Annotated in this window: 58 protein-coding genes and 1 riboswitch (2 of these 59 cut by a window edge); of the genes, 34 read left to right on the top strand and 24 right to left on the bottom strand. The window is 64.2% G+C overall.

What is annotated here, in order from left to right:
- Window positions 1-411 carry the beginning of a threonine synthase gene (locus EYQ35_01660; protein ID HIF62847.1) on the bottom strand. It extends 825 nt beyond the left edge of the window, so the window shows 411 of its 1236 coding nt (coding positions 1-411); the start codon lies at window positions 409-411; its stop codon lies beyond the left edge, outside the window.
- A complete protein-coding gene (locus EYQ35_01665) occupies window positions 399-1190 on the bottom strand; it encodes a HesA/MoeB/ThiF family protein (GenBank protein HIF62848.1) in 792 nt (263 codons plus the stop codon). Before EYQ35_01665 ends, EYQ35_01660 begins: the two co-directional genes overlap by 13 nt.
- A 46-nt stretch (window positions 1191-1236) precedes the next feature.
- A riboswitch (SAM riboswitch) is annotated at window positions 1237-1356 on the bottom strand.
- Window positions 1357-1500: 144 nt separating this feature from the next.
- Here EYQ35_01665 and EYQ35_01670 point away from each other — a divergent pair.
- Window positions 1501-2235 (top strand): tyrosine-protein phosphatase, encoded by a 735-nt coding sequence (locus EYQ35_01670; GenBank protein HIF62849.1) that lies wholly within the window; start codon window positions 1501-1503, stop codon window positions 2233-2235.
- A gap of 3 nt (window positions 2236-2238) precedes the next feature.
- Here the strand turns inward: EYQ35_01670 and bamD are convergent, their stop codons facing one another.
- Window positions 2239-2940 carry an outer membrane protein assembly factor BamD gene (gene bamD / locus EYQ35_01675; GenBank protein ID HIF62850.1) on the bottom strand — a complete coding sequence of 234 codons (702 nt, stop codon included), beginning with the start codon at window positions 2938-2940 and terminating at the stop codon, window positions 2239-2241.
- Between the two features lie 39 nt (window positions 2941-2979).
- Here bamD and EYQ35_01680 point away from each other — a divergent pair, with 39 nt between their 5' ends.
- On the top strand, window positions 2980-3951 hold the full coding sequence (locus EYQ35_01680) for a hypothetical protein (protein HIF62851.1): 972 nt from the start codon (window positions 2980-2982) through the stop codon (window positions 3949-3951).
- A complete protein-coding gene (locus EYQ35_01685) occupies window positions 3948-5069 on the top strand; it encodes an ArsA family ATPase (GenBank protein ID HIF62852.1) in 1122 nt (373 codons plus the stop codon). The genes EYQ35_01680 and EYQ35_01685 overlap by 4 nt, the downstream gene beginning before the upstream one ends.
- 16 nt (window positions 5070-5085) lie before the next feature.
- Here EYQ35_01685 and EYQ35_01690 read toward each other — a convergent pair whose 3' ends face one another.
- The 8 genes from EYQ35_01690 to rplU form a co-directional block, all read right to left on the bottom strand.
- Complete coding sequence (locus EYQ35_01690; GenBank protein ID HIF62853.1) at window positions 5086-6363, bottom strand: DUF1049 domain-containing protein; 1278 nt, start codon at window positions 6361-6363, stop codon at window positions 5086-5088.
- A 36-nt stretch (window positions 6364-6399) separates the two neighbouring features.
- The gene (gene rsfS, locus EYQ35_01695) at window positions 6400-6837 is read right to left on the bottom strand and encodes a ribosome silencing factor (GenBank protein ID HIF62854.1); all 438 of its coding nucleotides are present in this window, start codon (window positions 6835-6837) and stop codon (window positions 6400-6402) included.
- Window positions 6834-7481 (bottom strand): nicotinate (nicotinamide) nucleotide adenylyltransferase, encoded by a 648-nt coding sequence (gene nadD / locus EYQ35_01700; protein HIF62855.1) that lies wholly within the window; start codon window positions 7479-7481, stop codon window positions 6834-6836. Before nadD ends, rsfS begins: the two co-directional genes overlap by 4 nt.
- A gap of 4 nt (window positions 7482-7485) precedes the next feature.
- Entirely contained in the window at window positions 7486-8751 is a 1266-nt protein-coding gene (locus EYQ35_01705) for a glutamate-5-semialdehyde dehydrogenase (GenBank protein ID HIF62856.1), read from the bottom strand.
- Between the two features lie 4 nt (window positions 8752-8755).
- Window positions 8756-9940, bottom strand: coding sequence for a glutamate 5-kinase (gene proB / locus EYQ35_01710; protein HIF62857.1), 1185 nt, complete (start codon window positions 9938-9940; stop codon window positions 8756-8758).
- A gap of 36 nt (window positions 9941-9976) precedes the next feature.
- The gene (gene obgE / locus EYQ35_01715) at window positions 9977-11014 is read right to left on the bottom strand and encodes a GTPase ObgE (protein HIF62858.1); all 1038 of its coding nucleotides are present in this window, start codon (window positions 11012-11014) and stop codon (window positions 9977-9979) included.
- Between the two features lie 9 nt (window positions 11015-11023).
- Window positions 11024-11278, bottom strand: coding sequence for a 50S ribosomal protein L27 (locus tag EYQ35_01720; protein ID HIF62859.1), 255 nt, complete (start codon window positions 11276-11278; stop codon window positions 11024-11026).
- 64 nt (window positions 11279-11342) lie between these two features.
- Complete coding sequence (gene rplU, locus EYQ35_01725; protein HIF62860.1) at window positions 11343-11657, bottom strand: 50S ribosomal protein L21; 315 nt, start codon at window positions 11655-11657, stop codon at window positions 11343-11345.
- Between the two features lie 83 nt (window positions 11658-11740).
- On the opposite strand from rplU, the gene EYQ35_01730 reads away from it, so the two are divergent.
- The 8 genes from EYQ35_01730 (at window position 11741) to lpxC (ending at window position 20067) form a co-directional block, all read left to right on the top strand.
- A complete protein-coding gene (locus tag EYQ35_01730; GenBank protein HIF62861.1) occupies window positions 11741-12547 on the top strand; it encodes a glycosyltransferase in 807 nt (268 codons plus the stop codon).
- Entirely contained in the window at window positions 12544-13614 is a 1071-nt protein-coding gene (locus EYQ35_01735; GenBank protein HIF62862.1) for a hypothetical protein, read from the top strand. Before EYQ35_01730 ends, EYQ35_01735 begins: the two co-directional genes overlap by 4 nt.
- 81 nt (window positions 13615-13695) lie before the next feature.
- Window positions 13696-14445 (top strand): YebC/PmpR family DNA-binding transcriptional regulator, encoded by a 750-nt coding sequence (locus EYQ35_01740; GenBank protein ID HIF62863.1) that lies wholly within the window; start codon window positions 13696-13698, stop codon window positions 14443-14445.
- A gap of 22 nt (window positions 14446-14467) precedes the next feature.
- Window positions 14468-15013, top strand: a complete 546-nt coding sequence (gene ruvC, locus EYQ35_01745; protein ID HIF62864.1) for a crossover junction endodeoxyribonuclease RuvC — start codon at window positions 14468-14470, stop codon at window positions 15011-15013.
- On the top strand, window positions 15010-15579 hold the full coding sequence (gene ruvA / locus EYQ35_01750) for a Holliday junction branch migration protein RuvA (protein ID HIF62865.1): 570 nt from the start codon (window positions 15010-15012) through the stop codon (window positions 15577-15579). Before ruvC ends, ruvA begins: the two co-directional genes overlap by 4 nt.
- Before the next feature lie 62 nt (window positions 15580-15641).
- On the top strand, window positions 15642-16619 hold the full coding sequence (gene ruvB / locus EYQ35_01755) for a Holliday junction branch migration DNA helicase RuvB (protein ID HIF62866.1): 978 nt from the start codon (window positions 15642-15644) through the stop codon (window positions 16617-16619).
- Complete coding sequence (locus tag EYQ35_01760; protein HIF62867.1) at window positions 16616-18814, top strand: HAMP domain-containing protein; 2199 nt, start codon at window positions 16616-16618, stop codon at window positions 18812-18814. The genes ruvB and EYQ35_01760 overlap by 4 nt, the downstream gene beginning before the upstream one ends.
- A complete protein-coding gene (lpxC, locus tag EYQ35_01765) occupies window positions 18811-20067 on the top strand; it encodes a UDP-3-O-[3-hydroxymyristoyl] N-acetylglucosamine deacetylase (GenBank protein HIF62868.1) in 1257 nt (418 codons plus the stop codon). The genes EYQ35_01760 and lpxC overlap by 4 nt, the downstream gene beginning before the upstream one ends.
- A gap of 28 nt (window positions 20068-20095) precedes the next feature.
- Here the strand turns inward: lpxC and EYQ35_01770 are convergent, their stop codons facing one another.
- The 12 genes from EYQ35_01770 to EYQ35_01825 all read right to left on the bottom strand — a co-directional run bounded on the left by EYQ35_01770 (window position 20096) and on the right by EYQ35_01825 (window position 31982).
- Window positions 20096-20914: a hypothetical protein gene (locus EYQ35_01770; GenBank protein ID HIF62869.1), complete on the bottom strand. Its 819-nt coding sequence runs from the start codon at window positions 20912-20914 to the stop codon at window positions 20096-20098.
- On the bottom strand, window positions 20911-21468 hold the full coding sequence (locus EYQ35_01775) for a hypothetical protein (GenBank protein ID HIF62870.1): 558 nt from the start codon (window positions 21466-21468) through the stop codon (window positions 20911-20913). The genes EYQ35_01770 and EYQ35_01775 overlap by 4 nt, the downstream gene beginning before the upstream one ends.
- Window positions 21465-22907 carry a hypothetical protein gene (locus tag EYQ35_01780; protein HIF62871.1) on the bottom strand — a complete coding sequence of 481 codons (1443 nt, stop codon included), beginning with the start codon at window positions 22905-22907 and terminating at the stop codon, window positions 21465-21467. Before EYQ35_01780 ends, EYQ35_01775 begins: the two co-directional genes overlap by 4 nt.
- Before the next feature lie 2 nt (window positions 22908-22909).
- Window positions 22910-23998 carry a general secretion pathway protein GspK gene (locus EYQ35_01785; GenBank protein ID HIF62872.1) on the bottom strand — a complete coding sequence of 363 codons (1089 nt, stop codon included), beginning with the start codon at window positions 23996-23998 and terminating at the stop codon, window positions 22910-22912.
- Window positions 23995-24702 carry a prepilin-type N-terminal cleavage/methylation domain-containing protein gene (locus tag EYQ35_01790; GenBank protein ID HIF62873.1) on the bottom strand — a complete coding sequence of 236 codons (708 nt, stop codon included), beginning with the start codon at window positions 24700-24702 and terminating at the stop codon, window positions 23995-23997. The genes EYQ35_01785 and EYQ35_01790 overlap by 4 nt, the downstream gene beginning before the upstream one ends.
- Before the next feature lie 3 nt (window positions 24703-24705).
- The gene (locus EYQ35_01795; protein ID HIF62874.1) at window positions 24706-25107 is read right to left on the bottom strand and encodes a type II secretion system protein; all 402 of its coding nucleotides are present in this window, start codon (window positions 25105-25107) and stop codon (window positions 24706-24708) included.
- A complete protein-coding gene (gspH, locus tag EYQ35_01800; GenBank protein HIF62875.1) occupies window positions 25104-25688 on the bottom strand; it encodes a type II secretion system protein GspH in 585 nt (194 codons plus the stop codon). The genes EYQ35_01795 and gspH overlap by 4 nt, the downstream gene beginning before the upstream one ends.
- Window positions 25654-26058: a type II secretion system protein GspG gene (gspG, locus tag EYQ35_01805; GenBank protein HIF62876.1), complete on the bottom strand. Its 405-nt coding sequence runs from the start codon at window positions 26056-26058 to the stop codon at window positions 25654-25656. Before gspG ends, gspH begins: the two co-directional genes overlap by 35 nt.
- 9 nt (window positions 26059-26067) lie before the next feature.
- Window positions 26068-27270: a type II secretion system protein GspF gene (locus tag EYQ35_01810; GenBank protein HIF62877.1), complete on the bottom strand. Its 1203-nt coding sequence runs from the start codon at window positions 27268-27270 to the stop codon at window positions 26068-26070.
- A 3-nt stretch (window positions 27271-27273) separates the two neighbouring features.
- Entirely contained in the window at window positions 27274-28842 is a 1569-nt protein-coding gene (gene gspE / locus EYQ35_01815; GenBank protein HIF62878.1) for a type II secretion system protein GspE, read from the bottom strand.
- Window positions 28843-28989: 147 nt separating this feature from the next.
- A complete protein-coding gene (gene gspD, locus EYQ35_01820) occupies window positions 28990-31119 on the bottom strand; it encodes a type II secretion system protein GspD (GenBank protein HIF62879.1) in 2130 nt (709 codons plus the stop codon).
- Window positions 31116-31982, bottom strand: coding sequence for a hypothetical protein (locus EYQ35_01825; GenBank protein ID HIF62880.1), 867 nt, complete (start codon window positions 31980-31982; stop codon window positions 31116-31118). Before EYQ35_01825 ends, gspD begins: the two co-directional genes overlap by 4 nt.
- A 215-nt stretch (window positions 31983-32197) precedes the next feature.
- Here EYQ35_01825 and lysS point away from each other — a divergent pair, with 215 nt between their 5' ends.
- From lysS to EYQ35_01925, 20 genes are all read left to right on the top strand, one after another.
- Window positions 32198-33724: a lysine--tRNA ligase gene (gene lysS, locus EYQ35_01830; GenBank protein HIF62881.1), complete on the top strand. Its 1527-nt coding sequence runs from the start codon at window positions 32198-32200 to the stop codon at window positions 33722-33724.
- On the top strand, window positions 33721-34962 hold the full coding sequence (locus tag EYQ35_01835) for an FtsX-like permease family protein (protein HIF62882.1): 1242 nt from the start codon (window positions 33721-33723) through the stop codon (window positions 34960-34962). The genes lysS and EYQ35_01835 overlap by 4 nt, the downstream gene beginning before the upstream one ends.
- Before the next feature lie 25 nt (window positions 34963-34987).
- Window positions 34988-35707, top strand: a complete 720-nt coding sequence (locus tag EYQ35_01840; GenBank protein HIF62883.1) for an ABC transporter ATP-binding protein — start codon at window positions 34988-34990, stop codon at window positions 35705-35707.
- Window positions 35704-38055, top strand: coding sequence for an outer membrane protein assembly factor BamA (bamA, locus tag EYQ35_01845; protein ID HIF62884.1), 2352 nt, complete (start codon window positions 35704-35706; stop codon window positions 38053-38055). Before EYQ35_01840 ends, bamA begins: the two co-directional genes overlap by 4 nt.
- A 40-nt stretch (window positions 38056-38095) precedes the next feature.
- Window positions 38096-38617, top strand: coding sequence for an OmpH family outer membrane protein (locus EYQ35_01850; GenBank protein HIF62885.1), 522 nt, complete (start codon window positions 38096-38098; stop codon window positions 38615-38617).
- A gap of 77 nt (window positions 38618-38694) precedes the next feature.
- A complete protein-coding gene (gene lpxA / locus EYQ35_01855; GenBank protein ID HIF62886.1) occupies window positions 38695-39429 on the top strand; it encodes an acyl-ACP--UDP-N-acetylglucosamine O-acyltransferase in 735 nt (244 codons plus the stop codon).
- 7 nt (window positions 39430-39436) lie between these two features.
- Window positions 39437-40267, top strand: coding sequence for an LpxI family protein (locus EYQ35_01860; protein ID HIF62887.1), 831 nt, complete (start codon window positions 39437-39439; stop codon window positions 40265-40267).
- A complete protein-coding gene (locus EYQ35_01865) occupies window positions 40260-41234 on the top strand; it encodes a Gfo/Idh/MocA family oxidoreductase (protein HIF62888.1) in 975 nt (324 codons plus the stop codon). The genes EYQ35_01860 and EYQ35_01865 overlap by 8 nt, the downstream gene beginning before the upstream one ends.
- Before the next feature lie 17 nt (window positions 41235-41251).
- Complete coding sequence (locus EYQ35_01870; GenBank protein ID HIF62889.1) at window positions 41252-42367, top strand: lipid-A-disaccharide synthase; 1116 nt, start codon at window positions 41252-41254, stop codon at window positions 42365-42367.
- Entirely contained in the window at window positions 42364-44121 is a 1758-nt protein-coding gene (locus EYQ35_01875; protein HIF62890.1) for an ATP-binding cassette domain-containing protein, read from the top strand. Before EYQ35_01870 ends, EYQ35_01875 begins: the two co-directional genes overlap by 4 nt.
- Window positions 44122-44142: 21 nt before the next feature.
- On the top strand, window positions 44143-44847 hold the full coding sequence (locus EYQ35_01880) for a DUF374 domain-containing protein (GenBank protein ID HIF62891.1): 705 nt from the start codon (window positions 44143-44145) through the stop codon (window positions 44845-44847).
- Window positions 44847-46154: a hypothetical protein gene (locus EYQ35_01885; GenBank protein HIF62892.1), complete on the top strand. Its 1308-nt coding sequence runs from the start codon at window positions 44847-44849 to the stop codon at window positions 46152-46154. Before EYQ35_01880 ends, EYQ35_01885 begins: the two co-directional genes overlap by 1 nt.
- Entirely contained in the window at window positions 46151-47245 is a 1095-nt protein-coding gene (lpxK, locus tag EYQ35_01890; protein ID HIF62893.1) for a tetraacyldisaccharide 4'-kinase, read from the top strand. The genes EYQ35_01885 and lpxK overlap by 4 nt, the downstream gene beginning before the upstream one ends.
- A complete protein-coding gene (locus EYQ35_01895; protein ID HIF62894.1) occupies window positions 47242-48210 on the top strand; it encodes an NAD-dependent epimerase/dehydratase family protein in 969 nt (322 codons plus the stop codon). Before lpxK ends, EYQ35_01895 begins: the two co-directional genes overlap by 4 nt.
- The gene (locus EYQ35_01900) at window positions 48207-48374 is read left to right on the top strand and encodes a Trm112 family protein (GenBank protein HIF62895.1); all 168 of its coding nucleotides are present in this window, start codon (window positions 48207-48209) and stop codon (window positions 48372-48374) included. The genes EYQ35_01895 and EYQ35_01900 overlap by 4 nt, the downstream gene beginning before the upstream one ends.
- Window positions 48375-48392: 18 nt before the next feature.
- The gene (locus EYQ35_01905) at window positions 48393-49115 is read left to right on the top strand and encodes a hypothetical protein (protein HIF62896.1); all 723 of its coding nucleotides are present in this window, start codon (window positions 48393-48395) and stop codon (window positions 49113-49115) included.
- A 9-nt stretch (window positions 49116-49124) separates the two neighbouring features.
- Entirely contained in the window at window positions 49125-49997 is an 873-nt protein-coding gene (locus EYQ35_01910; GenBank protein ID HIF62897.1) for a YicC family protein, read from the top strand.
- 6 nt (window positions 49998-50003) lie between these two features.
- Window positions 50004-50624: a guanylate kinase gene (locus EYQ35_01915; protein HIF62898.1), complete on the top strand. Its 621-nt coding sequence runs from the start codon at window positions 50004-50006 to the stop codon at window positions 50622-50624.
- Window positions 50621-52756: a bifunctional (p)ppGpp synthetase/guanosine-3',5'-bis(diphosphate) 3'-pyrophosphohydrolase gene (locus EYQ35_01920; protein ID HIF62899.1), complete on the top strand. Its 2136-nt coding sequence runs from the start codon at window positions 50621-50623 to the stop codon at window positions 52754-52756. The genes EYQ35_01915 and EYQ35_01920 overlap by 4 nt, the downstream gene beginning before the upstream one ends.
- A 26-nt stretch (window positions 52757-52782) precedes the next feature.
- On the top strand, window positions 52783-53169 hold the full coding sequence (locus EYQ35_01925; protein ID HIF62900.1) for a reactive intermediate/imine deaminase: 387 nt from the start codon (window positions 52783-52785) through the stop codon (window positions 53167-53169).
- Window positions 53170-53186: 17 nt separating this feature from the next.
- Here EYQ35_01925 and rpmB read toward each other — a convergent pair whose 3' ends face one another.
- A complete protein-coding gene (gene rpmB, locus EYQ35_01930; GenBank protein HIF62901.1) occupies window positions 53187-53378 on the bottom strand; it encodes a 50S ribosomal protein L28 in 192 nt (63 codons plus the stop codon).
- Between the two features lie 115 nt (window positions 53379-53493).
- Here rpmB and EYQ35_01935 point away from each other — a divergent pair, with 115 nt between their 5' ends.
- The 3 genes in view from EYQ35_01935 to miaA are tightly spaced (each overlapping or abutting the next) and all read left to right on the top strand, a layout consistent with a single transcriptional unit that may run on beyond the window.
- On the top strand, window positions 53494-54891 hold the full coding sequence (locus tag EYQ35_01935) for a glucose-6-phosphate isomerase (GenBank protein ID HIF62902.1): 1398 nt from the start codon (window positions 53494-53496) through the stop codon (window positions 54889-54891).
- Entirely contained in the window at window positions 54878-56719 is a 1842-nt protein-coding gene (gene mutL / locus EYQ35_01940; GenBank protein ID HIF62903.1) for a DNA mismatch repair endonuclease MutL, read from the top strand. Before EYQ35_01935 ends, mutL begins: the two co-directional genes overlap by 14 nt.
- Window positions 56709-56960: the 5' portion of a tRNA (adenosine(37)-N6)-dimethylallyltransferase MiaA gene (miaA, locus tag EYQ35_01945; GenBank protein ID HIF62904.1), read on the top strand. 723 nt of this gene lie beyond the right edge of the window; the window shows 252 of its 975 coding nt (coding positions 1-252); it begins with the start codon at window positions 56709-56711; the stop codon falls past the right edge of the window. The genes mutL and miaA overlap by 11 nt, the downstream gene beginning before the upstream one ends.

Raw genomic sequence — 56960 nt, forward strand, 5'->3', positions numbered from 1 at the left:
AAGGTTGCCCGTTGACGCGCAGGCCACGGTGTCAAAGCCCAGCTCCACGGCCTTGCTTATGGCCACCGAGACCACGCGATCCTTGTAGGAAAAGGTCGGGTGGTTGCAGGAGTCGTCCTTGACGTAGAGCTCTTCGACCCCCAGCTCACGGGCCAGATGATCGGCCTTTACAAGCGGCGTCCAGCCCGAATACAGGCCTATGGTGGGCTCGTTTTCCACGGGCAGCAACTCGCGGTAGCGCCACAGGTTATGAGGTCGCGACTCGATGAGCTCCCTGCTTATGACCGAGGCGATGGCGTCGTAGTCGTACTCCACCTCCAGCGGGCCGAAGCAGTACTCGCACACGTGCTCGGGGCCGATTTTGTATTTTTCGCCGCACTCGCGGCAGGTCAGTCCATTTACGAAAGCCATGATTCCTGTCTCCGTTGTCCTGTTTCCTGCACCTGCAGGGGGTCTAGCCTGGTAACTGCCGTGGCGCAGATGCAGCCCGGCCTTGGCCGAAATTCCACGCTGCGCCAGCGCGGCTGTTTGATCTGAAATATTCTCATGCACCCGCCGCGGGCACGTGCGGGATCGGCGAGTACGCGCGAGGCTTCGAGCGCCTGAAGTGAGCCTAGGACGCCGGCAACCGGGCCAAGCAGGCCCAGCTCGCCGCAGCCCTCGCCGGTGGTGCCGGCCATGTTGTCAGGCGAGGCGGCCCCGGGCGGAAAGACACACTCCAGGCAGGCCGAGCGCCCTGGGATGACCGTCATCAACTGCCCGCCCATGCGGGCTACGCCGGCGTGGCAGAAAGGCGTACCGCTGGCGAGCGCCGTGCGGTTGATGACAAACTTGCTGGCCGGGTCGTCGCAGGCGTCGATAACGAAATCGTGTTTCTCAAACAATGAAGCAGCGTTGTCCTCGTCAAGGCGAAGGGGCAGGGCGGCGATCTCCAGATCGGGCTGCCCGGCCAACAGTGCGAGTCGGGCCTGCTCGGCCTTGTTGCGGCCCAGGGTCGAACGGTCGAACAACAGCTGCCGTTGCAGGTTGGACAGCTCAACTCGGTCGGGGTCGATCAGGGTCAGGGCGAAGCCCGGCGTTGCAGCAAGCGCCGAGGCCGCCGGGCAGCCCAAGGCACCGGCGCCCACTATGAGCACCCGTCGTCTGTTCCTCTGTGGCTGTCGTTCGCGCAACAAAAAACCCCTTCCCATCGGCCTTTACTTGCGTGGCCAGGAAGAGGTTCTAGTAACCGTTCCCGCCCCATTTTCCGCATCTGCAACCAAGGCAGGCGTAGGAATTAGCACCTGCACTTCCCCGCGGGGAAGCCGGCTGCTGTGGTTTCAACGGGCCTAATCCCTCCACCACTCGCAATAAGGCAGCCCAAGAGTAGCGCTTGGCCCGGGGGCTGTCAAAAGAGTCGTTTCTGCGGCCGGCTACCCGCTATTCCGGTGTGCGCTCGGAGGACCCCTGCAAGCCAGGCCGGGCTTGATTCGCGGTGCTCCTGCGTGCAAGGGTGTCGTCATGCACAACCAGCCGCTTGCGCTCGACGGGTCGTTTAATTTCAGGGATATCGGTGGCTACAGCACGGCGTCGGGTCAGTCGGTTCGCCGCTCTATCGTTTATCGGGCCGACACCCTGCACCGACTGAGCGACAGCGACGCGCGCGTGCTCGAGGGTCTTAGCATCGCCAGGGTCGTAGACCTGCGCAGCGATCTGGAACTCCAGCGCGACGGGGTGGGAGTGTTCGTGGAGGGCAGGGGCATTCACGTGCACGCTCCGCTGGTGGCGGTTTCGCTCAGCCCCTTCGACAGCGACATAGACTGGGGCAAGGTCGACCTGCGCGAGCGTTACATCGAGATGCTTGAGGTCGGTACTGCTGCAGTGCGCGAAGTTTTCGAGTCGGTGGCAGGCGACCGGGTGCCACTGGTGTTTCACTGCACCGGCGGGAAGGATCGCACTGGCGTGGTAGCGGCACTGCTGCTGCGAACGCTGGGGGTCAGCGATGCGGTGATAGAGCAGGACTACAGCGCCTCGGAGCGTTACCTCGCGCAGGTCATAAGCAAGCACCGCGGCGCGCTGGAGGGCGAGGGATTGGCCGACGACGTGATAGCCTACCTTTGCTCGAGCCCTGCCTCGAGAATTCGCTATACATTGGAGCAACTCGACCGGCGCTGGGGTTCGACGCAGAACTACCTGCTGCAGGCCGGGGTCGATAGGGTTACGCAGGACGCGTTGCGCGATAAGCTGCTGGGCTGACGCTCAGCTACCGGCCAGTCGTTCGCGGGCTTCGCGCGCGGCCGAGGTCAGCGGATACTCGTCGAGGACGAAGTGGAAGCGGAGGTCCGCCGCAGCGGTGTCGCCCGTTCGGCGGTAGTAGTCGCCCACGTACAGTTCCTGGTCGGCCAGGTTCTCGTGGCATTCGGCCTTGCGAAAGCGAGCCAGGGTGGCCCACACCGAGTCGGGGTACCTGAGTATCACCCGGTCGAAGTGCAGTATGGAGTTGACCGATGAGCTCTTGTCCCTGTCGGCCGAGCTCGCCTGGTCGAGCCAGCACATGCCCGTGATGTACTGCGAAAAAGCTATGGCTTTACTGGCAGGATAGCGTCGCTCGAAGTCTTCGAAGGTGCTCACCGCCTGGTCGTACTTCCGGCCGAGGTAAAACGCATGGGCCACGCGCAGCCTGGCCAGCTCGGAGTGTTCAGAGAACGGGTGCTGGTCGAGCAATCGACTGTATTCTTCTACCGCGAGCATATAGTTACCCGACTCGAAGGCCCGCGCCGCGTTCACCGCGAGGTGGGTTTCCTTGGGCGGCGGGGGAGTCGAGCAGCTCGCTGCCGATAACAGCAGCAGGCTGGCAAGGAGGCAGGGGACCAGCTGACCTGCCAGGATCCGGGAACGCTTGAGCGAAAATGACTGTAGCCCGTGTTTCACAACCCGCAATGTAGCGGCTGGCGTCGGCAGGGTCTACAGTGGGCCGGCTCGCAGGGCTGGGCGAGGTATATGGCTGATACCAGGCTGCAGATAGTGGTTGGCAAGGGAGGCGTGGGCAAGTCCACTGTCGCGGCGGCACTGGCTTTGGAAAGAGCGGCGCGCGGTGGACGGGTGCTGGCGCTTGAGCTGGGCGGTAGCGGCGGGCTGGCGCGAGCGCTGGGCGTTGAGTCCTCGTCCGACCCGGTAAAGACAAGTCAGGCCTTGCCGCCGGGCGAAGTCTACGTGGCGTCAGTGGATGGCGAGGCGGCGCTCTCGGAATACCTGGCCCTGATGGTACCCGTGCGGCGAATGCTTCACGGCGTGACGACCAGCCGCTTTTACAAGGCCTTCGTCGGTGCCGCGCCGGGGCTGAAAGAACTGATGGCCGTAGGCAAGGTCTGGTACGAGTGCCAGAAGACCAACGACGACGGCAGCCCGACCTGGACTACCGTCATAGTTGAGGCCGGCGCCACCGGCCACAGCTTGCGCTACCTGCGTATGCCAGAGGTAGCTGCGCGGACTTTTGGCTCGGGCCTGGTGCACAGGGAGGCCGTCAGGGTGGGCGACATGCTGTGCGATCCCGACTACTGCCGCGTGCACGTGGTGGCCTTGCCCGAGGCGATGCCCTTGTCCGAGGCCCGCGAGGTGCTGGTCGCGCTCGATGAAGAACTGGGCATGGAGGTGGGCAGGCTCATCGTGAACTGTTGTCGACAGGCCGCGCCGCCCGCGGCCGAGCGCTTGTCCGGCGAGTTGGCGACTGCTGCATCAAGCGGGCCGGAGGGTGGTTTGGCTACCGTCCTGGCCGAGCTGGCAGCACGCGAGCTGTCCTGGCTTGGGATACAGGAACGAGGTCTTGAGCGTATAGAACGCGACAGCGGGCGCCGGGTGCTGAGGCTGCCCTTGCTGGTGGCAGAAGAGTTCGGACCGGCCGAGCTCAGCCGGCTCGCCGGGTTGCTGGCCGGAGAGCCGGGTATCAACGCAGGCGGGGTGGCTGAGTCGTGAGCGTGGGCGGGCTGCTTTCAGAGCACCGAGTGATTGTGTGCGTGGGTAGCGGCGGGGTGGGCAAAACCACCATCGCGGCGGCGCTGGCTTTGCGAGCTGCCGCCGAGGGCAAACGCGCCATGGTTCTCACCATCGATCCGGCCCGTAGGCTTGCCCAGGCACTGGGGCTGGACTCTCTGGCCAGCGGAGGACAGCGGGTGAGCGAAGAGGCGCTGGCCGCGGCCGACTGTCGCGTGAGCGGTACGCTCAGCGCCGGCATGCTCGAGCAGAAGGGCGCCTGGGACGATTTCATCCGCCGCAGCGCGGCCTCCGACAAAATCGCGGAGGCCATACTGGCTAACGAGTTTTACGGCCACCTGTCGGTTTCCTTCGCGGGTTCTGCCGAATACATGGCCGTTGAGGAACTCGCGCGCATAGTTGACTCCGAGCAGTACGATGTCGTCGTTCTCGACACGCCGCCCACGGCCCACGCGCTGGACTTTCTGCTCGCGCCCCGGCGCCTGCGCGAGTTTCTTGATCGTTCGTTACTGGGGTGGTTGGTCAAGCCGTCGGTCGCGGCAGGAAAAGTGGCGTGGAAGACCGCGCGGCGCAGCCTGGGCTACGTGCTCGACCGCCTGGAGGAGGCTACCGGGGCCCAGGCCCTGGCCTCGATAGCCGAGTTCTTTGTGGCCATGGATACGTTGTTTGACGGTGTCGCTGAGCGAGGGGCCAGGGTGAGCGCGTTGCTCGAAAGCGAGCAGACGGCCTTCGTGCTGGTGGCCGGACCCGACGACAGGGTGCTCGACGAGAGTGACTACCTGCAACGGCGTATGGCTGAGCTGGGTGTTCCCCTGAGGGCGGTGGTGATCAACCGCCTGGCCGTATGCCCGCTGCAACCCGAGGCCCCGGCCCGCACCGAGGCCGCAGCATTGCTCGATGGGATGGATTCGGACGAGCTGGCCCGCAGCTGGCTTCTACAACTGTGGGACGACGCCTGGCGTGTGAGCCAGGGACAGGAACAGCGGCTGGAGGCCTTCGAGGCCCAGCTGCCCAAGGAGGTGAGAGTAGCCAGGGTGCCCGAAATGGATCACGACCTGCACGAGCTGTCCGACCTGGCCGTCGTTGCGGCCGAACTGTAAGCAGGGACGCGTTCCCTCAGGCAGCCGTGTCGAGGCTGCTCCAACGGCCGCAGCAGGTGCAACGCGGTGTCCATTCACTGCTGCCCGCCGAGCAGGCCGAGCATGCGAATATCGGTCCGGGGCCGTCCACAATGACTGCATTCCCATTGCTGCCGGCGCCGTTGGATACCCCGTTGCCCGACGCCGAGTTACCGGCCTCGATCTGCAGCCACAGAGTTTTTGCTGCGTCGTTGTCGGCTGCGGTTTTTTCGAGCAGCTCGCGGGCCGTATCTGCTTGCGAGTGGCCCGCGTAGTAGCGCGCCGCCAGCAGCGCCAGCCCCTGCTTGTCGGGGTAACGGGCCAGTAGCTTGTCGTAGAGTTTAGGCATGCGTTGAGTCTGGTCGCCGTCGGCCAGCAATTCCAGTTCGCGCAGCAGTATGGCCGCTGGTTTTCTCAGCACGGCTTTTTCCAGCAGCCGGGTGGCCTGGCGTTGATGGTCCGAGGTCGCCAGTGTGCGCGCGCGTTCGAGCAGGGCGGCCGAAAAGTCGGGATCGCTGTCGGTGATGCTCCTGAGCAGGGCCTCGCGCAGCTCGCCTTGGCTCTGCATTGCTTTTTCATAACGCGCGCCCAGCAGGCGGTTGCGCTCACCGTCGTCGTCGGGCCGTATGCGCGCCAATCGTTGTTGCACCTGTTCCGCGGCGTCCCAGTCGGACACTGCGAAGAGTTGGTCGCGCAGCATCTCCAGCACTCGCGGACTGTCGGGGTAGCTCGCACGCGCGCGACCGAGCGCCGCCACGGCCGCCGGGTGATCGCCCAGCAGCGAGCAGGCACGGGCGTATGCAAAGAGCAGCAGGGGGTCATTGCCGAGTTCCTTCAAGCCGTCTTCCAGGATTTTGCGGGCCTGGTCGGGGCGGCCCTCTTCGAACCAGGTGTCGGCCATGTCGACCACCTGTCCGGGGTCGGGTTCGTGTTTTTTAGCCGCCTTGGTAAACAACGCCCGGGCGCGTGCGTAGTCGCCCGACAGTGCCAGCGAACGGGCCTCGCTGCGGGCCGACAGGCTCCAGGCGGCAGCTCTCACCTCGCGGTTGACCCGCCATGCCCGAAGCGCATTGCGGCCCTCGTGTATCAGCGCGAGCACGAAGATGGCCAGCGCGCCAGCGCAAAGCGACAGCAGCACCAGGACCCCCACGGGCAGCTCCACGGCCCACTCGGCTCCCAGTGAGAACCGGGCCTTGTCGGGGTTCAGGTGTAGCAGGGCGGCGATGGCGCCAGCCATGAGCAGCAGGACTACGAATAATAGTGTGCGTCTAAACATCGATGTTTATGCCTTCGTTGATCGCTGCCCCGTTGATCACTGCTGACTGCTGGCCGGTCCCGGGGTCCAGTCGCGGCTGGGAGCGTGGTGCCACAGCCGCTCAAGGTCGTAGACGGCTCGGGTGTCTTCGAGGAACACGTGCAGCACCACGTCGCCGTAGTCTACTAACGCCCAGTGCGCGAACTCCAGTCCCTCGCGCGATATGGGCTCGCGGCCCACGAGCGTGGCTTCTTTTTCTGCGTGATCGCAGATAGCCCGGACCTGTATGGTCGAGCGTGCCGTGCATATGACGAAGTGGTCGGCTATTGAGCTGTCGGTGGCCATGTCGATCACCATGATATCAGTGGCGTTGCGCTCTTCGGCTGCGGCCGCAACTGCCGTCACCAGTTCAACGTCCGAAACAGCAGCAGCCGAAGAGCGGCTGCTGGGGCGAGGGGTTTCGTTTGAGGGGGAGAGCTGAATTTGTTTTTTCATGTTCTGTATAGACCGTGTTCCTTGATATAGGCCGCCACCGCTGGGCCCACGAGGTCTTCGACGGCCAACTGCCCGCGCACGCGCTCGCGCACGCGCGACGACGATACGTCGATGCCGTCTAACAGGTGGGTCATGACAAGATGGCCGCTGCTGTGCCGGTAACAACCGATTTCCGAATCATAACAAGCGTCGCTGCTGTCGGCAAAGGGCAGCGGCGGTGGCTGTGCAAGTGGGGGCTGGCCGGGACGCGACAGCACCACCACGTTGGCCAGCCCGAGTATCCGCTGCGGCTCGTGCCAGGTGTCGACCTCCAGCCAGGCGTCTATGCCCACGAGCAGGTACAGCTCACTGTCGGGCTCACGCTCGGCCAGTGAAGACAGGGTATCGACGGTGTAAGAAGGCCCCTGCCGTTGGTATTCGATGTCGCAGGCCTCAAGACCCTCGTGATCGGCCGTGGCCAGGCTGACCATCGCCAGCCTGTGGCGGGCATCGGCCGGCTGGTCTGCGGGTTTGTGCGGGGGGCGCGGCGCGGGCACCAGCAACACCCTGTCCAGGCCCAGCGCGCGGGCCGTGTGACCGGCCGCCCTGAGGTGGCCGAGGTGCACCGGGTCGAAGGTGCCACCCAGTATACCCAGTCGCGGCAAGGGCTCAGTCCCTTACCTGTCCCTGGCCGCGTACCACGTACTTGTAGGTGGTCAACTCGCGCAGGGCCATCGGCCCGCGCGCGTGGATGCGGTTGGTCGAAATACCGATCTCGGCACCGAAGCCAAAGGCAAAGCCGTCGGTAAAGCGCGTGGACGCGTTTGAGTACACCACGGCCGAGTCCACCAGCGAAAGAAAGCGCTCGGCGTTGTCGTTGTTGCTGCTGACAATCGAATCGGAATGGCCCGATCCCTCGCTGTTGATAAATTCTATGGCCTCGTCGAGTGAGTCGATGATCTTTACGGCCAGCACGAGGTCCAGGTACTCGGTAGACCAGTCGTCTTCGCTGGCGGCCGTAGCGCCGGTTATTAGCTTGATGGCCCGCGGGCAGGCGCGTACTTCCACGCCCGCCTCTTGCAGGCGCGGGGTCAGGTCGGCCAGCAGGCGGTCGGCCACCTCGGCGTGCACGAGCAGGTTTTCTATCGCGTTGCACACGCCGGGCCGCTGCACCTTGGCGTTCATTACGATGTCGGCTGCCGACGCGAGGTCGGCCGATTCGTCGACGTACACGCTGCACACTCCCTCGTAGTGCTTGATGATGGGAATGCTCGAGCGTTCGGCCACGGCCCGCACCAGGCCAGGGCCACCGCGCGGTATGAGCAAGTCTATCGAGTCGTCGCGGGTGAGTAGCTCGTTGGTGGTTTCCCTGTCGGTGCGCTGCACCAACTGCACGGCGGTCTCGGGCACGCCGGTAGCGCGCAGGCCGGCCGTAACTACTTCGGCGATGGCGCTGTTGGAGTGTATGGCTTCCTTGCCGCCCTTGAGTATGACCGCGTTGCCCGACTTGACGCACAGCGCGGTCACGTCGGCAGTAACGTTGGGGCGCGATTCGTAGATCATGCCAATCACGCCTATGGGTATGCGACGCTGCTCAATGTCGAGTCCCGATGGTGCGCGCCAGCGGTCAATCGCGCCCGCCAGGGGATCGTCGAGATCAGCCACGGTAAGCAGGCCCTCGGCCATGCCCTGCACGCGTTCGGGGTTCAGCGTGAGGCGGTCGAGCAGGGCCGAGCTGAGACCGGCTTCGCGTCCGGCGTCGAGGTCGAGCGCGTTGCGTTGGCGGAGCAGCGATTCGGCTTCGACCAGCCGCGAGGCGATCTCGTGCAAGGCCGCGCTGCGTTGCTCGTTGGTGAGCGCGGCCAGTTGCCGCGACGCACTGCGCGCCTGCCGGCAGAGTTCGTCAACGTAAGCCTTCGTGTCGCTTTCCTGCATATCTTCAGTCACCGGGCTGGCCTTCCTGGGCCAGCTCCTCAAGCAGTACCAGGTTGTCCCTGTGTATCAGCTCGTCGCCGGAGTGATAACCGAGACTGGCCTCGATGCTGCTGCTGTGGCTGCCCTTTATGCGCTCGCAGTCGTCCGAATCATAGGCCACCAGTCCACGGGCGAACTCCTTGCCGTCGGGCCCGAGGCAGGTCACGCAGTCGCCGGCGGCGAACGATCCCACAACCGAGGTCACGCCCGAAGGGAGCAGGCTGCCGCCGCGCTCGGACAGGGCAGCCAAGGCGCCCTCGTCCACCTGCAGGGTTCCCGCGGTGGCCATGCCGTAGGCTATCCAGTGCTTGCGATGCGAGATGGGCGAGGCCGAGGCCACCACCAGTGTGCCCGTGCAGCTGTCGGCCTGCAGCGCTCGCGTGAGGCTGCCCTCGGTCGTGCCGTCGGCTATTACGGTGGTTATTCCGCGGTGGGCGGCGCTGGCCGCAGCGCGCAGCTTACTCGCCATGCCGCCGGTGCCCAGCTCCCCAGAGGGGAGTTTCCTCGCGCCCGCGGAGCCATCGAATTCGAGCACGTATTGGTCGATGTTTTCTATCAGGTCCACCACGCTCGAAGAGGCAAGCGTGGGAGGCCCGTCGTATACGCCGTCCACGTCGGTGAGTATCACCAGCAGCTCGGCGCTGACCAGGCCCGCGACCAAGGCCGACAGGTGGTCATTGTCGCCGAACTTGAGCTCTTCGACCGCCACCGAGTCATTCTCGTTCACGACCGGGATGATGCCGTGCGCCAGTAGGTGCTCCATGGTGTGGCGGGCGTTCAGGTAACGGCTGCGGTCGTGCAGGTCGCCCACGCTCAGCAGTACCTGCCCCACGTGGTGTCCGCAGTCTGAAAAGCAACGCTCGTAGTGGGACATGAGGCTGATCTGTCCGACGGCTGCCGCTGCCTGCTGTTCGGGTATGGCCACGGGCATGGCACTCATGCCGAGTCGCGATAGTCCTGCCGCCCGGGCCCCGGAGCTGACCAGTACAACCTGGTAGCCGTGGTCGACCATGCGTGCGATTTCGGCTGCGATGGCGGCTACGCGCTCGCCGTTGATGCTCGAAGCCGTTGTCACCACGCTGCTGCCCAGCTTTACGACAACCCGCCTTACAGACGCGAGTATTGCTGGCTTGTGCTTGAGCTGGGACATGTTTTCTTCTGTCAGCAGGTTTTTGTCGGCTTCGTTTCAGTCGTGCATGGCCTGTCGCTCGGCGTTGTCGCCACGCTGCTGCCGCACCTGCTCCCATATTACAGCAGCAAGCCGTGCACAGCCCTCGCCAGTGGCAGCCGATATGGCCTCAAAAGCGATGTTGCGCTCTGCGAACAGACGTCGCAAGGCCGGCAGCAATTCAGTCGCATCGGGCAGATCGGTCTTATTAACGACGACCACTTGCGGTCTGTTTGCGAGTCGCTCGGCAAAGCCTCTTAACTCGCCGTTCACAGTGTCGAAATCGGCCATGACCTGCTCGGCGTCGCGGCCCGAAGCGTCGACCATGTGCACCAGCAGAGCGGCCCGGTCCACGTGCCTGAGAAACTGCGTACCCAGGCCGTGGCCCTGGTGGGCGCCTTCAATAAGGCCCGGTATGTCGGCCATCACGAACGAGGCTTCTTCGGCCACCGCCACGACCCCCAGTGTGGGCACCAGGGTTGTAAACGGGTAGTCGGCAATTCTCGGTCGGGCCGCGCTAAGGCGCGAGAGCAGGCTCGATTTGCCCGCGTTGGGCAGGCCGATGATGCCGGCGTCGGCCAACAGGCGTAGCTCGAATTCCAGCGAGTGCTGCTCGCCCTGGCCGCCGTGGTCGGCCCGTCGCGGGGCCTGGTTGGTGGGTGTAGCAAAGCGGGCGTTGCCGCGTCCGCCATCGCCACCACCGGCCAGCAGCACGCGCTGGTCTTCCTCAACGAGATCGCCGACAACCTGGCCGCTGTCGAGGTCGCGTATAATTGAGCCTATGGGCAGCGGCAGCTCTATGTCGCCCGCGGCCCGGCCGTGCTTGCCCTTGCCCTGGCCGTCGCCGCCACGATCGGCCTTGATCTCACGCTTGAAGCGGTAATCCTGCAGGGTGGTCATGTGGCTGCTGGCCACGGCCCACACGCAGCCGCCTCTGCCTCCGTCGCCACCCGAGGGCCCGCCCATGGGCCGGTACTTTTCCCGCAGAAAGGCGCAGGCGCCGTTGCCCCCGTCTCCGCCGAAAACGCGGATGCGGGCTTCGTCGATGAACTTCACTTCACGCCCTCAGGCGGGATATACGCTGACTTTTTTTCTGTCGCGACCGAGTCGCTCGTAGCGCACGACGCCGTCGCGCAGGGCGAACAGCGTGTAGTCCCGGCCCATGCCCACGCCCGTGCCGGGGTGGATGCGGGTACCGAGCTGGCGCACAAGTATGTTGCCGGCCGTGACGGCCTGGCCACCGAAAATTTTGACCCCGCGGCGTTGGCCCCGAGTATCGCGGCCATTACGGGTGCTTCCCTGTCCTTTCTTATGAGCCATATAGAACGTCCGTGCTTGTATCCGTAAGAAATTGTTTCTGCAGGAAATCGTTGACGGGTAATCGTCAGTTGGATATCCCGGTTATGCTTACTGTGGTCTCGTACTGCCGGTGCCCCTGGCGGCGGCGGTAGTTCTTACGGCGCTTTTTCTTGTATACCAGTATACGCGCTCCGCGGTCCTGGCGCAGTATGACGCCGTTTACCGTCACGCCTTCAAGCAGCGGTCGACCGACTTCTACCTGCCCTTCGTTGCCGTGCAGCAATACCTGGGCAAACTCCACGGGATCGCCGGGATCGCCTTCGAGTTTTTCAACAGTGACAGTGCTTCCCGGGCTCACGCGGTACTGTTTTCCACCAGTTTTTATGACAGCATAGGACATTCTTACCACCCGTAACCGCGAGAGTCTGGCCCGTGCCCAACTTGAAGTCAACCGTGGGGTCGTGGAGCGCACGGTCCCGGAGTATGTGCGGCAGCAGGCTCCGGCGTGCTGTTGCCCAGGTAAGGCGGGCGTGCAAAATTGCTGCCGTGGGTACTGGACAGGGACCGTTGGCGCAGGCGGTGACCGTCTATCTTTTTGCGCGTGAGCCGCGGCCGGGAGAGGTCAAAACCCGGCTGGTACCGCCGCTTGACCACGAGCAGGCCGAGCGTTGTCACAAGGCCTTCGTAGACGACAGTCTCGCCATGCTCGTCGCTGCGCGCGAGGCTGGTCGGGACGATGTTTCCTGGCCGTTTAACGTCATACTGGCAGTGGCCGACCGGGATGATTGCAGTTGGCTGGCGGGCAGGGCCCGCAGACATGGATTCGAGTTAGTGGGGCAGGGCGAGGGCCCGCTCGGTGAGCGCATGCAGCGCGTGCTGGCTCTCTCGGCCGGGGCACCGGCCATCCTGCTGGGCTCTGACAGCCCCGACCTGCCGCTGGCCCTGCTCGAGCGGGCCGTAGGTCATCTGAGCGAGGGCAGTGGCGACCGTGTCGTCATCGGCCCCGCCCGGGACGGCGGCTATTACCTCATCGCCTGCAGGGGCAGCGTGCCCCCGGTGTTCAGGCTATCGGTACCCTGGGGCGGACCCGACGTTTATGAGCAGACCGTGCATCGCCTGCAGGCCGCCGCTATGCATTACAGGGTGTTGCCCCCGTGGTCAGACGTCGATGACTTTGCGGCCCTCGGGGCCCTGGCGCAGCGCCTGGCCCAGGCACCCGCGGGGCACGTTGGGCAGCCTGCCACGCGCAGGCTGCTGGCCGAGCTGGCCGACGAAGGGTTGCCGCTGTGAAGGCGCCGGCAGCCCAGTTGACGGTCTGTCGTTGGGATCTGGACAAGACTTATCTTGAGACCAGCTTCGAGTCTCTGCGCGAGTTGATCAAGGTGCCCTTCGAGAAGGGCAGCGACAAGCGGACCGTGCCGGGCGTGGTGGAACTCATACGCGGCATGCGCCGCTGCTCGATAGCAGCCGGCTACCGCCAGCAGTTGTTCTTCATCTCGGCTTCGCCCCCGCAGATCTCGCGCGCGATTCGAGAAAAATTACGCCTGGACGGAGTCGAGTACGAGGGCATAAGCTTTAAGCACCAGGTTCGTCACCTTGTCAGGGGACGCCTGGACCTGCTGCGCGAGCAGGTGGGTTTCAAGTTGGAGCGACTGCTGGCCGGCGCGCGACGGGTGCAGCCCGGAGCGCGCGAACTGCTGTTCGGCGATGACTGGGAGTCAGATCCCTTTGTTTACTCGCTTTACGCCGACCTGTTGTCGGGAGGCATACTGCCAGACGACTGCGAGCTCCTTCTCAGGCGTTGCCGTGTTCACGCCGACTACCGGCGCTCGGTAATGGAACACCTGCGCCGCCTGGGCCCCGAGCGTCCGAGGGTAGCCGGCGTCTTCATACTAGAACGTCGCCAGCGCCCGGGAATGTCGCTGGACGCCTTCGGGCCGAGAATGAAAAGCTTCGGCAACTACCTGGAGTGCTCCTTGTGGCTGCACGCTATGGGGCTGCTGGATTCTCGGGGTGTTGCGGAAGTGGCCCTGGCCGCCGGGTTGGACGCGGCCAGGGGGACGCAGTCGTTTGAGAGGGTGGTCGCTGCTGCGGCAGGAAACCAGCAGGCGGTGCGTGCACGCCTGGAGCTCGCCAGGCTGGCGTTGATAGAAGCCGGTTTGCTCGATATGGACGGGCCGCGCGCCAGTCTGCCCCAGCGAGCCAGACTGGCGCTGCGGCGGCAACTTGGCTTCGATACGGCAGGTTCGTTGGCCGACAATGGGGCTGGCGAGCCAGCCCTCACGGGCTTCGTCCCCGACTACCACCGCCTTGTCGACAGTTGGTCGGCAAACGCGCGGCAGGAAGGGGACAAGTGAGCCCGGCGGGCCGTGCGTTTACTGTCGGCGGCGGCTGTGGTATCCAGCACGGGCGGGCTTGGGCGGTGCCCGGTAAAATCTATGTCAGGACACTCAAAGTGGAGCTCGATAAAGCACAAGAAGGCGGCCGTCGACGCTAAGCGCGGCAAGCTCTTTACCAAGCTCATCAAGGAAATCACGGTGGCGGCCCGCGCCGGGGGCGGCGATCCGGCCGGTAACCCGCGCCTTCGCACCGCCGTCGCCACGGCCCGTGGGCAGAGCATGCCGCTGGACAACATAGAGAGGGCCATCAAGAAAGGCACCGGCGATCTTGAGGGGGCAGACTACCAGGAAATGTCTTACGAGGGCTATGGTCCCGCGGGCATGGCGGTAATCATCGAGTCTCTCACCGACAACAAAAATCGTACAGCGGCCGACGTCAGGCATATTTTCAGCAAGTTCGGTGGCAGCCTGGGCGAGAACGGCTGCGTGGGCTGGAATTTTGACCGGGTTGGGGAGGTGCGCGTGGCAGCCGAGGGCACGAGCGAGGAACAGGTCTTCGAAACCGCCGTGGAGGCTGGCGCCTCCGACGTCCAGGCCGACGACGACGTGTTCGTGGTTACCCTTGAGGTCAAGGATCTCGACACCGCCCGGCAGTTGCTCGAGGACTCGGGCCTGAAAGTGGAAGGTGCCGAGATAGTGTTACTTCCCAAAGAAACTGTGCGCCTGGAGGGGAAGGAGGCCGAGACGGCGCTCAAGCTGCTCGAGGCCCTCGACGATCACGACGATGTGCAACGGGTGTCCGCCAATTTTGAAATAGACGACTCCGAGGTGGAGCGGCTGTCCGCCTGAGCGGAGCCCTCCCGCTGCAGCAATGCTGGTGCTCGGAATCGATCCCGGCACGATCAAGATGGGCTGGGGTGTCGTAAGCGCCAGTGGCTCGCGCATGACACGCGTGGACTCCGGCACCCTGCTTTTGGGCAGGGGCGACACGGCCGGTCGCCTGGTCACCGTGTGGCGGGAGTTGCAGGAACTCATTCAGACCCATCAACCAGACGTGCTGAGTCTCGAACGCAACTTCGTATCGCGTAACCCGCAGAGCGCGTTTCGTATAGGCGAGGCTCGCGGCGTGGTAATGGCCGCGTCCGCTTATGGTGGCGTTGAGCTCGCTGAGTACAGCCCGGCTGCCGTCAAGAAGGCCGTTGCCGGACACGGGCGGGCTGATAAGCAGGCCATGATAGTGGCGGTGTCGCGCATGCTATCGCTGGTGGACACTCCAGCGGAAGACGAGGCCGACGCCCTGGGACTGGCGGCCTGCCACATCCTGCGTCACGCCTACGATAGCAAGGTAGAAGGTGCCCTGGACGCCGCGCGCGGGGCTCGGCGGGCCCGTGGGCGCGCGGGGGTGGCCAGGCGATGATAGGTTTTTTACGAGGCATACTGCAGTCGTCCGCCCCCGGCCAGGTCTTGATCGACGTAGCCGGCGTGGGTTACCAGGCCCGTGTTTCCTTCAACACCTACAGTCGCCTGCCCGACACCGGCTGCGAGGTTTCTCTGCACGTGCTCACCAGCATGCGTGAGAACGCGCTCGAGTTGTTCGCCTTTCTGGACGAGAGCGAAAAGGAGCTGTTCACCACCCTGAGGTCGGTGTCCGGCATCGGTCCTAGAATGGCGCTGGCCGTGTTGTCGGCCATACAGCCAGCCGAGTTAGCAAGAGCCGTCCTTGAGCAGGACGTAGCCACGCTGGTGGCGGTGCCCGGGGTGGGTCGCAAGACAGCCGAGCGACTCCTGGTGGAGCTCAAGGGCAAGGTCGAACAGCTCTCGGCTGCAGATCACAGCGACGTTGACGCCGACGCGGTGGCTGCGCTTCTGGCGCTGGGTTACCGCAGGCAACAGGCCGGTGACGCCGTGCGCGCCAGCCGTCCCGATGCCGGTGAAGACCTGCAGGGACTGATACGCATGTCGCTCAAGAGGTTGTCGGCGTGAGCGTTGACACCGCTCCCGACGCTGTCGAACAGAGCGCATCGCCGCTCAGGCAGGCCGGAGATGTGACGGGCGAACCTGGGCTGCGGCCGGCCACGTTGGCTGAGTACGTGGGCCAGCAGGTCGTGCGCGAAAACCTCGACGTGGCCATGAAGGCGGCCCTGGGCCGGAACGAACCCCTGGATCATGTGCTGCTTATGGGCCCACCGGGCCTTGGCAAGACCTCGCTCGCCCACATCATCGCCACCGAGATGGGAGGTCATCTGCACGCGAGCAGCGGGCCGGCCATAGAGAAGGCCGGCGATCTTGCGGCCATCCTGACCTCGCTCGAACCAGGCGACGTGCTCTTCATCGACGAGATACACCGCCTGGGCAAGGCTATAGAAGAGATACTCTACCCCGCCATGGAGGACCGACGGCTCGACATTGTGGTAGGCGAGGGACCCTCGGCCCGCAGCATTTCGCTGGACGTGGCACCGTTCACACTGGTGGGCGCCACAACCAGGTCGGGCATGCTCACGGCGCCCTTGAGGTCGCGTTTCGGCTCTTCGTTCAGGCTGGAGTTCTACTCGGCAGAAGAGCTCGAGCGGGTTGCTTCGCGTTCGGCCGGCCTGCTGGGCGTGGAGCTTGAGATCGACGCAGCGCGCGAGTTAGCCCGCAGGTCCAGGGGAACGCCCAGGATAGCCAATAGATTGCTACGGCGCCTGCGCGACTTTGCCCAGGTGCGCGCCCAGGGCAGCGTCACCCTGCAGGTAGCGCTTGACGGCCTGGCCATGCTCAAGGTCGATGAGGCCGGCTTTGACGCCATGGACCGGGAGTTTGTGCTCACCATCATCGACAAATTCGATGGCGGCCCGGTGGGCCTCGACACGCTGGCGGCAGCCATAGGCGAAGACGCTGGGACGCTCGAGGAACTGTACGAGACCTATCTCATCCGCACCGGCTTCGTGCAGCGGACACCGCGCGGCCGTGTGGCCACCGCGCGCGCCTACGAGCACTTCGGTCGTCGCGCGGGCGAGCGTCAGCCGGCGCTGTTCGAATGACCCGCGACGTCAGCACGACGTCGGCAGAGGAACGTCGGCGTCGTTGGCGCGAAGGCGCGATCATAGCCGCGGCCGGCGCCGCGGTCATGTTCTTTGCCTACTGGGAGTTCTCCAATCCCGGGCCCGGCGGCGGCTCGCAGAACGTCGTCTCCTTTCTGCTCATCAACCTCAACATCGTGTTGCTGTTGGTGGTGGCTTTTCTCGTGGTGCGCAACGTGATGAAGTTGGTGCTCGAGCGCCGCCGCGGGGTGCTGGGCAGCCAGCTGCGAAGCCGTATGGTGATGGCCTTCGTGTCGATCGCGCTGTTTCCGGCTGCACTTATGTTGCTGGTGTCCACGGTCTTCTTCACCAATTCCATCGACAACTGGTTCTCCAGTGAGGTTGAGCAGGCCCTGTCGGGTGCTTACAACCTGGCGCGCACCTACTACCGTGACTCGGCCGACACGGCCTCCCGCGGTGCCGAAGAGCTGGCCCTTTCGTTGCGCGACGCAGAGTTGAATCGCCCCGGTGCGCCGGCAAGAGCCGAGGCGGTGTTGCGTGACCGGCGGGGCCACGCGGGCAGTGGCTCGGTCAGGGTGTTTGATTCCAGGGGCCAGGCAGTGATCACCAGCGTGGGCGGCGACGATCCCGTTGAGGTTGGTCCACCCGCGCGGGCGTTGGTCGAACGGGCGCTGGGCGGGCAGGCAGCCGTCGAAATAGAGCACGTGGGAGACGAGGACCTGCTGCGTGGAGTCGCCCCGGTGCTGGGTGCAGACGGTGAGACCGTTGCCGGGGTTGTCGTGGTCGACTACCTGCTGCGCGCCGGCCCGAGGCGCTGGAGCGAAGACATCCTCTCGTCGTTTCGCGACTACCGGCAGCTCAAGCTCAATCGTAAGCCCTTCAAGAGCCTGTATACGCTCACCATGGTGCTGGCCTCCCTGGTGGTGGTGTTCGCGGCCACCTGGCTGGGACTGTACCTCGCGCGTGGCATCACCGAGCCCATAGGGCGCCTCGCCGAAGCGACCCGAGAGGTTGCCGAGGGCAACTGGGAGGCTGAGGTTCCCGAGGCCGGTGGTGATGAGATGGGCACCCTGGTCAGAGGTTTTCGCTCGATGACAGCCCAGCTCAAAGCCGGCCACGACGCGCTCGATGAGCGCGCCCGTTATACCGAGAACATACTGCGGCACGTCGATGCGGGCGTGGTTTCGGTGGACGTTGACGGACTGGTGGCCACGGTCAACCCCGCGGCTGTGTCACTGCTGGGTCTGAGCGATGTAGACCCTTCCGGGCGCGACGTGGTGTCGCTGCTGGGGGAGGCCGGCTATGACAGCGTCATAGCGCTGCTCGATGACGTGCGTTCTGGCACCCTGCCTTCGGGCAGCAGCCGCAACGTTGACCGCGAAGAAGAGGGACGCACCCTGCTCGTCACCGCCACGGAGCTGCGCCGTCGTTCGGGTGAGAAGGCCGGCTCGGTGTTGTTCGTCGAGGACGTGTCGCAGATTGCCGCTGCCGAGCGCATGGAGGCCTGGCGAGAAGTCGCCCGTCGGGTGGCGCACGAGGTCAAGAATCCGCTGACGCCCATAAGCTTGTCGGCCCAGCGTCTCAGCCGCAGGGTGGGGGCGGGGCTGCCGCCCGAAGAGCGGGCCATACTCGAAGAGTGCACCGGCACCATCGTCACCCAGGTGGAACAGCTCAAGGCCATGGTCAACCAGTTCTCGAGCTTTGCCAGGCAGTCGGACAGCGTGAAGTTGCGGCATTCTCTCAACCCGCTGGTCGAAGAGACCATGCCGCTGTACGTTCAGTCGCGCCCCGATCTTGACGTGGAGTTTTATCGCGGTGATGACCTGCCCGCCGTCATGATGGACCGCGAGGCCGTCAAGCGGGCGCTGATTAACCTGCTCGACAACGCTGTATACGCCGCCGACTCGGCCGACGGCGACCGTGACGGGGGCCGCGGCCGGGTGGAGGTGCGCACCAGCTACGATGAGAAGCTGCAGCGGGCAGTTCTCGAGGTGACCGACAACGGCCCGGGGATACCGGCAGAAATGCGAGCGAGGGTGTTTGACCCCTTCTATTCCACCAAGGAAGATGGGTCGGGACTGGGACTGGCGATGGTGGCCTCGGTGGCGGCCGACCACCAGGCCTACCTGGGCGTGGTGGTCAACTCTCCGACGGGCAGTCGTTTTAAAATAGAATTTCCGGTGGACCGTAAATGAACCGTTCCATACTCATAGTTGACGACGACGCCTCGGTGCGCGAGAGCATGGGTGGCGTGCTGCGCGACGAAGGCTACAGCGTTTCGGAGGCCGCCGACGGCCACGCGGCGCTGGAGTCGCTGGCGGCGGAACTGCCCGGCCTGGTGCTGCTCGACGTGTGGATGCCCGGACTGGACGGTATCGACCTTCTCGCGCGCATACGGGAGATTTACGAGGACCTGCCGGTGGTGGTGGTTTCGGGCCACGGCAACGTGGAGACAGCCGTACGCGCTACGCGCCTGGGCGCCAGCGATTTTCTCGAGAAACCCTTTTCCATAGACGGCCTGTTGCGCAGCGTTGGTCGTGCCCTGAGCGAGGACGACGTTATAAGCGTCGAAGAACAGGGGGGCTTTCCGGCAGTCAGACCCACGTCTCCGGGCCAGCCCTTGCTGCGTCAGCGTACCCTGGCGAGCAGCGTGGTAGGCGGAGGCCTGGGGCTGCACAGCGGTGTGCGCACCGGGGTCATCCTGCATCCGCTGGGGCCGGGCAACGGTATCCGTTTTGCGGGGGTGGGGAGCGACTCGCAGGTGCTCGCCCACGTCGACAACGTGGACTCCACGGGCTACGCGACTTCGCTGTACCGCGACGGGGTGGCAGCGCGTACCATTGAGCACTTGATGGCGGCCCTGCACGCCTACGGAGTGACCAACCTGTTGGTCAAGGTCGAAGGCGAGGTACCCATACTCGACGGCTCGGCGGTAGAGTTCTGCGAGCTGCTCGAGTCAGCGGGCTTCGTTGACCAGGATGCCGATATAGCGGCGGTCACGGTCGATAACGAAATCCGCCTTGAGCCGGGCCCCGACCAGTTTATCGTAGTTACCCCGGCCGACAGGCTGGAGGTCACCTATGAGCTGTCTTACCCGGACCCGGTGGGCGACCAGGTTTACACCTTCGTGCTCGACAGTCCGGCCGCGTTCAAAGAGCAGATAGCGCCGGCGAGGACCTTCGGTTTTGTCGAAGAAATACGCCAGTTGGAGGGCGCAGGCCTGGGCCAGGGCGGCCAGCTGAGCAATTTTATACTCATAGGTGAGGGCGGTATCGTCAACACCGAGCTGCGTTTTGTTGATGAATTGGCACGCCACAAGATTCTCGACCTGCTGGGTGACCTTTACCTGTTGGGTGCGCCCTTGCTGGCCCGGGTACACGCTCGCAAGACCGGCCACGGCAACAACGTGGAACTGGTGCGCGCCATAGCGGCCGCCGCTTCCGTTTGAGCTCAGCCGGCCATTACTAAGCCGGCAATTACTTCAGTCCGATGAGCTTCGGCGACGACAAGTTTCCGCTCAGGCGATAGCTGCGCCAGCCTTGGGCCGATTCTGTGGCCCTGGGAAGCATCGCCAGGAGCAGCTTGGCTTTAGGACTGTCCATTGCCTGGCGGGCGCGGAAATCGGTCTTGTTTTTCCAGTTGCCACGACCGTCGTGCCACAGGCGGGCACTGTCCAGTTGCCAGTCGATGCCCTGGGCCGTAGCTCCGGAATCAAAGAATTCAAAATCGCTGTTTTCCAAGCGGCCGTTGAGCCGGGCCGAGTCGTAGCTCCAGGTGCCTATGCCCAGCCCGTCAGTACCGGCCACTGGAAGGTGACCCGACACTGTGCCGCCACTGCTCTCGACGTGAATGCTCCCGTGGCCGGACGTCGCCGACGACAAGCCGCTGCTGAGGTCGATTTCGCCGGCGAGTTTTCCCTGCACCACCAGGTCGGCGCCATCCAGGCAGCGGGAGGGGTCGAGTTCGCCGAAGCCCAGGCGCAGGCGCCGCAGCGGGCCTTCCCTGGACAGGGCCAGGCGCGCACTGCCCCCGCAGGCCGCAACTTCAACGAGCAGACCCCCGCTGCCGGGTCCCAGCCACAGCGAGTCGAGTTGCAGGCGGTAGCCGTTTTTTGAAATCCTGACGTCCCTGGCCCGGTAGCCCGGTGGCCACGCCGGGCGTACGCTTCCCAGCTCGAGCTCAACGCCCGTCCGCCGCAGTGGCTCGTCGAGCAGGCTTTCGAGCAGCAGCCGGTGGGGAAAGCCCACGAAGACAAAGGTGATGAGCAACAGCGCGAACAGCGCCCAGCGTTTCATGGTCTGCCGGTGGCCGCCGCAATCACGGTCATGTCAAAGTTCTGGCGATCGCCGTAACTACGCCGCAGTTCAAGCTTGCGCAGGTACACGGCCGGGGCGGCCAACTCGAGGCGCCCCAGGAGATCGAGCAGAGCGGGAAGTGTTGCGCTTTCGATCTTCAGCTCGACGGTGTTTTCTTCCTGGCCGCTCGCCCCGCGCTGATGGCCCGGGTTTATCGCAGCTACGGATTCGGTGGCGACTGACCCCGAGGCCGCTTCACTGACCAGCGAGAACAGCGAGACACCTTCTTCCAGCGTTGCGCTTGAGGTCTTGCTGCCTTGCCGCCGTAATTGGGCGATTTTCTGTTCCAGCTCGAGCATGGGTCCGAAATCCGCCGTGAGGCGGTCGATCCTGCCTGTCATCTTTTGACGGTGAAGCGATAGCGGCTCCACCACGCCCGTCCACAGCAAGGCCGCGGCCAGCAGTGCCAGCAGGGAGGTGACCAGGCGGCGTTCGCGGTCGTTGAGTCTTGCCAGCAGGGCGCTGGCCGCCGCCATGGGTGTTGACAGTTTCACGCGCCGGGCCCCACGTCGCCGAGGGCCAACGTCAGTTGAAAATTGACGCCCTTGCCGTCAACTGCTGCGTGCACGTCGCGAATTTCTACCGAGGCGAAACTGCCGCTTTCTTCGAGCGTTTGTTGCACCCGGTTTACCGATTCAAACGAGTCCGACACACCCGCCACGCGCAGCGAGCGGCCGTCCTGTTGCCAGCTGTCCAGGGTCACCGGCAGGTCGGCGGGGACGGCGGCCGACAGCACGGCCATCAGCCGCAGGGGCAGGCCGGTGCTCTCGGCGCTTGAAGCGAGACTCGCCTCGCGGCTGAACTGGCTCAGTTTCATTTCCATTTTCAGGCGCAGGCCGCTGCCAACAGCAGGCGCGTTCTTTGAGAGCGTTCCGTCAGAAGCCGTCTCTCCGGAGGACATAGCCCGGGCGTAGATATCGGCCGCCCGCCGTTCGATGCGCTGCAGGCTGGAGTCGAGCCGGTACAGATCCAGCCCTGTAGACAACATGGCCACTGTAGCCGCCGCTATTGCCCAGGGGAGCAACGGGCGCAGCAAGGCGACGGGTCTGAAACCGGCTCGCTCGGTATCGAGGCCGGGCAGAAAATCGAGTACCGGTAGCTGGGGGGTGCCCCCCACGGCGTATATCATACCGAGCAGGGCAGCGTGGCTGCGCCAGTCGCCGGCGGGCCCTTCAGCCAGCTCCAACGGACAGTCGGGCGGCAGCACCTGCAGGTCGCAGCCTCCAAGTGCCTCCTTGAGGCCGCCGAGCAGGTCGTCTTCGCTCGAGGGGTTGAGCGCGACTCCGCCTACGATGACAAGTCTCGAAGCGGGCGACATGCTTCGGTAGGCCCAGGCCACCCTCTCGAGCAGAGCCTCCTGCGGCCGGCAGGCCGTCACGCGAAGGTCGGCCAGTTGCCCCTGCTCATCAAACATTCCGAGCACGGTCTCGTCGTGGCCCACGTCCAGGGCCACGAAGCCCCCTTGCTCGTGGCTGAGCCGATAGATTTCGAGCACACACGTGGCAGTCCAGACCAGGCGGTCAACCTTGCGTCCGGGGGCTGACACGCGCTCTGCCAGGGCCGCGAGCTCGTCGCTGTCGGCCATTGCAGCCAGCACCGGGGGGCGAGCTTCGGAGCCGGCCCAGTCCCAGGCCACGGCGCTTTCTTCGAGCGTCATGGGTACGTGGGCCTCCAGGGTGCTGCCCACTACCTGTTGGACGCTCTGCCGGCTGCGGAATGGAAAATCGAGAAAACGAAAGGCGGCGCGCCTGCCGCCCACGCCGCAGAGCACGCGGTCCCACTTGCCTTCGGGCAGCAGTTCGAGGGGCGACTGGCCGGGCTCGAGTTCGAAGCGGGCGATATCGAGCACCTTCAAGCCCCTGACCGAGCTCTCAGCCGAGGCCCAGCCCAGGTGGTTGGGGCCGCTTATGATGGCCAGGATCCTGTTTCCCATCGCTATAACGTGCCGGCACGACCGCTGTCGGGCAAGTCGAGATCGTCGAGGCCACCCAGGCCGGGGGCGTCCATGCCGCCCAGGTTGGGGCCGTGCCTGCGTAACCAGTAGATTATATGTATACGGCCCTCTTGGCGATTCAGTAGCGCATCAACCGAACGGTAAGTGTCGCCCACTGCGCCGCTGCTGCGCACCCTGAACCAGCCACTTTTGAAGCCCAGCAATGATTTAGCCGCGGCCACGCTGCTTCCGGCGGTGCTGAGTACCTCCTGCCAGCTGCTGATACCTGCGCTTGCGCGGGCCTGCAGAAGGCGGCCGAGCACGAGGTCGTCATCCAGTGACGGGTGCAGGGCGGCCAGCACTTCGGGCGGGGCGGTGTTTACGTTTACCCGCGTCACGGCCAGGGGCAACACCGAGGCAAAGGGCCTGAGCGCTCGCAGGGTGTCGGCGTCCATGCCCTTGAGAAGAGCGAGCTCGGCAAACGACAGCAACGGCCCGTTGCGTGGTAGGTAGGGAGGCTCTGCTGACCGGTACCAGGAGCTCTCGGCGCCGTCGCGGCTTGCCGGCACGCGGTCGTCCTTGTCGATCCAGTCCTGCAGTGGCCCCGAGAAATCGCTCTCCAGGCCCTGGCTATCGAGCAGGCGCTCGAGCGCCACCCGCGGAACGGGCAGGTTAACGCGGTTCAGGTTGAGCCGTCCGCTCTCGTCTTCGACCCGAAGCGCGAGCCGGCCATAGCCGGTTTCCATGGGAGGAATACCGGCCGCCCAGGTCTCTCCCAGCCAGTCGCTGCCACCGTTGCTGCCCGAGGCCTTGTCGACTGCTGCGTCCAGTTGCAAGGCAGCCATGGCGACGTACACCCCCGAATCGGCCAGCAGCTCTGCCTGCCGGGCTTTGACGCCCGCGGCAGCTTTTTTCCACTGCAGCCGCGCGCTGAAGGTAAAGTCGAATACCAGTACGGTGAGCAGGGCGGTTGCGGCGAGCGCCACCACCAGGGCGACACCGCTTTCGCTACGCTTTCGGCCGGTCTGCTCCCCAGCCAGAGGCGAGGGAGCGCCTGGTAGCAGCGACAAGAGCTGGCTTGCCTCTTTCACCGCCGGCTCCCGGGGAGAACCGCCATGGTCAGCTCCATTGGCGGTCCGTCTTTACCGGCAGCGGCCGTCACCGACAGCTCCACCAGCTCAGGGGTTTTCTGGTCTGGATTGCTGCCGGGCCGTTCCTGCCAGGAATCCACCCAGTCTCCTCCGTCAAAGAACCTCAGGTCTACCGCTTGCAGTCCGGTGGCCACCACGCGCCGGTGAGCCTCTTCAAGTGGCGCTACCACCGGCGGGCGGAATTCATAGCGGGCCAGCTCCATAGTGGCTTCGGTTTCGGTCGCGGCCTCACTGTGCTCGAGCATGTAGACCACGCGGGCCTGGTCGCCGCGGTCGCGCAGTTGCAGGCCACTCCAGGCCTGCTCGTCGACCACTGTCACCCCGCGGGCCGAGAGAACGGTGAGCTCCAGCAGCGCAAGGCCGCTGTAAGCAGAGCGTAGCCCCGCCGAGCCTGACGAAGAAAGCACTGTTATATCAGCAGTTTGCAGCCCAGTCGCGTAGTTGTCCTCGAGGTCGCGGGCCATCCAGTCCAAGGCCGAGCGGAGCTGGCCAAGCCGTTGCAGGCGACCAAGGGCGTGGTCCCGGGAGGCGGCGCTGCGGGAGATCGTTCCGTACACCGCCGCTGCAACGATGCCCAGCAGGCTGACAGCCACCATCAGCTCGACCAGGGTGAAACCCGCTCTTGTAGTCCGACGCCCGGGCATGGCTTACTGCTTCACCAGCCAGGTCAGCTCTACCAGCGGGATGTCGGAATCGGGCAGGCCCACTGCAACAGTTACCTGTCTCAGGCCGGGTAGGGGAGTAGGGAGCACATTGCGCGACCAGGTGAAGCGCTCTCTCCAGTTGGCCGCAGGCTGGGCTCCCGTCGCCCCGGCTGCCCAGCGCTCGGTGTCAAAACGCCCTTCCTCCTGCCCGGGTTCGGGGTAGCCGCCGGCCCTGCTCGTGGCCACCAGCGACGCAGCCAGGGCCTCGGCTACGAGCAGGTCCTGGGTGCGTGCAGCCGTGCGCAGGTTGCGCGCGTGCAGGCCCAGCAGGCTCACGGTAGCAATGCCCACCACGGCGATAGCAATGAGCAACTCGAGCAGTGTGAATCCGCGCTGTTTGCTCACCTTCGGGGCGTCCCGGTTACGCTCACCCGGCCGGTGAAGCCGTCGACGAGCAAGGTCACGCGATCGTGCTCCTGGTCGACCAGGGTTATTTCGCCACGCTCGAGTTGGCCCTCGGGCAGAAAGTACAGGGCTCCCTCGCCGCTCGACTGGCTGCCTCCCTGGCCCCCGAGGCTCGCGAACTCAACGCCTTCGGGCAGCTTACCGCCCTTTACGCGCAGGTCGGGGTCGTGGCTGAACTGGCGATCGGGCCGTTCACTGGACCAGGGACGCAGGGATTCTACCCTCCAGGACTCGCGGTCAAGGTCCACCGTGACCCGGTACACGCGCCCGCGCAGCGCGGACTCGTCGTGCAGGTAGCCCAGCACGGCAGCCATGCGTCGGGCCGAACGGTCGAGGCGGTCAGCCGCAGGGTTGGGAAACCTCACCAGCGCAGCGCTCAGTAGAACGCCGAGAATGACAAGTACGATCGCGAGCTCTACCAGGGTGAAACCAGACTGGCCCCTGCGTGGCAGAAGCGCCCGCGTGCCGACTCCCTGGAGCCTGCTATTAGAAATCGCGCGAATCGATGTCGGCATCGACACCGTCGCCGCCCTCTTCGCCGTCGGCGCCCAGGCTCTGCAGCACGTACTCGCGGCCGTCGCTGGCAAACAGGAAGGGCGAGTTCCACGGGTCAAGCGGTACTCTTTCGAGGTAACCGCCGCTGCGGCCCTCCAGCCCGGGCTCAACCAGTACCTCTACGCCGAGCTCAGTGCCCGGGTAAGAACCGGTGTCGAGCCGATAGAGGTCCAGTGCTTCTTCTATGGCCCGCATGTCGGCCATGGCCTTTACAACCCGCGCGTCGTCGGTACGGCCGATGATGCGCGGCGCGGCCAGCGAAATGAGCAGGCCCAGTATCATGACCACGACCAGTATTTCGATGAGGGTGAATCCTTTCTGCCTTTCAGTTACCACGTCTCAATTCTAGCGAACCAGCTGGTTCATCTCAAAGACCGGCAGCATAACGGCGAGCAATACGAACAACACCATGCCCGCCATCACCAGTACCACGGCCGGTTCCATCATGGCTGAGAGAGCCTGTACCGCCGAGTCTACTTCTTCGTCCATAGCTCGGGCGGCCCTTTCGAGCAGGTTCTCCAGCTCGCCACTTCGTTCGCCGGCGGCTGCCATGTCGACCACCAGTGGATGGACAAGAGGACTGTTTTTCAGAGCCGCGGCCAGTGAACCACCGCCCCTGACGGCTACAGCCGTTTCGCCCACCAGATCTGACATAAGCTCGCTTCCCACCGAGCCCCGGGTGATCTCCAGGGCGTCGACCAGGGGCAGCCCGCCCGAGAGCGTGGCCGACAAGGTGTGGCAGAACCTGGCCCCGTAAAGGTTGCGCCTCAGCGTGCCCAGCACCGGCAGGCGCAGGGCAACGCCCTCGAGGCGTCTGCGACCCGAGGGGCTGCGCCAGTACCACCTGAGCAGGCCGAAGGCAGCTATGAGCAGCAGCAGGCCCAGCAGGCCGTAGTCCACCAGCAGGTCGGCCAGCGCCATCAGTGCCCTGGTGGGCAGCGGCAGGGTCTGCTGGCTTTCGACGAACACGCGGGTGATCTGCGGAACGACGTAGGCAAGCAGGAACACGACGATGGCGGTACCTGTCACCGCCATCACCAGCGGGTAGGTCATGGCCGAGCGCAGGCGGGCCTGCCAACGAGCGCTGTCCTCGGCGTAGGAGGCGACGCGGTCGAGCACCTGGTCGAGCGTGCCGCTGGCTTCGCCAGCCCTTATCATGCCGATGTACATTGACGGGAACACCCCGGGTTGTGAGGACATGGCGTCAGCCAGCGAGCTGCCCTCCACCAGTTGCCGGCGCAGCGATTCCCAGGTCCAGCGGTGGGCCGGAAGCGCCTGTCCGCGCAACGAGGTAACCGATTCAACCAACGGTATGCCGGCACGCAACAGGGTGCCCAGCTGCCTCAGGTTGCGGGCCAGCTGCACCGTACCGGGGTTCCGTTGCTTGCCCGCCGCGTTAGAACGGGGTTGGGCTTCGTCCTCGAGGCTGGATACGAACAAGCCCCGGTCGCGCAGTCGCTGCCGGGCCGATCTTGGCCCCTCGGCTTCAACGTGGCCACTCACCGTGCGGCCCGACGCGTCGAGCCCCTTGTAGGCGTAAGAGGGCAAGCGTCAGCCGCCGTCTTCGGCGGTGACCCGCAGCACTTCGGCCGAGCTCGTGAGCCCGCGCCGGACCTTGAGTACCGCGTCGTCCCGGAGCGATGGCACGCCCTGTTCGCTTACGTGGCGACGCAGGCTGGCGGCGTCGCTGCCCTTCATGACCATGGCGCGCAGCTCGTCGGTCATGACCACCAGCTCGTGTATGGCCAGTCGCCCACTGTAGCCCGTGCCGCGACAGCTTTCGCAACCGGGGCCCGCAATGCGCAGTTGCTCGTTGTCTCCCATCATGTAGCCCAGTCCGAGCTCGGCCAGTCCGCTGCGGGCAGGGCCGACCGGCTGGCTGCACTCGGGGCACAAGCGACGTAACAGGCGCTGGGCCATCACCGCTATGACGGCGGAGGATACCAGGTAGGGCTCGATGTCCATGTCTATCAGGCGGGTGATCGCGCTGCAGGCGTCGTTGGTGTGAAGGGTGCTGAACACCAGGTGACCGGTCATCGCAGCCTGCATGGCGGTACGTGCGGTTTCGGCGTCGCGTATTTCGCCCACCATGATCACGTCGGGGTCCTGCCGCAGTGTCGATCGCAGGCCACTGGCAAAGTCCAGGTCAATCTTCGGGTTGACCTGCATCTGCCCGATGCCGGGCAGTTGGTACTCCACCGGGTCTTCTATGGTGATAATGTTACGCTCTTCGCTGTTCATCTCGGAGAGGGCGGCGTAGAGCGTGGTGGTCTTGCCGCTTCCCGTGGGGCCGGTCGCGAGCACGATTCCGTTGCTGCGCGTCAGCAGCGCATTTAGCGTGGCCCGGTTGCCGGGCGACAGCTCCAGCTCGGACAGGCCCATGAGCGCGCTTCCCCGGTCGAGCAGGCGCAGTACCACTCGTTCGCCGAAAGCCGTGGGCACGGTCGATACCCTCAGGTCGAGGTCCCGGCCGGCTGCCCGGGTGCGTATACCACCGTCCTGTGGCAGTCGTTTTTCGGCGATGTCGAGCGACGCCATCACCTTGATGCGGCTCACCAGCGCCGTGTGGGCGCTGCGCGGTACGCGCGTGACCTCGGCCAGCAGGCCGTCGATGCGGTAGCGCACCGAGACGCCGGCCTCGAAGGGTTCCAGGTGTATGTCGCTGGCGCCGTCGCGGGCGGCCTGGTAGATCACCGCGTTAACCAGCCTGATGACAGGCGCTTCGTCCTCGGTCTCAATCAGGTCGGGTACGTCGCTGAGGTCAGACGCTTCGACTTCGAAGGCGGGCTGGTCGCCCAGGTGGTCGACGAGATCGGCGGCCAGGGTCGAAGCGCGGTCGAAGGCGCGTACGATGCTCTCCGACAGCACAGCCCCGGGCACCACCATGGGCGACACGTCCACGTCGTAGACGGCGGCGAGATCCTGCAGCGGGCCCGCGTTCATGGGGTTTGAAGTGGCCACCGTCAGGGTCCCCGAGTCCTTGCTGAGCGGTAGTACGCGATTGGTTCGGCACCAGGCAATCGACAGGTCGGCCAGCAGCCGGGGGTCGACCCGGTCTTCGCCGAGGTCAGGCGAAAACAGCAGGCCGCAGCGCTCCGCGAGCAGGGCGGCCCAGCGCAGCTGAGGAAAGCCGGCCACGCGTTCAAGCTCGGGGCCGAGGTCGCCATTACCCGCCGACGCGCGGGCCTCGGCTATGTGTTCGCGCGAGATGCCGGCTCGGAGCAGCAGATTATCGAGAGGCTCGGTTATGTTTCGGGGCACGGGCCGTTACCTGGCGTCGGCGCCCTCGCTGGGCCAGAGCGGAAACACGTAGCCGTCGTTGTCGGTGCGGTTATCGTCCGAGCCGGCATCGAGGCCGCCGTCGATAGGTACCTCGCGCAAGCTGTCCGTGGGGCTGTCTCCCGGAAGCGGATGGGCCTGCACAGATTCGGGCATGGCTTCTTTAAATTTGTTCTTGCTGCGCTTGGTAGCCTGGGCCAGGTCGGCATCCGAACGGATGATGTGGGGGGTGAGAAACACCACCAGGTTGACCTTGCTGCTGGTGCTTGCCCGGTGCTTGAAAAGATTGCCGAGCAGGGGGATGCGGCTCAGCAGCGGCACTTTGGAGGTTGATTCCTCCAGTGAGTCGCTGATCAGCCCGCCTATGACGGCGGTGTGGCCGTCCTTGACGCTGACCGTGGTGGACGCCGAACGGACGGTGGTGGTGGGCCCGACGGTGTTGGCGTCCAGTTGGGAGCTCTTGACCAGTGCCGAGACTTCCTCGGAAACTTTCAGTACCACCATGTCTCCATCGGTGACCTGGGGGGTGAGCTTGAGCTTTATCCCCACGTCGCGGCGCTCGACGGTGGTGAACACGTTGGACACCGCCGAAACGTCAACACCGCGGCCGGTGACGAAGGGCACGTTCTTGCCCACCAGAATCTCGGCTTGCTCGTTGTCCATCGTGAGAAGGGTCGGCGCCGACAGCACGTTGAGGTCGGTGTCGGAGGCCAGGGCCTGGAACAGCGCCACCTGGGCGGGCACCACGGTGCCGTCAGGCAGCTCTATGCTGCGGTCGCTGGCGGCAGCCAGGATCAGGCCGCCGAGCAGGCCGGGATTGAGCAGGGCGGAGTTGAGGTTGGCGAGGTTGCTGCGCGCCAGGCCGACGCCATCGCCGATGTCGCCTCCTCCCTGGAAGTCGAAGCCGATGGCACGCGAGCGCTCAAGCGATATCTCAACGATGATGGCCTCGACGAAAACCTGTGGGCGGGTGACGTCGAGGTCTTCAAGCAGCGAGACGAGGACTCGGTGGTCGTGCGGTGAAGCGTTGATGATGATGGAGTTGGTAGCAGGGTCGGCGGTCACCGACACCGCGTCGGTGAGTCCGTTGCCTGAAAACGAGCGGGCCCTTGCCGTCGCTCCCGTAGCCCCGGGCTTGCGCGCAGCGCCGGCGCTTTTTATGCCGCCGGCCAGCATTTTGAGCACCACCAGCACCAGGTCCTCGGCGTTGGCGTGCTTCACCCGGTAGACGTGCACCCGTTGTTCGTCGTCGCGAAGCGGGCTATCCAGGCGCTCGGCGAGGGTGCGAATTCTGCCCATTAGCAGCGGTGTGGCGGTGACCACCAGCGAGTTGGTGCGCTCGTCGGCCACAATCCTGAAATCCGGCTCCGAGCTTTCGCCGGGTTTGCCCTTGGCCGGGGCCGAGGGAAGGTTGGTCAGGATGGTGGTTATCTGTTCGGTCATCACCGCGGCCACTGCGTGATCCAGGGAAATGACGTCGAAGATCTTTTCGTGCACCGGCGCGTCCAGCGCCAGCACCAGCGCCTCCAGTCGCGAAAGGTTACCACTGCTTTCGCTCAGTATGAGGGTGTTGGTCTGGGCATAGGCCGTCAGCGAGCCTTGCTTTGACACCAGCGGTTCGAGTACGGGCAGCAGGTCGAGCGCGTCGACGTGCTTGAGCGGCAGCAGCCTTGTGGCGTAGCCCGACGGTAGCTGCGAGCCCGACGACAGTGCTGCGCCGGCCGCCAGGGCGTCACGCAGCGGGATTATACGCGTGACCACGCCGTCTTCGATGGTCGTCAACCCGCGAACGGCCAGCACCGAGTGAAACACCGCCTCGGCTTCATCCCGCGATACCGGCGTGGGTGACACGACGTTTACCGTTCCCTCGATCTTGTCGCTGAAGACGAAGTTCCGCCCCGTCACGCGGGCGATAAACTTGATGAAGGTGGGCAACTCGACGTTGTCAAAGTCGATGGTGATGCTGCGCTGGCCCTGTCCCTGGGCTGGCGCCTGTGCTCGCGCCGAACCGGAAAGCGCAACGACCATAAGCGCCGCGGTAAAGGGCACAACCAAGGCAGATGCCACCAGCCGACCGGCGACGAGGGATTCTCCTGTAACTCGCCGGCGGTTCATCATCGTACCGTGTAGCTGAGGCTACGGGGCTCGCCCTGGCGGAGCAGCTTCAGCTCCAGGTTTTCTGCTGTGCGTATGACGTCGAGCAGGCCGCTGGCAGCCGCCGGTGAATCGAGAACTGTACCGTTTACTTCCTGCACGACGTCGCCGTTCTTGATGCCCATGCGCTCAAAGATTGAACCCTTGCGCACGTTGAAGAGCCTGAAGCCGATGGCCTTGCCGTTCTGCAGAAAGGGGGTGGCCCGCACCTGTGTGATGGTCTGCGTTAGGTTGTCGAGCGAGTTCTCTATCTCGCCGCGGGCAACGAGGAAGCGGTCGGTGCCGGTCCTGCGTATTGATCCGTTCGCGCCCACCTGCTCCGCCTCTCTGCGGCTGCGGGGCTCGGTGATCTCAACAGTCAGCAGGCCGGTGGCGGTCTTGACGACCGCCTTGCGGCGGGACACCGAGATTAACAGGGGGCCGTCGAAGATCTTTTCGCCCACCGAGAAAACGCCCTGTTTTCCTTCCGGATTCTCGAACACGGCGTAACCCTCGCCGTCGGCCGTTGCGGCGGTACCGCGCAAGGTGAAGCCGGTCACGGTCATGGCCGGGGCGCTATCGTCGGCGCCGGGATGCAGGGTGTTCGCTGCCTGTTCGAGCCCGAAGAGGTTGCGTGACAGTATTATCGAGTGGTCGGGCCTGCTGTCGACGACTGTCCTGGTCGCACGAGTGCTCTCGGCCGAGCGAACGCCGGGCAGGGGGCTGCGCCCGTCAAGCCTCAGGCCCAGGGCCGAATTGACGATTCGGGCTGTAAAAAATGCTGTCACGGTGACCAGGAGAACCAGGCCTGTCCTCGTCACACGCTCCTGGATAGAAGCAGGCCCCACTGTTTGAGCCTAGGGAAATAAGCAAGGGGTTTCAACCCGGTCACGTTCACAGACCAACGGCGGTAAAGCTGTCGTTCGCAAATTTCTCAGTGGCCACCCGACCACAGCCGTCGGTGGAGCGGCAAAGGCGGCAATTGGCGCCTGTCAGGGCGGCCTTTTGCGGGCCACCGTTGTTGACCTCCTCGGGAGTGCGGGTTACGATTCCGCGGCTTCCAATGAGCTCTACGTCTGACAAGGCAGGATCGCAGACCGACGAGCAGCAGGTAGCCGTCCGCCGCACAAAACTCCACGCGCTTCGTGAGAACGGCCAGGCGTTTCCCAACGATTTTCGTCGCGACGCCCTCTGCGGGCCCCTGCGCGAAGAGTACGCGGGCTGGGAAGCCCAAAAACTTGAAAGTGACAGTACTTCTTTCAAGCTGTCGGGCCGGGTCACGGCCATCCGCAGCTTTGGTAAGACCGTGTTTCTCAACCTGCGCGACGGCTCGGGAGACCTGCAGCTGTTCTGTCGCAGCGCCGATCTCGGTGCCGAGCAGGCGGCGCTGGTCAAGGAACTCGACATCGGCGACATAGTCGGGACGGAAGGCAGCTTGTTTTTCACGCGCACCGGCGAGCTCACCCTGCGCGCGGCGCAACTGCGCTTGCTGGTCAAGTCGCTCAGACCGCTGCCCGAAAAATGGCACGGACTCACCGATGTCGAGCAGCGCTATCGCCGCCGTTATGTCGACCTCATCGTCAATCCCGATGCGCGCGAAGTGTTCAAGCTCAGGGCTGCCGTGGTCGGGCGCGTGCGCGCGTTTCTCCAGGAACGTGATTTCATGGAGGTTGAAACTCCGATGATGCAGTCGGTGGCCGGGGGCGCGGCGGCGCGGCCCTTCGTGACCCACCACAACACCTTCGACATCGACCTCTACCTGCGCGTAGCGCCCGAGCTCTTTCTCAAGCGCCTCGTGGTGGGCGGCTTCGAGCGGGTCTTCGAGCTCAACCGCAACTTTCGTAACGAGGGTATCTCGACCCAGCATAACCCCGAGTTTACGATGCTGGAGTTCTACCAGGCTTACGCCGACTACGAGGAACTCATGGACCTGACCGAGGAGTTGCTGCGCGACCTGGCCGTCACGGTGCGCGGCAGCGCGGCCTTCAACTGCGGGGATCTCGAGCTTGATTTTTCTAAGCCCTTTCGGCGCGTGGCGATGACCAGTGCGGTGGCCGAGGCTACCGGCATCAGCGAAGAACAGGCGGCCGACGAGGGAGAGCTGCAGGCGCTGGCCGACAAGCTGGGCTTGGACAAGCAGGGCCGTAAGCCGGGGCTGGGATTGCTAGCCGACATCTTCGAAGAAGTAGTCGAGCACACCCTGCAGCAGCCGGTCTTCGTGACTCGATTTCCGCTCGAAGTGTCGCCCCTGTCGCGTAAATCTGACGATGACCCGCGCTTCGTGGACAGGTTCGAGTTGTTCATAGGTGGCCGGGAGATTGCCAACGGCTTCTCGGAGCTCAACGACTCCGAGGACCAGATGGAGCGCTTTCAGCAGCAGGCACGGCTGCGCGAGGCCGGCGACGAAGAGGCCCAGCAGGTGGACGAGGATTACGTGCGCGCGCTGGAGCACGGCCTGCCGCCAACGGCCGGCGAGGGCATAGGAATAGACCGACTGGTCATGGTGCTGGCCGGGGTGGAGTCCATACGCGACGTCATACTGTTTCCGCAGCTCAAGCCGGGCGGCCGGGTGGAGTCTAGCAGCAGATGAGGTGGGAAGCGTTTGTCGGATTGCGCTACCTGCGCACCCGGCGTTCGGAAGCCTTCGTTTCGGTCATAACCCTGATTTCCACGCTCGGGGTCATGACCGGGGTCATGGTCATGGTCATCACCCTGTCGGTCATGACCGGCTTCGAGGAAGACCTGCGCGATCGAATTCTCGGGCTGCACCCGCACCTGCGGGTCGACGGTCGCTTCGGAGCCGACAATCTCAGTGACGCCGAGGGCGTGGCCGCCCTGCTTCGCGAGGACCCCAGGGTCACCGACGCAGCCCCGGTAGCCAACGGCCAGCTGGTGTTGTCAGCGTCGGGGAGTCTCTCGGGCGTGTACGCCAGGGGTGTCGATCCGGCCTCGGCGAGCAGCGTGGACGGCATTCGCCCCTACATGGTGTCGGGTTCGCTCGAAGCCCTGGCTGAGCGCCAGGAGCACGGCCGCTCACGGCTGGGCGGCGTGGTGGTGGGCGCGGCCCTGCTGGATCGCCTGTTGCTCAAGACCGGCGACCTGGTGACGCTCATGGCTCCATCGTTTATGGCCAGCCCTGTTGGCGCGCTGCCCCGCAGCAGGCGCTTCGTGGTGGTGGGCTCTTTTGATTCGGGGATGGCCGAGTACGACAGCGGGTTGCTCTACATGCCCATCAAGGAGGCAGTTCTGCTCATGGGCCTGGAGGGCGGCAGCGGCGTGGAGGCGAGGGTGATCGACCCTTACAAGGCAGGCGAGGTGGCCAGCGATCTCAACCTCAAGCTGGGTTTGCCTTACTGGGTGACGAGCTGGACCGAATCACACCGCAACGTTTTCGAGGCCCTGGCGCTCGAAAAGACCGTGTATTTCCTGGTACTGATGCTCATCATCCTGGTGGCTGCCTTCAACATAGTGGCGACCCTCTACATGGTGGTCATGGAAAAACGGCGCGACATCGCCGTGCTGCGAACCCTGGGCGCGCGCAGTATGAGCGTGGCTCTGGTCTTCGTGTGCAAGGGCATGATTATAGCCACGGTGGGCACCGGACTGGGCGCTCTTTTCGGCTGGCTGATCTGCCTGGGGCTCGATCAGTACGAGTGGATAAAGCTTCCCGAGGGCGTTTTTTACGTCAGCAGGCTGCCGGTGCGCATAGTACTGGCCAACTTCCTGGCGGTGATGGGCGCCGCCATGACCCTGTGCCTGGCGGCTGCGATCTTTCCTGCCCGCAAGGCCGTGGGGGTCGTACCCGTGGACGTGCTGCGCTATGAGTGACGGTGCTCGGACTATATCCGGGGACATGACCGGGGGCATACTGGTCGGCCAGGGGCTCACCCGTCGTTTTGACGACGGCGAAAGAGTCATCGAAGTACTGGTCAATGTCTGCCTCGAGGTAGAAAGGGGAGAGAGCGTGGCAGTGGTAGGGGAGTCCGGGGTGGGCAAGAGCACGCTTTTGCACCTTCTGTCAGGGCTCGATAATCCCGATTCGGGTCGGGTTATGCTCGACGGTCAAGACTTGTTTGCCCAGGATGCGGCGGGGCTGGCCGACCTGCGCAATCGAAGTATCGGTTTCGTGTTCCAGTTTCACCACCTCATGGGAGATTTTGACGCCGTGGAGAACGTAATGATGCCGTTGCTCATCGGCGGCATGGGCAGGACCGAGGCAAGTGGGAAGGCCGTCGAACTGCTCGAGCGGGTCGGGCTGGGAGAACGCCTGCACCACCGCCCAGCCGAACTGTCGGGCGGAGAACAGCAACGCGTTGCTGTTGCCCGCGCCCTGGTCGCCCGGCCGGCCGTGGTGTTTGCCGACGAGCCCACTGGCAACCTCGACCCCCAGGCCACCGTCGAGGTGCAGCAACTGCTGGACGAGGTCCGCAGGGAAGCCAATTGCGCGATGGTGGTAGCTACCCACGATCCTGTCATGGCCGCCCGCGCTGATCGTGTTCTGCGCCTGGCCGACGGGACTCTATCGCCGGAGACGCCGGCCGGTAAAAAGGCGTCCGGGAGGGCGGTGTCTTGAAGTCACAGCGCTTGATTCCCGGAATTCGGGTTTTCCTTGCCGTGACTGCCTGCGTAGTGCTGGCTACCGTGGGGCCTGTTGACGCGGCGACGGTCAGCAAGATCAGTGTAGAAGGCACCGAGCGTGTCGATGAAGGCCCGCTGCGGGTAGAGATCAACCTGGCCGTAGGCCGGTCGCTCGACGAAGAAACGGTCGACGCAGATATCAAGGCCCTTTATGGCATGGGTTTCTTCGAACAGGTGTGGGTCACCAGCCGCGAGTTGCCCGGTGGTGTTGAGATTGTCTACCACGTGCGCGAGCGCCCATGGGTTTCGGGCTTGGTTTTTGAGGGGGTAAGCAAGGTTGCGGTCGAAGACCTGCAGGCTGTGGTAAACGTGAACGAGCGCACCATGCTCGACCCGGACGCGGTGCTGGCGGGGCTGGTCGAAGCCCGCAAGCTCTACTCGAGCGAGGGCTACCCCGACGCGGCTATCGAGTACAGTGTCGCTCTCGATGATGAGAACCAGGCGGTAGTGACATGGACGGTTGACGAAGGAGAACTGGTTCGCGTCGACGAAATCCTTTTCGAGGGAGTGACTGCCTTCAAGCATCGCAAGCTGCGCAAGTTGATGACCACCCGCACCAAGTGGTTTCTTTCTTTCCTGACCGGGGCGGGCCTGCTCAACGAAGACGAGCTCGCTACTGACGTGGAGCGGGTGCAGGCCTTCTACTACGACCACGGCTACGTGAGGGTGCGAGTCGACGAACCTGTAATTTCGCGTGACGGCGATGAACTCACGGTCACCATCAAGGTAAACGAAGGGCCGCTTCACCACGTAGGTGAGGTCAATTTTGAGGGCGACCTCGTCATCGACGACGATCTGTTACGCGCCGCAGCTGGCCTGGTGTCGGGCGACGTTTTCAGTCCCAGCGCCTTGCGCGAAGCGGTGTTCTCACTGGTAGAAGTCTACGGCAACCAAGGCTACGCGTTTGCCGATGTAGAGCCGCGTAGCCGCGTTGACCCGGAAACCCACCTCGTTGATCTCCGCTTCGCGTGTACCAGCGGGGCGGTAGTTAACGTTCGCCGCATTGACATCCGAGGCAACACAAAGACCAGGGATAAGGTCATTCGCCGCGAGCTGTTGCTCAGGGAAGGCGTGCGTTTTTCGGGCACGGGCCTGAGGGAAAGCAAGGACGAGGTTCAGCGGACCGGCCTTTTTGAGTCGGTGGAGCTCATCACCCAGCGTACCGACCAGGAAGACGAGCTCGACCTGCTTGTGCAGGTGAGCGAGGGGCGAACGGGCACCTTCGCGGCTGGTGCCGGTTTCAGTTCGGCCGACCAGGTGTTGTTCAATGCACGTATTTCCGAGCGCAACCTTTTCGGTCGCGGCCAGCGCCTGGTGCTCAACGCCGACGTGGGCAGCATCAGACAGAATTTCCAGTTCGGGCTCACCGAACCCTGGTGGAAGGACAAGCCGCTCAGCCTCGGCATTGATCTTTTTGACTGGAGCCTGGAGTTCGACAGGTTTACCCGTGGCGGAACCGGTGGTGCCTTGCGCGCGTCTTATCCGTTGCGGGATCTTGGCCTGACCGGTATCGCCGGCCTGTCGACGCAGCACGTGAGGGCGGGGTTGGAATACAGGCTGGAAGAGGCGGTCATCGACGGGGTCAGCGGTCGACCTTTGCCCAGCGTTAAGGACCAGGAAGGCACCAGCCTCACCAGCAGTATATCGCCCACTTTGTCGCGTAACACGCTAGACCACCCCTTCGATCCAACGCGGGGCTCGCGCATCATAATCAACGCTGAGATCGCGGGGCTGGGCGGGGAGTCAGATTTTTTCAAGGTGGAGCTGTCGGGCCGCTGGTACTTTCCGATTTACACGACGCAGGCTGGCAACGTCATCAATTGGGCGCTGGGCACGCGCCTGGGTTACGGCGTGGGCGACACCGGCAACAGCGGCGAGGAACTACCGTTGTTTGAGCGCTATTTTCCCGGCGGCATCAACAGCCTGCGGGGTTATGATCCGAGGAGCCTCGGGCCGCTCGAAGAGTATTGCGACAACACGGGTAACGAGCGCAACTGCTTCGAGGAGTCGGTGGGTGGTAGCCAGCAGCTCATCGTCAACAACGAAGTCATCTTTCCTATATTCAGCGAAGCCGGCCTCAAGGGCGTCATGTTCGTTGACAGTGGCAACGCCTGGACCGCCTCCGACGGCATAGATCCCGGTGACATAATGTACTCGGTTGGCTGGGGGGTGCGATGGCTTTCTCCCATGGGCCCGTTACGCGTTGAGATTGGTTACCCGCTTCGAAAGCGTGAAGGAGACAGCGCTAGCGTGGTGTCGTTCTCCTTTGGCGCGCCCTTCTGATAGTGAAGAAAAACATCGACCTGGAGTAAATATAGTCATCATGAAACGCCAACTTGCTTTTCTAGCCCTCTCAGTTCTGCTCGCCGTACCCGCAGGCGCCGGCGCCGAGGACCTCAAGATCGGTTACGTGATCACCCAGCGCCTGCTGGTCGAGACCGAGATCGGCGGTCGTGCCGCCGATCGCCTGGCCGAGGAAATGAAGCAGGCAAAGGAAACGCTGGGTGGCAAAGTCGACGAGCTCAAGGAACTCGAAGAAGACCTCAAGAAGCGCGCGATGGTGCTGGCCGATGACGAGCGTACCCGCCTGACGACCCAGTACGAAGATGGCGTGACCGATATCAAGAGGCTCAACGAAGATATGCAGGCGCGCTTCAAGAAGATCGAGATGGAAGTCATGGTCGAGGTGCAGGAAGTCATCCGCGATGTAATTGACGAGTGGGGCAAGGCCAACGGTTACGACCTCATACTGGACGCTTCTACGCTCGTGTACGTGTCTAACAAGGCCGATGTTACCGGCAAGATAATAAAAGCCGTAGACGAGAGCGTTCAAGAGGGTCAGTGAGCCGGGCTGCATCTCCTTCGAAGAGCGCGCCAGCCGGCGATATTCATCCCACGGCTATCGTCGAAGAAGGTGCCCGCATGGGAGCCGGCACCACGGTGGGTGCTTACACGGTCATAGGCGCGGGCGTAACGCTGGGTGCCAACTGCACGGTGGGCCCGCACGTTGTCATCGAGGGCGATACCACAATCGGCGACGGTAACAGGATCCTGCAGTTTGCCTCGGTGGGGGGGCCGCCACAGGACCTCAAGTACAACGACGAACCGACCCGTCTCGAAATCGGAAACGGCAACACCATTCGCGAGTTTGTTACTCTCAACCGCGGCACCGAGGAAGGGGGCGGCGTCACACGGATAGGCAATAGCAACTTAATGATGGCGTACTGCCACGTTGCCCACGACTGTCGCGTCGGCGACGGCGTGGTACTGGCCAACGCGGCCACCCTGGCCGGCCATGTGTACCTCGAAGACTTTGCCATAGTGGGCGGCCTGGTAGCCATTCATCAGTTCGTGCGCATCGGCAGCTCGGTGATCCTCGGTGGTGGGTCGATGGTGACACTGGACGTGCCCCCGTTTTGCATGGCGGCGGGAGATCGCGCCAAGCTGCACGGACTCAATACCGTCGGGTTGAAGCGCCGAGGCTTCGAAGACCAGGCGCTCAAAGACCTGAGGGCTGCCTACCGGGTGCTCTTCCAGGAATCCAACAAGCTGGCCGATGCGCTGGCCCTGTTGCGCGAGCGCTACGCCGATTCCGAAAAAGTCATGGCAATGGTTGACTTCATAGCGGCCTCCGAACGCGGCATCTGCCGCCAGTAGCCCGGACGTGGAACGACTGGGCCTGATTGCGGGCAACGGGAACTTTCCGCTGCTGTTTGCCCGAGAGGCGCGCAGCCGTGGCTGCGTTCTCACCGCCGTCGCCCACCGCGACGAGACCGACCCCGCGTTGGCTGCCCTGGTCGACGACCTGCGTTGGATACGCGTGGGCCAGGTTGGCCGCATGATCAATTGTTTCAAGCGAGCGGGCGTGAGCCGGGCGGTTATGGTGGGCGGTATCAACAAGGTGCGTAGCCTCGCATCGCTGCGGCCCGACTGGCGCGGCCTGCGCCTGATCGCTGGGGCCGCTGGCCGTGGCGATGACTCCTTGTTGAGGGCACTGGCTGCTGAACTCGAGGGCGAAGGCATAGAGGTAGTGTCTTCCACCCTGTTTCTTGATCGCCTGCTGGTCGAGGCCGGGCACGTCACCGGCCCGCGACCTTCGCCCGAACTGCTGGCCGACATTCGCGTTGGTTGCAGGGTGCTGGCCGCCCTCGGTGAGCTCGATGTCGGCCAGTCGGTGGTCGTCGAAAACGGAGTGGTGTTGGCAGTTGAGGCAATAGAAGGCACCGACGCCGCGGCGAGGCGCGCGGGCGAACTCGGGCGCGGTCGCGCCGTGTTGGTCAAGGGGGCAAAGCGAGGCCAGGACCTGCGCTTCGACCTGCCCGCTGCCGGAACCCGGACCATAAAGGTGATGAAAGAGTCCGGCGTCGCGGCCCTGGCCCTGCGCGCGGGCTCAACGATAATAGTGGACGACGAAGGCTTCGCCGAGGCGGCCCGGGCCGCGGGAGTCAGCGTGCTGGGCTGGACGGGCGACGGCGAGGTTCCGGGAATTGGCTGACGCTGAAGCGACTACAGCGCTGCGCGCAGGCGTAGCCGGGGCGGGGCACCTGGGCACCTGGCACGCCCGCAAGTATGCCGAGCTGGCCAACGTTGAACTCGTGGCCGTGTACGACGTGGACGGTGACAAGGCCGCCCAGCTCGCCGCGGAGCTCGGTTGTCGCGTGGCAGTTGACGAAACCGATCTCTATTCCTCCGTTGACGTGTTGAGCGTGGCCGTGCCCACCGTTGCCCACGAGCAGGTGGGGGTCGCTGCCCTGCAGGCCGGGGTGCACCTGCTCATGGAAAAACCCCTGGCTCACGATCTCGAGTCGGGCAGGCGAATCGCGGCTGCCGCCACCGCGGCGCAGCGAGTGTTGCAGGTCGGCCACCTCGAGCGTTTCAACCCGGTGTTCAGCAGCTTGAAAGAAACCGTTGACGAAGCCCGCTTCATCGAGTGCCATCGCTTGTCGCCGTTCGCCGGCCGCGGCACCGACGTGGACGTGGTGCGCGACGTGATGATCCACGATCTTGATCTTGTCGAGTACCTCGTTGGCAAGCCAGTGGTGTCGATCGAAGGAATAGGCGTACCCGTGCTGAGCGACACCATCGATATCGCCAACGTACGACTTCGCTTCGAGGGCGGCTGCGTGGCCAACATGACCGCAAGTCGAGTGAGCCTGAAAAAGGAACGCAAGATGCGCGTATTCCAGGAAGACGCCTACGTTTCGATAGATTTTGACAGCGGTCGTGTGATGGTCGCCCGCAGGGGCTCCGAGCCACGTGACCCCGCCCGGCCCATGTCGGGCATAGAGGCCGAGGAAACCTTGCTCTCGAGTGGCGACCCCTTAAAAACACAGGTGCAGGCCTTCCTCGACTGCGTGCGCACGGGGAGCAAGCCGGTGGTAGATGGCGAACAGGGGCTTCGCGCGCTCGAACTGGCCGAGCGCGTCGTGCAAGCCCTGGAGGTACCAGGGGACTTGAGCTGAGTACCGCGGGCTCCAGGGTGATGATCGTGGCGGGCGAGGCGTCGGGCGACGCGCAGGCCGCGCGGCTGGTCGCGGCCATGGCCGCTGCCGATAGCTCGTTGCGGTTTTACGGCGTGGCGGGAGAGCAGATGAAGGCCGCCGGCGTCGAAGCGCTGGCGCGCACTTCGGAGCTCTCGATAATGGGCCTGGGTGAGGTGCTGAGCGGACTGCGCCGCGTGCTAGGTACCTGGCGCAAGCTCAAGAAAGAACTCGTCGGCGACGACAAGCCCGATCTGCTCGTGCTCGTTGATTTTCCCGACTTCAACCTTCGCCTCGCGCGCGTCGCCGCCCGCAACCAGGTGCCGGTGTTCTACTACGTCAGTCCCCAGGTATGGGCGTGGCGAAAACGGCGTATCAGGAGCATAGCCCGGCGCGTGGATCGCATGGTGGTCTTGTTTCCCTTCGAGGTGGAGCTCTACGCCGAGGTGGGGTTGGATGCCCGCTACGTTGGCCACCCGCTGGCAGAAACCGTAAAGGCTGACCGCGACCGAAAACAGACCCGCGAGCGTTATGGCCTCTCCACCGACAAGCGGCTCGTGGCCCTGCTGCCCGGCAGCCGCGTGAAAGAAGTCGAGGAACTGCTGCCGGTCATGCTGGAGGCCGCCCGCGGCCTGTCGGACAAGGCCGAATTTGTTGTAGCCCGCGCGCCCGGGTTGCCCGCGGAGCTGCTGGAATCGCTGCTGGCGCAGAGTGGGCTTGATGTGCCCATGGTAGAAGGGGATACCTACAACCTCGTGGCGGCGGCCGACGCGGTCGCACTTTCTTCAGGGACGGCGACCGTCGAGTGCGCCGTGCTGGGTTGTCCGATGGTAGTCATGTACCGAGTGACCCGTTTTACCTACGCGATCGTTAAGAGGCTCATCAAGGTGCCGTGGATAGCCATGCCTAACATACTGCTTGATCGCGAGGCTGTACCCGAGCTGGTGCAGGGGCAGGCCACGGCCGAAGCGCTGGCCGCAAGGCTCCGCCCGTTGCTCGAGGAGGGCCAGCTGCGCAGCGACATGAAAAGAGACCTCGCGCGCGTGAGTGACATGCTGGTCAAACCCGGGGCGGCCGGCCGGGCGGCGGCATTGGCAGTGGAGATGATAGCGTGATCGAGCGCTCCGAGTCCCTGCGCGTGGGCCGACGCATGCTCGCCTGGGTGCGGCCCTACGTCTGGCCGTGGTTCGCGGGCGCGCTTCTCTGCATGGTGGCCTACAGCGCCACATCGGGGCTGGTGCCGTGGCTGGTGCGCAGCCTCATCGACGACGTGCTCGCCGCGGGCGACCTCGAGGCGCTGGCCATGCTGCCGCCTATCATAGTTTCGGTTTTCCTGGCGCGCGGCCTGCTCAACTACGGACAGTCCTACCTGGGCGAGTACGTCGGCCAGCACATCACGCGCGACATCCGCAACCTGCTCAACCGGCGTATTCAGCGCTTGCCGCTGTCTTACTTTGACAACGCGCAGACGGCGTCCCTGCTGTCGAGGGTCACCACCGACGTGCTGCTGGTCCGGCAGGCGCTGACCGACGGTGTCGCGGCACTGCTGCGCGACAGCACCACCGTGATCGTGCTGCTGGGCGTGGCATTTTACCTTGATTTTGAACTGGCCGTCATCTCGTTCCTGGTCTTTCCGGCCGTGGTGGTGCCACTGCAGAGGCTTTCTCGTCGGCTGCGTCGCTTGAGCCAGGACAGCCTCGACAAGCTCGGAGGCCTTTCGTCGCTGCTGCAGGAGGCCATACAGGGCAACCGGGTGGTCAAGGCTTTCGGCATGGAGGACTACGAGCAGGAGCGCTTCAACGAGGAGAACAGCCGCCTGCTCAGGCTTTACATGAAGGCCGCGCGCATTAAGGCAATCACCGCGCCGATGATGGAAGTAGCTGCCGCGTTCTCGATCGCGGCGGTGTTGTGGCTGGGCGGCAGCTCGGTGATAGGCGGCGGCAGGACGGCCGGAGGTTTCATGGCCTTCATAAGTGCCCTGGCGCTTCTCTACGATCCTTTTAAGAAAGTCGTGCGAACCAACAACACCGTGCAGGTGGGCCTGGGCGCGGCGCTTCGTATCTTTGAACTACTCGACCTCGCGCCCGAAGACCAAGGGAGCGGCGGCGGTGAGAAGATCACCGCGATTGGCAGCGGCGTGCGTTTCGAGGGGGTGTGTTTCTCTTACGACGGCAGGGCCGACGTGCTCGAGGATATCGACCTCGAGATAGCCGCCGGCGAGATGGTGGCCCTCGTGGGTCCCAGCGGTGGAGGTAAGAGCACCATCGCCGACCTGATCCCTAGGTTCTATAATGTCGACCGCGGCCGCGTGACCCTGGACGGTCGGAACATAGCTGACTTGGAACTCGAGTCGTTGAGGTCGTTGATCTCCGTGGTCACCCAGTCGACCTTCCTGTTCAACGATACGCTGGCAAACAACATCGCCTACGGGCACCCCGAGCGCGACCACGGGGAGGTCGAAAGCGCGGCCGTTGCCGCCAACGCGCACGAATTCATTTCAAGTTTGCCCCAGGGCTACGACACCGTGACCGGCGAGATGGGAGTGCAGTTGTCGGGGGGCGAGCGGCAACGCGTTGCTATAGCCCGGGCGCTGCTTAAGGACGCGCCGCTGCTCATACTCGACGAAGCCACGAGCGCTCTCGACACGCAGTCCGAAAGGCTGGTGCAGGAAGCCCTCGAGCACCTGGTTGAGGGCCGGACCACCTTGGTCATTGCCCACAGGTTGTCTACCGTGAGAAGAGCCGATCGCATAGCCGTGGTGGCGGGCGGGCGCATAGTGGAGATCGGTACTCACGAGGAACTGCTTGAGCGCGGACAACTCTACAAGAAGCTCCACGACATGCAGTTTGAGGACCGTCCGGCTGCCTGAGCGGTGGCTGGGTATTGAGGCGTGGCCGGTGGCGGGGGCAGGTTGTGGAGGCGGATGCGGCGCAACCGGCGCTTTGCGGACCTCGAGATCGCCATTGCCGGAACCCTTGCCGGTTTGCTGCTGCGTTTTCTTACTTTCACCTGCCGCGTCACCTTCGAAGGATTCGACGACCTCGAGCGCAGGTGGGCCGAGCGTAGTCCCGTCGTTCTCGCCTGCTGGCACGGGCGCTCGTTGATGTTGCCCTTTGTCTACAGTGACCGACAGTTGGGCGTAATGAACAGCGCTCACCGAGACGGCGCTATCATAGCGCGCGTGCTCGAGGGGCTGGGCCTCACGGTTACCCGTGGCTCTTCGAGCCGCCGGGGCGTGGCCGGGCTGCTGGGCCTGTACCGGCTCATGCATAAGGGCGTCGATGTGGCGCTCGTTCCAGACGGCCCTCGGGGGCCGGCGGGCGTGGTCAAACCGGGAGTAATAGTCCTGGCGCGCGACGGTGGCCGGCCACTCGTGGGCTTGTCGTGGAGCGCGAGCCGGGTGTTTCGCCTCGCGAGCTGGGATCGCATGATGGTGCCGGCGCCGTTCAGCCGCGTGCTGGTGGTGGCCGCCCGGGAGCTCGAACTCGAGCCCGAAGGTGACAACGAACGGGATTGCCGAGAGCTCGAGGCCAGGCTCAAAGCGATCACCCGCCGCGCAGACCAGGCCGTGGGTCGTGCACCCGAGGACTGTTGATGGTGGAGAGAGGCAAGCCTGTGCAGCCTGGGGCGGGAGTAAACCCGGCGGCGGCCTGGTTTGCCCGCCGCGTGTACTCGCTGCTGGCCGGCCTGGTAGTAATGCTGGCGAGGGTTTACCGGCGTACGGCAGGCGAGGGGACGCGCCGGCGCGAAGAGATCGTTGGCAGGCTTGCCGGCTGGACCGGGGACGTCGGGCTGCTTGCTGACTTGAATGGGTGCACCTGGGTACACGCTGCTTCGGTGGGGGAGGTGCAGCTGGCCAGGCCGCTGCTGGCGCGCCTGGCCGAGGCTCGCCCCGATCTCCCGCTGCTGCTGACCTGTAACACCGCGACCGGCTTGCAGCTGGCCGTGAAGTCGTCGGCGACGTCGGCGAGGTTTTTTCCTTTCGACTCATCGCCGATCATGGCGCGCGTACTTGATGCCCTGAAGCCTTCGCTGTTCGTCTTTGTCGAGACCGAGATCTGGCCTTGCCTGCTCAACGAGTTGGCCCACAGGAAGATACCCAGTGTCATGGTCAACGCGCGCGTGTCTAAAGTTAGTTTTCCTCGCTACCGGCGGGTGCGCTGGCTGGTGGGACCCGCACTGGCAGGCGTAAACGCTGTGCTCGCCCGCGATCGCAAAAGTGCCGACAGGCTGGGCACCCTAGGGGCCGTCGCCGTGACGGTAGTGGGCGACCTCAAGCACGACGGCCTGGCCGCTGCCGAAGTCACAGCGACTCCCAACCTGCTCGCGGCCGCTGAAGGCTCCTTGCCGGTGCTGGTCGCCGCCTCTACCCGTGAGGGCGAGGAAGAACTGGTGTTGGCCGCGTTCGAAGGCCTGCGCGATCGTGCGCGGCTGGTTGTGGCGCCTCGCCATTCCGAGAGGACCGCCGAGGTAGAGGGCCTGCTCGTCCGGCGAGGAATGCGCTACAAGCTGCTGGGGGAGGGCGACACGGCCGGTGACTGGGAGGTGCTGGTCATCGACACCGTGGGCAAGCTGCGAGGGTTTTTTGCTGCCGCGCGCGCCGTGTTCGTGGGCGGCAGCCTGGTAGATAAGGGCGGGCACAATCTTCTCGAACCCGCGGCTTATGCGACCGCCGTCTGCGCAGGGTCCCACCTGGACAATGTTCAGGACCAATCGGCGGCGCTGCTGGCTGGAGGTGGCATAGAGCTGGTGGCCGATACCGAGGCCCTCGCAGCGGTGTGGAACGACTGGGTGGATGATGAGAACAAGGCCGCACAGGTTGGTGAGGCTGCCCGCGACGTGGTCCGGAGCAGCGGCGGTGCGCTCGACGCCACGATGGCCGTACTGGAGGGCTTGTTGTGAGCGCAGCCAGGGGGCGGCCCGCCTTGTTGGCGAGCTTGTGGTACTCGCCGGCACCGGCCTGGCGCCTGGCCCGCCTGCTGCTCGCGCCCCTGTCCCTGCTGTACTGGCTCGTGCTGTACCTGCGCAACGCCGCCTGGGACTCCGGATTGTTGCGCGTCCGGAGCGTGGGGTTACCGGTGTTGTGCGTGGGCAACATCAATTCGGGCGGAACCGGCAAGACACCGCTAGTGATCTGGTTGGTCAATTCGTTGAAAAAGCGTGGCTACACTGCTTCCGTTGTCAGTCGTGGCTACGGGGCCAGCGGCGATGTTGATCGCGTGGACGCCGCCCGGTCCGGGGCGGGCTCCAATCGATCTGCCGACGAGGCAGTGCTCGTGGCTCGTCGTTGCGACTGCACGGTGGTGACCGCTGCAGACCGGTTGGCGGCTTGTCGTCTTGCCGAGCGGGAAGCCGGCGTCGACCTGTTGATTCTCGACGATGGCTTTCAGCACCGGCGGCTCGCTCGCGACCTTGATCTCGTGTTGCTTGCCGTGGGCGACCGGGATGCGCGATTACTTCCGCGCGGTCCGCTGCGCGAACCTGCTTCGGCGTTGCGCAGGGCTGACATCATTGTCGAAAACGCTGGCGGAGAGAGTGGCCCGATGGTGTCCCGGCGGGCAGTGGGGCTCGTGGACAGGGTATCGAGCGACGCCGAGCCGGGTTCGCTCGAGCGGTTGCGCGGGCAGCGCGTGGTGGTGATCTGTGGCATTGCGGCGCCGGCCGCTTTCGTTGACATGCTGGGCTCCTGCGCTGCGTTGGTAGAAGAGGTCTACGCCTTTGCCGATCACCACGACTACGAGCCGGGCGACCTCGATCCCCTGCGCGCGGCGCAGCGAAACGGCGCCCTGCTGCTGACGACGGAAAAAGACCTCGTCAAGCTCGAAGCTTTCGTCGACGATGGGTTCAGCCCGCTGGCGCTCAGGCTCGGGCTGGAAGTAGAAGGCGGCCCCGCGTTGCTCGACGCGGTAGTGGATGCACTTGACCTGAAAGCGCGTGGGCCGCATCATCAGCGGTCTGGCGCGCCCCGGGGCGACGCGGGAATCAATAAATGAAGGCCTTGGTGACCGGTGCTGCGGGGTTTGTTGGCTCCTCTTTAAGCGATGCTTTGCTCGAGGCTGGCCACGAGGTGACGGGTGTCGACTGCTTTATCGACTACTACGCCCGTGCCCTCAAGGAAGACAATCTAGAGAAGGCCAGGCTGTCGTCGTCGTACAACTTCGTCGAGGCGAGCCTGGTTGACGCGGAGCTCTCCGGGCTGCTCGAAGGGGTGGACTGGGTCTTTCACCAGGCTGCCCAGGCTGGCGTCAGGGCCAGCTGGGGCGCTGACTTCAGGATCTACAGCGACAACAACGTTTACGCTACGCAGCGATTGCTCGAAGCCTGCCTTGCGGCTTCGGTCTCCAAGCTGGTGTACGCCTCTTCGTCGTCGGTTTACGGCGACACGCGGGATCTTCCCATGACAGAGAGCAGCGCCACGCGTCCGGTGTCGCCCTACGGCGTGACCAAACTGGCGGGCGAGCACTTGGTGTCCCTGTACAGTGTTAACTATGGTTTGCCGACGGTGGCCTTGCGCTACTTCACAGTTTACGGGCCCCGCCAACGCCCCGACATGGCTTTCAACCGCTTTATTCGATCTACTCTTGAAGGTGGGGAGATCACGCTCTACGGTGACGGTGAGCAGTCGAGGGATTTTACTTTCGTGGACGACATCGTAGCCGCTAACATGGCGGCTGCCGCGGCGCCGGTTACGGGCGAGTTGCTCAACATAGGCGGCGGCTCGCGCATAACCGTCAACGAAGTGTTGGCCCTCATTGGCGATATCACCGGCCGCGAGCCCCAGGTGAAACGGCACGACAAGCAGAAAGGTGACGTCGTTCATACAGTAGCCGACACCAGCCGAGCGCTTGAGCTCATAGGCTACAAACCGGCCGTCGGCTTAAGAGAAGGTTTGAGCCGCGAGCGCGACTGGTTGCAGTCGCTCGACGCGGGGCTTATCGCGGCCATGGGGGCAGCATGAAAAACGATCCCGGTCTCCTCGACGTCCTGGCCTGCCCGTCCTGCAAGGGGCGCTTGCAGTATACCAGCGGCGAGAAACTTCTCTGCGACGCCTGCCGCCTCGTCTTTGACGTGAAAGACGGCGTGCCGGTTCTTCTCGTAGAAGAGGCGGAGCCGGCCGACTGAAGTGGGGGCTTTGTCCAGGTGGCCCTGAACCTTCCCGAAGGATACGAGGACCTCGACAGGGGTTCAGTAAGGGTGGTGGCTGCCCGTCTCGACCTGGAAGAAATGACCGGGTTGCTTTGCGGGGCTGACCGCGACGAGGCCGGCGAAGCCGTCAGCGGTGGTCGTGGCGGAACCCGGCGAGTGGTGTTGCCCGGTGGCCGAGCCGTTTACGTGCGCCACTACCTGCGCGGCGGCATGATGCGGTTTCTCAGCCGTGACCTTTACCTCGCCCGCCCGGCTCGGCCGTTGCGCGAGCTCGCGGTCACCCACTATGCCCGTGCATCGGGTTGTCCGGTGCCGCAGGTGCTGGCGGTCTGCGTGGAAGAGGCGGGGATGTTTTACAGGGGCTGGATGGTTACCGGTGAGCTGGAAGGGACCAGCTCCCTGTTCGATCTGTTTGCGAGCTCTGACGAGGCCGGTCAAAAAAGACTGCTGCGGGCCGCGGGCCTCGCGATCCGCAGCCTGCACGACGCGGGGGTCTATCACCCCGACCTCACAGGCCAGAATCTGCTTGTAGACCGGGACGGTGATGCCTGGGTCATTGATTTTGATCGCGCGTGGTTGGGCAGGCCCAACGTGACTCGTCATGCCGATGCGGCCCGCGATCGCTTCTGGCGTTCGATGGTCAAAATGTCGGCCCTCGCAGGCACGGCGCTTGACGGCGAACAGCGACGCTGGCTTGAGTGGGGCTACCGGGGGTAGGGTGTTGTCGTGAAGAGCATGACGGGATTTGGGACGGCCTCAGGCGTGGTCGAAGAAACAACCTTGCTGGTCGAAATACGTTCGGTCAATCAGCGCAACCTGGACGTCAAGGTATCGCTACCGCGCGAGTACGGACGCTGGGAGAGTGAGTTTCGCCGCACGGTGGGGGCGATTGTAGAACGCGGTCGCGTTGAGCTGTACATCGGACGCAACTCTCAGCAGGGCCCGGGCTCGGTCAAGGTCAACAGCAGGGCGGCGCAGGCGTGGATCAAGGCATGGAGGTCGCTGCAGAAGGAGTTTGGACTGCAAGGAGAGCTAGAGCTTTCCCTGCTGCAGGGCAGGAGCGATATTTTCGTGGTAAGCGAGCGCGCTTCGGTGGCAGCCGAGGAGCTGGCCGTCGTTCGCGGGCTGCTCGATAAGGCGCTGCAGGCCCACCTCCGTGATCGCAAGCGCGAGGGGGGATACTTGAAAAAGGATATGCTGGGCCGCCTGCGCGTGCTGGGCAAGACCGCGGGGGGGCTTGAGAAGATATGCCGGGGTATGGCCGGCCGGCTACGAACCAGGCTGGAAAGCCGCGTGGCTGACCTTCTCGGATCGGGACGGATCGACGAGGCCCGCCTGGCCCAGGAGGTAGCGCTTTTGGCCGACCGCACCGACGTGACCGAAGAACTCGTCCGACTCGACAGCCACGTGGACGCCTTGGTGGAACTCACCCGCGTGCAGGGGCCCATTGGCAAGAGGTTCGACTTCCTCCTGCAGGAAGTAGGCAGGGAATTGAACACGATTTCGTCCAAGGTGGGGGAGCTGGCCGTGAAAAATCTGGTGCTCGACGGTAAGGTCGAGATGGAGCGGCTGCGAGAGCAGGTGCAGAACGTGGAGTAAGCGGCAGTGAGTGGCAGGCTTTTTATCTTTTCGGGGCCGTCGGGTTCTGGCAAATCTACCATATGCGCGGGCTTACTCGATACCTTTGCCGATCTTGAAATCTCGCTTTCAACCACCACCCGGCCACCGCGTGAGGGCGAAACCGATGGCGTGGAATACCTGTTTGTCGACGACGTCGAGTTTGACCGCATGGTCAAGGAGGGGTTGTTTGCCGAATGGGCCACCGTTCACCGTCATCGTTACGGCACTTCGCTGGCGGCAGTAGAAGCCGCCCTTGGCGAAGGCAACAAGCTTCTTCTCGATGTCGATGTGCAGGGCGCAGCGGCGATCCGGAAGCTGTACCCCGATGCCGTGGCTACCTTCCTGCTGCCACCTTCGCGGGAAGTGCTGGCCGCCCGCCTGGCCGCACGCGGTACCGACAGCGATGAAGTCATAGGCCACCGCCTGGCTGAAGTGGCTGCCGAATTAGCCAGGGTGGCCGACTACGACCACTGCGTGGTCAACGACGATCTCGAAGTTGCCAAGGCTGCCTGCGCCGACATAGTACGCGGTTCCAGCAGCCGGGTGACCAGTCCCTTGGAGGGCCCTGCAAGGGCGGTGCTGGATTCTTTTGAGGAAAAGGATTGAGCCTCGGCGACCTACTCAGCAAGACCCGGGAATACCTGTCCGAAGACGATGTCTCGCTGGTGTCGAAGGCCTACGACTTTTCGGCCGAGGTTCACGCGGGTCAACTTCGCCAATCGGGTGAGCCCTACCTGATCCACCCCCTGGCCGTGGCCCTGCTGCTCGCTGACCTCAGGCTCGATGTCGACTCGGTGGTCACCGGGCTGCTCCACGACACAGTGGAAGACACCCTGGCTACCACCGAGCAGATCGAGGAACGTTTCGGCCCCGAGGTCGCGGGGCTGGTCGACGGGGTGACCAAGATCAGCCTGTTGGAAACCGAAGACAGCGAGACGCTGGAGGCCGAAAACCAGCGCAAGGTTGTTTTGGCCGCGGCCCGCGACGTGCGCGTGTTGCTGGTAAAGTTGGCCGACAGGGCCCACAACCTGCGCACCATAAAACACCTGGCACCGGAAAAGCAGCAACGGATCGCCCGCGAGACGCTCGATCTCTATGCCCCACTGGCGCATCGCCTGGGCATCAACTGGCTCAAGACCGAGCTCGAAGACTCCTGTTTTCGTGTGCTTTACGCCGAAGAGCACCGCGCACTGCGTGACAGGCTTTCGCTCAACCGGCTGGAGCGGGAGGGCTACATGAGCGAAGTCTGTAATCTGCTGACCAAGCGCCTGGGTGATGGTGGCCTGGAGGCCGAGGTGGGCGGGCGCACCAAGAGCGCCTACTCAGTGTTCTGCAAGATGAAAGACCAGGGCCTCGACTACGACGAAGTGCATGACGTGGTGGCCTTTCGTGTCGTGGTGGACAGTAGAAACGAGTGTTACGAAGCGCTGGGCATCATGCACGCTTACTGGCGGCCGGTGCCCGGGCGTTTCAGGGATTACGTGGCGCTGCCCAAGGCCAACATGTACCAGTCGCTGCACACCACGGTGATCGGCCCCTACGGCGAGCGCATGGAGATACAGGTGCGCACAGGAGAAATGCACCGCATTGCCGAGCACGGCATCGCCGCGCACTGGCGCTACAAGTCGAGGGACGACCAGGGAACCGACGAAGACGAACGCCTTGAATGGCTGCGGCAGGTCCTCGAGTGGCAGAAGGTCGACGACCCCCGCGAGTTTATCGACACCATCAAAGCCGACGTCACGGCCGAGGACGTTTATGTCTTTACGCCCAAGGGCGACACGGTGTCCCTGCCGTTGGGCGCGACCGTAGTGGATTTTGCCTACAGTATTCACACTGACATCGGCAACCACTGCGCCGGCGCGCGCGTGAACGGGCGCCTGGTGCCCATCAAGTACCGCCTCGAGCAGGGCGACTCCGTCGAAATTCTCACGACCGAGCAACTCGCGCCGTCGCGGGACTGGCTCAAGTTTGTCGTCAGTCACCACGCCCGCGAACGGGTGCTGAGTGTGCTCAAGCAGGAGGAGCAAACGAGAGCGATCGCCCTGGGGCGCGCCATAGTGGAACGCGACCTCAAGGTAGAAAGCCTGGATCTCGCCCGTCTTCACCGCGAGGGACGAATGGCTGACCTGCTGAAGAAGTTCCGCAAGGCCGACGAGGACGAGCTCCTCGAATCGGTTGGTCTCGGTCGGGTCACGGTCGCCCAGGTACTCGATCACCTATTGCCTGATCGCGCTGCCAAGGCTGGGCCGCGCAGGCGTTTAAGGAGAATATTCGGATTGCTGGCCCGCCAGTCTAAAACCGGGGTCACCGTGCGCGGCGAAGAAGGCGCGGTCGTTCGCTTCGGCAAGTGCTGCCAGCCGCTGCCAGGAGATTCGATAGTCGGCTTCCTGACCAAGGGCAGGGGCATTACCGTCCACTCGCTGGACTGCCAGCGCCTGGCAGATTCGGATTCGCGCCGGCACGTGGAGGTGACCTGGGAGAAAGGCGCCCGTGCCCTGAGGAAGGTGAAGCTCGAGGTCGATTCGAGTGACAGGCCCGGTCTGCTGGCGGGAATGAGCCAGGCCATAACCGCGGCGGGGGTTAATATCGAACGAGCGCAGGTGCGCAGCATCGGAGATAATCGGGCCACCAACGTATTTGAACTGATGCTGGGGCACGTCGACGAACTCAAGCGCGTTTCGAGCAACCTACGAAGGGTTCCCGGTGTGCGTGACGTTCGTCGTATAAGAGCTTGAGCTTGCAGCGGCGGGGATAGTAAACGGTGAGTGGCGAAAGAAAAGAAATATCGGTAGCGGGGGCACCCCGGGCCATAGGCCCCTACAGCCAGGCCGTAGAAGTGGGCGACCTGTTGTTCTGCTCGGGGCAGATTCCCCTGGACCCGGCTAGCGGGGAACTGGTAGGCGGTGATTTTGCCTGCCAGGTGCGTAGGGCCCTCGACAACCTGGGCGCAGTGCTGGCCGGGGCCGGCATGGATTTTACAAACCTGGTCAAGGTCAACGTTTCGCTGGTCGAGCTCTCGCGCTTTGCAGAGTTCAACGCGATCTACGAATCCTGTCTCGGAGATGCCCGGCCGGCGCGGGCGGTCGTGGGAGTGGCGACTCTGCCGCGAGGCGCGGCCGTGGAACTGGAGGCAGTAGCTTCTCGCTGACCGGGAGTTGGCAGCAGTCAGGCCGCTTTTACGACTTTTCCGCTGCGTATGCAGCGAGTGCAGGCCTTGATGGTCTTCTTGGTCCCACTTTCAACCACGTGAACCTTCTGCAGGTTGGGCTGCCAGGTCCGCCTGTGCTTGTTGTGGGCGTGGGAAACCGTGTTGCCCACCCCTCGGCGTTTTCCGCATATGTCACAAACCCTGGCCATCTATACTCTCCCGCTGTCGGTTGAATCGCGCGATAAGTAGCACGCGCCCCTTGCCGGGGCAAAAGCCGGGCGGCTCTCTATTGTAAATCCGTCAATCGAGTGGTATCCGGCGCCGATGGGTTCAACCACCCAGGTGACACTGGATGTCAACGGTTTCTTCGACCACATGGTCGGAGAATACGGCCTATCCAAGGCTGACCTGGACACGCTTGCGCCTCGCGTGGTGGAGGTTCTCAAGACCCTTTCCCGCGATCGCAAGGAGGGGAGGCTGCCGTTTTACGGCCTTCCCTACGACGACCAGGCGATCCGCGGCATCGAAGCCCTGGCTGCTGAACTGCGCTCGGAGTTCGATACCCTGGTGGTCCTGGGCATAGGCGGCTCAGCCCTGGGCACCCGCGCTGTGCTTGATGCGGTCGCCCCGGCCGACCGCGCTGCCGACGGCCTCGACGTGCTCGTGCTTGATAACATCGACCCGCTGTCGCTTTCCACGGTGCTCGACGGTCTGAAACTCAAGCGCACGGTGTTCAACGTCATCTCCAAGTCCGGTTCCACGGTTGAAACCATGTCTCAGTTCATGGTCGTGCGCGAGAGGCTCGAGCAGCGCCTGGGTAAATCGTCGCTGTCGACGCACTTTGTTTTTACAACCGACCCCGAAGAAGGATTGCTACGTCGAATTGCCAGCGAACAGAAGGTACGTAGCCTGCCTGTTCCCGAGGGAGTCGGCGGACGCTTTTCGGTGCTGTCAGCCGTTGGCCTCTTACCGGTGGCGGCTGCCGGCATAGACATAAGAGCGCTCTGCCACGGGGCTCGCACTGCCGACCTGCGCGCGAGTGTTCTCGACGTGTTCAGCAACCCGGCTGCCCTGCACGCGGCGCTGCTTTTTCTTGCCCGCCAACAGCATGGCGCCTCGGTGCACGTACTTATGCCTTACAGCGATCGCTTGATGGGCCTGGCCGAATGGTATGGGCAACTGTGGGCCGAAAGTCTCGGTAAGCGCGTTGATCTCGCCGGGCGCGAGGTGATGACCGGGCAGACGCCGGTGCGCGCGCTGGGGGCCACCGATCAGCATTCGCAGGTACAGCTCTACGTGGAAGGTCCCCGTGACAAGGTGGTGACTTTTTTCAGGATCGAAGATCACGGTTGCGAGTTGCGCATTCCCGGCGGCTACGAGGGTGTCGAGGAGCTGGAGTATCTTTCCGGGCACGACCTGGGCGAATTGCTCAACATGGAACAGCGGGCTACCGAACTTGCGCTGTGCGAAGCCGGCAGGCTCAACAGCAGCATCGTCCTGGCTGGGCTGGGTCCTGTTGAGCTTGGCGAACTGTTTCACATGTTCGAAGTCCAGACCCTGGTCATGGGGGGCTTGCTGGGTATCGACCCGCTGGATCAGCCCGGCGTTGAAGCGGGCAAGGACCTGACCCGCGCGCTGGCCGGTCGCCGCGGCAGCGAAGCAGGCGCGGAGCGCGTACGACAATTGCTAGATCGCAAGAGAGGCGAGTTTGTCCTCGCCTGACAAGGGGCCTGTTCGCGGCGGCCCGTGGGCGGGCGGCATAGCCCTGCTCGACGAGGGCGTGATCTCAGGTATCGCCGCTGGTGAAGTGGTCGAGAGGCCCGCGTCGGTCGTAAAGGAGCTGGTCGAGAACGCTCTTGACGCCGGTGCCACCGTAGTCCACGTGGAGTACGACGACCGTGAAGACGGTCAACGGTTGCTGGTGAGGGACAACGGCTGTGGCATAGAACCTTCGCAGGTTGAGTTGGCGCTTACCCGCCACGCAACGAGCAAGATAAGCTCTCTGCTGGATCTTGAAAAAGTGGCCACCTTCGGCTTCAGGGGCGAGGCCCTGGCCAGCATTGCTGCCGTCGGGCGCGTAAGCCTGACCACGCGTACGGCCGGTCGAGACAGCGCCGTAAGGGTGATGGTGGATGGTGGCCGGGTTTCCGATCGCAGCGAGGCCGGGGCGGGGCCCGGGAGTTCTATCGAGGTGCGGGATCTCTTCTGGTCGGTGCCGGCGAGAAGAAAATTTCTCAAGAGTCGTGATACCGAGTTCCAGCAGGTGCTCGACACCGTCAGGCGCTTTGCCCTGCTGTCGCCCTCGGTCGGCTTCAGGATGTTGCGCAACGGCGCCGACAAGCTCGATTGCCCGGCAGTAAATTCTTCACTCGAGCGAATCCGGCAGGTACTCGGTGCCCAGGTAAGCGAGAAACTCGTGGCTGTAGAAGGTGGCTGGGAAGGCCTGGGCCTCGAAGGTTTCGTGAGCGCGGCGGGTGAATCCTGGGGTACGTCGAGGCACGTCCATCTTTTTGTCAACGGCCGCTGGGTGAAGGACAGGTTGCTCTTCAAAGCGGTGACCGAGGCCTACCGCGGCTACCTGCTCAAGGGGCGGTTTCCGGCGGTGGTCATCGAGTTGACCGTTGACCCTGCGGCGGTGGACGTGAACGTGCACCCCGCCAAAATGGAGTTGCGCTTCGGCGACCCCCAGGAAGTGCATCGCTTCGTTGTCGAATCCATACGCGTGGCCCTCAGGGGCGCCGATGCTCTGAGGGGAGTGGAACTCTCGCGCGGCAATCGTGTAGAGAGGGCCTGGAATGTGCCGGCGAGCGCGCCTTTGCCCGCCACGGTTGGTGAACCGCCACCCGGTTACGTCGAAGTCAACGAAGCTGCGCCCGCGCCCGTGCGGGAAATTGTAGAACAGGTCGCGCTTGAGATGCCCGGCGTCCAGCAGCAGGGCACGCTTTCGCACCTCGAGGTACTGGGGCAGGCGTTTGACGGTTACATCGTTTGCCAGTCAGCCGATACGCTGGTGCTCGTAGACCAGCACGCCGCCCACGAGCGCCTGCTTTACGAAAACCTTGTCGCCGATTGGAAGTCGGGCAACATCGAACTGCAGTCGCTGCTCTTGCCCGCCACCGTGAGTGTGGGGCCCGGTGGCGTAGCCGCGGTGACCCAGCGTTCGTCGGATCTATTGGCGGCGGGTTGGGAAATAGAGGCTTTCGGCGAAGAAGAAGTGATCGTGCGGTCTTTGCCTGCGTTGGCTTCTCACTGCGACATGCTGCCCCTGGTCGAGGGGCTGGTGGCGGATCTCGTGGAAACCGGCAGCACCGGAAAGCTCGACGCGCTGATCGAACGGGTTCTGGCCACTGTTGCCTGTCACTCGGCGGTGCGCGTCGGCACGCGCATGGACCTCGAGGCTGCGCGGGCCCTGCTCGAGCGCTGCTCGTCGGTGGCGTTTGTTTCGGCCTGTCCGCACGGCCGACCGGTTGCCCGCGAGATTCCGCGCTCGCGATTGGAGCGGATGTTTGGCCGTAGCGCTACGGGGCCGGCCAGCGGCCATGGCTGCTGAAGCCGACAGCGGGGCAGCGCCGCCGCCTGGCTCCGACGCTGTCGGGCTCGGCCTGGGCCTGCCCGACCGCGTACTGCTGGTCACCGGACCGACGGCCGCTGGAAAGACCGAGATCGCCATTGCCCTGGCCGAAGAACTCGACGCCGAGATAGTCAGCGCCGATTCTCGGCAGGTGTACCGCTACATGGACGTTGGTACGGCGAAACCCGATGCCCAACAGTTGTCGAGGGTGAAACACCAC

It is taken from the genome of Candidatus Binatota bacterium (genome assembly GCA_012960245.1).
Classification (GTDB): Bacteria; Desulfobacterota; Binatia; order UBA1149; family UBA1149; genus UBA1149.

Excerpts from the sequence above, each read along its gene's own strand:
- EYQ35_01665 (HIF62848.1), bottom strand. The coding sequence starts at position 1,190 with ATGGGAAGGGGTTTTTTGTTGCGCGAACGACAGCCACAGAGGAACAGA.
- EYQ35_01670 (HIF62849.1), top strand. The coding sequence starts at position 1,501 with ATGCACAACCAGCCGCTTGCGCTCGACGGGTCGTTTAATTTCAGGGAT.
- EYQ35_01680 (HIF62851.1), top strand. The coding sequence starts at position 2,980 with ATGGCTGATACCAGGCTGCAGATAGTGGTTGGCAAGGGAGGCGTGGGC.
- EYQ35_01690 (HIF62853.1), bottom strand. The coding sequence starts at position 6,363 with ATGTTTAGACGCACACTATTATTCGTAGTCCTGCTGCTCATGGCTGGC.
- rsfS (HIF62854.1), bottom strand. The coding sequence starts at position 6,837 with ATGAAAAAACAAATTCAGCTCTCCCCCTCAAACGAAACCCCTCGCCCC.
- EYQ35_01705 (HIF62856.1), bottom strand. The coding sequence starts at position 8,751 with ATGCAGGAAAGCGACACGAAGGCTTACGTTGACGAACTCTGCCGGCAG.
- proB (HIF62857.1), bottom strand. The coding sequence starts at position 9,940 with ATGTCCCAGCTCAAGCACAAGCCAGCAATACTCGCGTCTGTAAGGCGG.
- EYQ35_01720 (HIF62859.1), bottom strand. The coding sequence starts at position 11,278 with ATGGCTCATAAGAAAGGACAGGGAAGCACCCGTAATGGCCGCGATACT.
- rplU (HIF62860.1), bottom strand. The coding sequence starts at position 11,657 with ATGTCCTATGCTGTCATAAAAACTGGTGGAAAACAGTACCGCGTGAGC.
- EYQ35_01730 (HIF62861.1), top strand. The coding sequence starts at position 11,741 with ATGTGCGGCAGCAGGCTCCGGCGTGCTGTTGCCCAGGTAAGGCGGGCG.
- EYQ35_01740 (HIF62863.1), top strand. The coding sequence starts at position 13,696 with ATGTCAGGACACTCAAAGTGGAGCTCGATAAAGCACAAGAAGGCGGCC.
- ruvC (HIF62864.1), top strand. The coding sequence starts at position 14,468 with ATGCTGGTGCTCGGAATCGATCCCGGCACGATCAAGATGGGCTGGGGT.
- ruvA (HIF62865.1), top strand. The coding sequence starts at position 15,010 with ATGATAGGTTTTTTACGAGGCATACTGCAGTCGTCCGCCCCCGGCCAG.
- EYQ35_01760 (HIF62867.1), top strand. The coding sequence starts at position 16,616 with ATGACCCGCGACGTCAGCACGACGTCGGCAGAGGAACGTCGGCGTCGT.
- lpxC (HIF62868.1), top strand. The coding sequence starts at position 18,811 with ATGAACCGTTCCATACTCATAGTTGACGACGACGCCTCGGTGCGCGAG.
- EYQ35_01770 (HIF62869.1), bottom strand. The coding sequence starts at position 20,914 with ATGAAACGCTGGGCGCTGTTCGCGCTGTTGCTCATCACCTTTGTCTTC.
- EYQ35_01780 (HIF62871.1), bottom strand. The coding sequence starts at position 22,907 with ATGGGAAACAGGATCCTGGCCATCATAAGCGGCCCCAACCACCTGGGC.
- EYQ35_01790 (HIF62873.1), bottom strand. The coding sequence starts at position 24,702 with ATGCCCGGGCGTCGGACTACAAGAGCGGGTTTCACCCTGGTCGAGCTG.
- gspD (HIF62879.1), bottom strand. The coding sequence starts at position 31,119 with ATGATGAACCGCCGGCGAGTTACAGGAGAATCCCTCGTCGCCGGTCGG.
- lysS (HIF62881.1), top strand. The coding sequence starts at position 32,198 with ATGAGCTCTACGTCTGACAAGGCAGGATCGCAGACCGACGAGCAGCAG.
- EYQ35_01835 (HIF62882.1), top strand. The coding sequence starts at position 33,721 with ATGAGGTGGGAAGCGTTTGTCGGATTGCGCTACCTGCGCACCCGGCGT.
- EYQ35_01840 (HIF62883.1), top strand. The coding sequence starts at position 34,988 with ATGACCGGGGGCATACTGGTCGGCCAGGGGCTCACCCGTCGTTTTGAC.
- EYQ35_01850 (HIF62885.1), top strand. The coding sequence starts at position 38,096 with ATGAAACGCCAACTTGCTTTTCTAGCCCTCTCAGTTCTGCTCGCCGTA.
- lpxA (HIF62886.1), top strand. The coding sequence starts at position 38,695 with ATGGGAGCCGGCACCACGGTGGGTGCTTACACGGTCATAGGCGCGGGC.
- EYQ35_01885 (HIF62892.1), top strand. The coding sequence starts at position 44,847 with ATGGTGGAGAGAGGCAAGCCTGTGCAGCCTGGGGCGGGAGTAAACCCG.
- EYQ35_01895 (HIF62894.1), top strand. The coding sequence starts at position 47,242 with ATGAAGGCCTTGGTGACCGGTGCTGCGGGGTTTGTTGGCTCCTCTTTA.
- EYQ35_01900 (HIF62895.1), top strand. The coding sequence starts at position 48,207 with ATGAAAAACGATCCCGGTCTCCTCGACGTCCTGGCCTGCCCGTCCTGC.
- rpmB (HIF62901.1), bottom strand. The coding sequence starts at position 53,378 with ATGGCCAGGGTTTGTGACATATGCGGAAAACGCCGAGGGGTGGGCAAC.
- EYQ35_01935 (HIF62902.1), top strand. The coding sequence starts at position 53,494 with ATGGGTTCAACCACCCAGGTGACACTGGATGTCAACGGTTTCTTCGAC.